The organism is Coprobacillus cateniformis, assembly GCF_009767585.1.
Taxonomy (GTDB): domain Bacteria; phylum Bacillota_I; class Bacilli_A; order Erysipelotrichales; family Coprobacillaceae; genus Coprobacillus; species Coprobacillus cateniformis.
The window spans coordinates 836,090-893,760 of the sequence record NZ_WSNW01000001.1 but is presented as its reverse complement, the minus strand read 5'-3'; the positions used below and the strand labels follow the sequence as shown (position 1 = coordinate 893,760).

At 30.3% G+C, this 57,671-nt stretch carries 69 protein-coding genes and 3 tRNA genes (1 of these 72 cut by a window edge); 66 read left to right on the top strand and 6 right to left on the bottom strand.

Features of this window, described 5'->3' with window-relative positions; translation table 11 throughout:
* The 36 genes from secY to GQF29_RS04390 all read left to right on the top strand — a co-directional run.
* Nucleotides 1-825 carry the 3' portion of a preprotein translocase subunit SecY gene (gene secY, locus GQF29_RS04560; RefSeq protein WP_008790799.1) on the top strand. It extends 477 nt beyond the left edge of the window, so 825 of the gene's 1,302 nt are visible here — the last part of the coding sequence; its start codon lies off the left edge, out of view; it ends in the stop codon at nt 823-825.
* Nucleotides 826-847: 22 nt separating this feature from the next.
* The gene (locus GQF29_RS04555; RefSeq protein ID WP_008790798.1) at nt 848-1,495 is read left to right on the top strand and encodes an adenylate kinase; all 648 of its coding nucleotides are present in this window, start codon (nt 848-850) and stop codon (nt 1,493-1,495) included.
* Entirely contained in the window at nt 1,495-2,241 is a 747-nt protein-coding gene (gene map / locus GQF29_RS04550) for a type I methionyl aminopeptidase (RefSeq protein WP_008790797.1), read from the top strand. The genes GQF29_RS04555 and map overlap by 1 nt, the downstream gene beginning before the upstream one ends.
* Before the next feature lie 17 nt (nt 2,242-2,258).
* Nucleotides 2,259-2,480, top strand: a complete 222-nt coding sequence (infA, locus tag GQF29_RS04545; protein ID WP_008790796.1) for a translation initiation factor IF-1 — start codon at nt 2,259-2,261, stop codon at nt 2,478-2,480.
* Between the two features lie 30 nt (nt 2,481-2,510).
* A complete protein-coding gene (gene rpmJ, locus GQF29_RS04540; protein ID WP_017144105.1) occupies nt 2,511-2,624 on the top strand; it encodes a 50S ribosomal protein L36 in 114 nt (37 codons plus the stop codon).
* A 16-nt stretch (nt 2,625-2,640) separates the two neighbouring features.
* Nucleotides 2,641-3,006, top strand: coding sequence for a 30S ribosomal protein S13 (gene rpsM / locus GQF29_RS04535; RefSeq protein ID WP_008790795.1), 366 nt, complete (start codon nt 2,641-2,643; stop codon nt 3,004-3,006).
* A gap of 14 nt (nt 3,007-3,020) precedes the next feature.
* Nucleotides 3,021-3,416: a 30S ribosomal protein S11 gene (gene rpsK, locus GQF29_RS04530; RefSeq protein ID WP_008790794.1), complete on the top strand. Its 396-nt coding sequence runs from the start codon at nt 3,021-3,023 to the stop codon at nt 3,414-3,416.
* A 41-nt stretch (nt 3,417-3,457) separates the two neighbouring features.
* Complete coding sequence (locus GQF29_RS04525) at nt 3,458-4,402, top strand: DNA-directed RNA polymerase subunit alpha (protein ID WP_008790793.1); 945 nt, start codon at nt 3,458-3,460, stop codon at nt 4,400-4,402.
* A 32-nt stretch (nt 4,403-4,434) separates the two neighbouring features.
* A complete protein-coding gene (gene rplQ / locus GQF29_RS04520; RefSeq protein ID WP_008790792.1) occupies nt 4,435-4,797 on the top strand; it encodes a 50S ribosomal protein L17 in 363 nt (120 codons plus the stop codon).
* Nucleotides 4,798-4,969: 172 nt separating this feature from the next.
* Nucleotides 4,970-5,344 carry a hypothetical protein gene (locus GQF29_RS04515; RefSeq protein WP_008790791.1) on the top strand — a complete coding sequence of 125 codons (375 nt, stop codon included), beginning with the start codon at nt 4,970-4,972 and terminating at the stop codon, nt 5,342-5,344.
* Nucleotides 5,345-5,427: 83 nt separating this feature from the next.
* Nucleotides 5,428-6,300, top strand: a complete 873-nt coding sequence (locus tag GQF29_RS04510) for a MurR/RpiR family transcriptional regulator (protein ID WP_160340741.1) — start codon at nt 5,428-5,430, stop codon at nt 6,298-6,300.
* Between the two features lie 100 nt (nt 6,301-6,400).
* Nucleotides 6,401-7,231 carry an energy-coupling factor transporter ATPase gene (locus GQF29_RS04505; protein ID WP_008790789.1) on the top strand — a complete coding sequence of 277 codons (831 nt, stop codon included), beginning with the start codon at nt 6,401-6,403 and terminating at the stop codon, nt 7,229-7,231.
* A complete protein-coding gene (locus GQF29_RS04500) occupies nt 7,207-8,058 on the top strand; it encodes an energy-coupling factor transporter ATPase (protein WP_008790788.1) in 852 nt (283 codons plus the stop codon). The genes GQF29_RS04505 and GQF29_RS04500 overlap by 25 nt, the downstream gene beginning before the upstream one ends.
* Nucleotides 8,051-8,851 carry an energy-coupling factor transporter transmembrane component T family protein gene (locus GQF29_RS04495; RefSeq protein WP_008790787.1) on the top strand — a complete coding sequence of 267 codons (801 nt, stop codon included), beginning with the start codon at nt 8,051-8,053 and terminating at the stop codon, nt 8,849-8,851. The genes GQF29_RS04500 and GQF29_RS04495 overlap by 8 nt, the downstream gene beginning before the upstream one ends.
* The gene (gene truA, locus GQF29_RS04490; protein ID WP_008790786.1) at nt 8,848-9,582 is read left to right on the top strand and encodes a tRNA pseudouridine(38-40) synthase TruA; all 735 of its coding nucleotides are present in this window, start codon (nt 8,848-8,850) and stop codon (nt 9,580-9,582) included. Before GQF29_RS04495 ends, truA begins: the two co-directional genes overlap by 4 nt.
* Entirely contained in the window at nt 9,569-10,477 is a 909-nt protein-coding gene (locus GQF29_RS04485) for a histidinol-phosphatase (RefSeq protein ID WP_008790785.1), read from the top strand. The genes truA and GQF29_RS04485 overlap by 14 nt, the downstream gene beginning before the upstream one ends.
* A 79-nt stretch (nt 10,478-10,556) precedes the next feature.
* Nucleotides 10,557-11,033: an RNA polymerase sigma factor gene (locus GQF29_RS04480; RefSeq protein ID WP_008790784.1), complete on the top strand. Its 477-nt coding sequence runs from the start codon at nt 10,557-10,559 to the stop codon at nt 11,031-11,033.
* The gene (locus tag GQF29_RS04475) at nt 11,026-12,159 is read left to right on the top strand and encodes a hypothetical protein (RefSeq protein WP_008790783.1); all 1,134 of its coding nucleotides are present in this window, start codon (nt 11,026-11,028) and stop codon (nt 12,157-12,159) included. Before GQF29_RS04480 ends, GQF29_RS04475 begins: the two co-directional genes overlap by 8 nt.
* A gap of 105 nt (nt 12,160-12,264) precedes the next feature.
* Nucleotides 12,265-12,702, top strand: coding sequence for a 50S ribosomal protein L13 (rplM, locus tag GQF29_RS04470; RefSeq protein WP_008790782.1), 438 nt, complete (start codon nt 12,265-12,267; stop codon nt 12,700-12,702).
* A 16-nt stretch (nt 12,703-12,718) separates the two neighbouring features.
* Nucleotides 12,719-13,111, top strand: a complete 393-nt coding sequence (gene rpsI, locus GQF29_RS04465; RefSeq protein ID WP_008790781.1) for a 30S ribosomal protein S9 — start codon at nt 12,719-12,721, stop codon at nt 13,109-13,111.
* Nucleotides 13,112-13,537: 426 nt separating this feature from the next.
* Nucleotides 13,538-13,804, top strand: coding sequence for a hypothetical protein (locus GQF29_RS18570; protein WP_017144106.1), 267 nt, complete (start codon nt 13,538-13,540; stop codon nt 13,802-13,804).
* A 175-nt stretch (nt 13,805-13,979) separates the two neighbouring features.
* Nucleotides 13,980-14,285, top strand: coding sequence for a hypothetical protein (locus GQF29_RS18565; protein WP_236916389.1), 306 nt, complete (start codon nt 13,980-13,982; stop codon nt 14,283-14,285).
* 228 nt (nt 14,286-14,513) lie between these two features.
* Nucleotides 14,514-15,038 (top strand): GNAT family N-acetyltransferase, encoded by a 525-nt coding sequence (locus GQF29_RS04450; protein WP_008790778.1) that lies wholly within the window; start codon nt 14,514-14,516, stop codon nt 15,036-15,038.
* A 264-nt stretch (nt 15,039-15,302) separates the two neighbouring features.
* A complete protein-coding gene (locus tag GQF29_RS04445; protein WP_008790777.1) occupies nt 15,303-15,500 on the top strand; it encodes a MerR family transcriptional regulator in 198 nt (65 codons plus the stop codon).
* A 36-nt stretch (nt 15,501-15,536) separates the two neighbouring features.
* Nucleotides 15,537-15,848, top strand: a complete 312-nt coding sequence (locus GQF29_RS04440; RefSeq protein ID WP_008790776.1) for a hypothetical protein — start codon at nt 15,537-15,539, stop codon at nt 15,846-15,848.
* A 372-nt stretch (nt 15,849-16,220) separates the two neighbouring features.
* Entirely contained in the window at nt 16,221-16,541 is a 321-nt protein-coding gene (locus tag GQF29_RS04435; RefSeq protein ID WP_008790775.1) for a type IV toxin-antitoxin system AbiEi family antitoxin domain-containing protein, read from the top strand.
* A gap of 391 nt (nt 16,542-16,932) precedes the next feature.
* Entirely contained in the window at nt 16,933-17,910 is a 978-nt protein-coding gene (locus GQF29_RS04430; protein WP_008790774.1) for a MerR family transcriptional regulator, read from the top strand.
* 452 nt (nt 17,911-18,362) lie between these two features.
* On the top strand, nt 18,363-18,632 hold the full coding sequence (locus tag GQF29_RS18560) for a helix-turn-helix domain-containing protein (RefSeq protein ID WP_236916388.1): 270 nt from the start codon (nt 18,363-18,365) through the stop codon (nt 18,630-18,632).
* Nucleotides 18,633-19,070: 438 nt separating this feature from the next.
* Nucleotides 19,071-19,718 carry a phosphatase PAP2 family protein gene (locus GQF29_RS04420; protein WP_008790764.1) on the top strand — a complete coding sequence of 216 codons (648 nt, stop codon included), beginning with the start codon at nt 19,071-19,073 and terminating at the stop codon, nt 19,716-19,718.
* A gap of 12 nt (nt 19,719-19,730) precedes the next feature.
* Nucleotides 19,731-20,051 (top strand): isochorismatase family protein, encoded by a 321-nt coding sequence (locus tag GQF29_RS04415; protein ID WP_083807019.1) that lies wholly within the window; start codon nt 19,731-19,733, stop codon nt 20,049-20,051.
* 458 nt (nt 20,052-20,509) lie between these two features.
* The gene (locus tag GQF29_RS04410) at nt 20,510-20,983 is read left to right on the top strand and encodes a GNAT family N-acetyltransferase (RefSeq protein WP_008790762.1); all 474 of its coding nucleotides are present in this window, start codon (nt 20,510-20,512) and stop codon (nt 20,981-20,983) included.
* 160 nt (nt 20,984-21,143) lie between these two features.
* The gene (locus GQF29_RS18805) at nt 21,144-21,278 is read left to right on the top strand and encodes a hypothetical protein (protein ID WP_017144112.1); all 135 of its coding nucleotides are present in this window, start codon (nt 21,144-21,146) and stop codon (nt 21,276-21,278) included.
* Nucleotides 21,279-21,669: 391 nt separating this feature from the next.
* A complete protein-coding gene (locus tag GQF29_RS04405) occupies nt 21,670-21,969 on the top strand; it encodes a YciI family protein (RefSeq protein ID WP_008790760.1) in 300 nt (99 codons plus the stop codon).
* A 592-nt stretch (nt 21,970-22,561) separates the two neighbouring features.
* Nucleotides 22,562-24,067, top strand: a complete 1,506-nt coding sequence (locus GQF29_RS04400; protein WP_008790759.1) for a Y-family DNA polymerase — start codon at nt 22,562-22,564, stop codon at nt 24,065-24,067.
* A 16-nt stretch (nt 24,068-24,083) separates the two neighbouring features.
* Nucleotides 24,084-24,503: a YolD-like family protein gene (locus GQF29_RS04395; protein ID WP_008790758.1), complete on the top strand. Its 420-nt coding sequence runs from the start codon at nt 24,084-24,086 to the stop codon at nt 24,501-24,503.
* Between the two features lie 185 nt (nt 24,504-24,688).
* Nucleotides 24,689-25,066 carry a VOC family protein gene (locus tag GQF29_RS04390; protein WP_008790757.1) on the top strand — a complete coding sequence of 126 codons (378 nt, stop codon included), beginning with the start codon at nt 24,689-24,691 and terminating at the stop codon, nt 25,064-25,066.
* A gap of 575 nt (nt 25,067-25,641) precedes the next feature.
* Here GQF29_RS04390 and GQF29_RS04385 read toward each other — a convergent pair.
* Nucleotides 25,642-27,027 carry an MATE family efflux transporter gene (locus GQF29_RS04385; RefSeq protein WP_008790755.1) on the bottom strand — a complete coding sequence of 462 codons (1,386 nt, stop codon included), beginning with the start codon at nt 27,025-27,027 and terminating at the stop codon, nt 25,642-25,644.
* 121 nt (nt 27,028-27,148) lie between these two features.
* On the opposite strand from GQF29_RS04385, the gene GQF29_RS04380 reads away from it, so the two are divergent.
* From GQF29_RS04380 to GQF29_RS04355, 6 genes are all read left to right on the top strand, one after another.
* Nucleotides 27,149-27,682 (top strand): PadR family transcriptional regulator, encoded by a 534-nt coding sequence (locus GQF29_RS04380; RefSeq protein WP_008790754.1) that lies wholly within the window; start codon nt 27,149-27,151, stop codon nt 27,680-27,682.
* Nucleotides 27,683-27,744: 62 nt separating this feature from the next.
* On the top strand, nt 27,745-28,245 hold the full coding sequence (locus tag GQF29_RS04375; protein ID WP_017144114.1) for a GNAT family N-acetyltransferase: 501 nt from the start codon (nt 27,745-27,747) through the stop codon (nt 28,243-28,245).
* 393 nt (nt 28,246-28,638) lie between these two features.
* Nucleotides 28,639-29,319: a hypothetical protein gene (locus GQF29_RS04370; protein ID WP_008790752.1), complete on the top strand. Its 681-nt coding sequence runs from the start codon at nt 28,639-28,641 to the stop codon at nt 29,317-29,319.
* A gap of 400 nt (nt 29,320-29,719) precedes the next feature.
* Complete coding sequence (locus tag GQF29_RS04365) at nt 29,720-30,358, top strand: hypothetical protein (protein WP_008790751.1); 639 nt, start codon at nt 29,720-29,722, stop codon at nt 30,356-30,358.
* Nucleotides 30,359-30,678: 320 nt separating this feature from the next.
* Nucleotides 30,679-31,275: a tocopherol cyclase family protein gene (locus GQF29_RS04360; protein WP_236916387.1), complete on the top strand. Its 597-nt coding sequence runs from the start codon at nt 30,679-30,681 to the stop codon at nt 31,273-31,275.
* Nucleotides 31,276-31,301: 26 nt separating this feature from the next.
* A complete protein-coding gene (locus tag GQF29_RS04355; protein WP_017144115.1) occupies nt 31,302-31,607 on the top strand; it encodes a hypothetical protein in 306 nt (101 codons plus the stop codon).
* 425 nt (nt 31,608-32,032) lie between these two features.
* Here GQF29_RS04355 and GQF29_RS04350 read toward each other — a convergent pair whose 3' ends face one another.
* On the bottom strand, nt 32,033-33,076 hold the full coding sequence (locus GQF29_RS04350) for an alpha-helical endospore appendage domain-containing protein (RefSeq protein WP_008790748.1): 1,044 nt from the start codon (nt 33,074-33,076) through the stop codon (nt 32,033-32,035).
* A 181-nt stretch (nt 33,077-33,257) separates the two neighbouring features.
* On the opposite strand from GQF29_RS04350, the gene GQF29_RS04345 reads away from it, so the two are divergent.
* The 5 genes from GQF29_RS04345 to GQF29_RS04325 all read left to right on the top strand — a co-directional run bounded on the left by GQF29_RS04345 (nt 33,258) and on the right by GQF29_RS04325 (nt 38,454).
* Entirely contained in the window at nt 33,258-33,578 is a 321-nt protein-coding gene (locus GQF29_RS04345; protein WP_008790747.1) for an alpha-helical endospore appendage domain-containing protein, read from the top strand.
* Between the two features lie 46 nt (nt 33,579-33,624).
* Complete coding sequence (locus tag GQF29_RS04340) at nt 33,625-35,694, top strand: DUF11 domain-containing protein (protein WP_008790746.1); 2,070 nt, start codon at nt 33,625-33,627, stop codon at nt 35,692-35,694.
* Nucleotides 35,695-35,867: 173 nt separating this feature from the next.
* Nucleotides 35,868-36,674 (top strand): MerR family transcriptional regulator, encoded by an 807-nt coding sequence (locus GQF29_RS04335; RefSeq protein WP_008790745.1) that lies wholly within the window; start codon nt 35,868-35,870, stop codon nt 36,672-36,674.
* Nucleotides 36,675-36,677: 3 nt separating this feature from the next.
* Complete coding sequence (locus GQF29_RS04330) at nt 36,678-37,727, top strand: BtrH N-terminal domain-containing protein (RefSeq protein ID WP_008790744.1); 1,050 nt, start codon at nt 36,678-36,680, stop codon at nt 37,725-37,727.
* A 133-nt stretch (nt 37,728-37,860) separates the two neighbouring features.
* A complete protein-coding gene (locus GQF29_RS04325; protein ID WP_008790743.1) occupies nt 37,861-38,454 on the top strand; it encodes a uracil-DNA glycosylase family protein in 594 nt (197 codons plus the stop codon).
* Between the two features lie 28 nt (nt 38,455-38,482).
* Here GQF29_RS04325 and GQF29_RS04320 read toward each other — a convergent pair whose 3' ends face one another.
* From GQF29_RS04320 to GQF29_RS04310, 3 genes are read right to left on the bottom strand one after another with little or no spacing between them, the layout of a single operon-like run.
* Nucleotides 38,483-39,199: a DNA alkylation repair protein gene (locus tag GQF29_RS04320; RefSeq protein WP_008790742.1), complete on the bottom strand. Its 717-nt coding sequence runs from the start codon at nt 39,197-39,199 to the stop codon at nt 38,483-38,485.
* Nucleotides 39,196-39,597: an SRPBCC family protein gene (locus GQF29_RS04315; RefSeq protein WP_008790741.1), complete on the bottom strand. Its 402-nt coding sequence runs from the start codon at nt 39,595-39,597 to the stop codon at nt 39,196-39,198. The genes GQF29_RS04320 and GQF29_RS04315 overlap by 4 nt, the downstream gene beginning before the upstream one ends.
* 13 nt (nt 39,598-39,610) lie before the next feature.
* On the bottom strand, nt 39,611-40,453 hold the full coding sequence (locus GQF29_RS04310; RefSeq protein ID WP_008790740.1) for an AraC family transcriptional regulator: 843 nt from the start codon (nt 40,451-40,453) through the stop codon (nt 39,611-39,613).
* Between the two features lie 215 nt (nt 40,454-40,668).
* On the opposite strand from GQF29_RS04310, the gene GQF29_RS04305 reads away from it, so the two are divergent.
* Entirely contained in the window at nt 40,669-41,169 is a 501-nt protein-coding gene (locus GQF29_RS04305; RefSeq protein ID WP_017144116.1) for a putative immunity protein, read from the top strand.
* A 31-nt stretch (nt 41,170-41,200) separates the two neighbouring features.
* Here the strand turns inward: GQF29_RS04305 and GQF29_RS04300 are convergent, their stop codons facing one another.
* A complete protein-coding gene (locus GQF29_RS04300) occupies nt 41,201-43,378 on the bottom strand; it encodes a DNA topoisomerase III (RefSeq protein WP_117598824.1) in 2,178 nt (725 codons plus the stop codon).
* A gap of 145 nt (nt 43,379-43,523) precedes the next feature.
* Between GQF29_RS04300 and GQF29_RS04295 the strand changes: the two genes are divergently transcribed.
* From GQF29_RS04295 to GQF29_RS04215, 18 genes are all read left to right on the top strand, one after another.
* Complete coding sequence (locus tag GQF29_RS04295) at nt 43,524-44,510, top strand: DmpA family aminopeptidase (RefSeq protein WP_008790737.1); 987 nt, start codon at nt 43,524-43,526, stop codon at nt 44,508-44,510.
* Nucleotides 44,511-44,512: 2 nt separating this feature from the next.
* Entirely contained in the window at nt 44,513-44,851 is a 339-nt protein-coding gene (locus GQF29_RS04290) for a DsrE family protein (RefSeq protein WP_017144117.1), read from the top strand.
* Between the two features lie 570 nt (nt 44,852-45,421).
* Entirely contained in the window at nt 45,422-46,486 is a 1,065-nt protein-coding gene (locus GQF29_RS04285) for a GNAT family N-acetyltransferase (RefSeq protein WP_008790735.1), read from the top strand.
* A gap of 91 nt (nt 46,487-46,577) precedes the next feature.
* Nucleotides 46,578-48,086 (top strand): 4Fe-4S dicluster domain-containing protein, encoded by a 1,509-nt coding sequence (locus GQF29_RS04280; RefSeq protein ID WP_008790734.1) that lies wholly within the window; start codon nt 46,578-46,580, stop codon nt 48,084-48,086.
* A 2-nt stretch (nt 48,087-48,088) separates the two neighbouring features.
* On the top strand, nt 48,089-48,427 hold the full coding sequence (locus tag GQF29_RS04275; protein ID WP_008790733.1) for an inorganic diphosphatase: 339 nt from the start codon (nt 48,089-48,091) through the stop codon (nt 48,425-48,427).
* On the top strand, nt 48,414-49,037 hold the full coding sequence (locus tag GQF29_RS04270) for an HAD family hydrolase (protein WP_008790732.1): 624 nt from the start codon (nt 48,414-48,416) through the stop codon (nt 49,035-49,037). The genes GQF29_RS04275 and GQF29_RS04270 overlap by 14 nt, the downstream gene beginning before the upstream one ends.
* A gap of 137 nt (nt 49,038-49,174) precedes the next feature.
* Nucleotides 49,175-49,498, top strand: a complete 324-nt coding sequence (locus GQF29_RS04265) for a hypothetical protein (protein WP_008790731.1) — start codon at nt 49,175-49,177, stop codon at nt 49,496-49,498.
* A gap of 134 nt (nt 49,499-49,632) precedes the next feature.
* On the top strand, nt 49,633-50,301 hold the full coding sequence (locus GQF29_RS04260; RefSeq protein WP_017144118.1) for an N-acetylmuramoyl-L-alanine amidase family protein: 669 nt from the start codon (nt 49,633-49,635) through the stop codon (nt 50,299-50,301).
* A gap of 64 nt (nt 50,302-50,365) precedes the next feature.
* A complete protein-coding gene (locus GQF29_RS04255) occupies nt 50,366-51,784 on the top strand; it encodes an extracellular solute-binding protein (protein WP_017144119.1) in 1,419 nt (472 codons plus the stop codon).
* A 4-nt stretch (nt 51,785-51,788) separates the two neighbouring features.
* A complete protein-coding gene (locus GQF29_RS04250; RefSeq protein ID WP_008790728.1) occupies nt 51,789-54,767 on the top strand; it encodes a GGDEF and EAL domain-containing protein in 2,979 nt (992 codons plus the stop codon).
* A gap of 134 nt (nt 54,768-54,901) precedes the next feature.
* A tRNA-Ile gene (locus tag GQF29_RS04245) sits at nt 54,902-54,978 on the top strand.
* Between the two features lie 19 nt (nt 54,979-54,997).
* Nucleotides 54,998-55,074 (top strand) — tRNA-Ile (locus GQF29_RS04240).
* 21 nt (nt 55,075-55,095) lie between these two features.
* Nucleotides 55,096-55,171, top strand: a tRNA-Ala gene (locus tag GQF29_RS04235).
* Between the two features lie 285 nt (nt 55,172-55,456).
* Nucleotides 55,457-55,933 carry a hypothetical protein gene (locus tag GQF29_RS04230; protein ID WP_008790727.1) on the top strand — a complete coding sequence of 159 codons (477 nt, stop codon included), beginning with the start codon at nt 55,457-55,459 and terminating at the stop codon, nt 55,931-55,933.
* 324 nt (nt 55,934-56,257) lie between these two features.
* Nucleotides 56,258-56,644 carry a hypothetical protein gene (locus GQF29_RS04225; RefSeq protein ID WP_008790913.1) on the top strand — a complete coding sequence of 129 codons (387 nt, stop codon included), beginning with the start codon at nt 56,258-56,260 and terminating at the stop codon, nt 56,642-56,644.
* 59 nt (nt 56,645-56,703) lie between these two features.
* The gene (locus tag GQF29_RS18350) at nt 56,704-56,859 is read left to right on the top strand and encodes a hypothetical protein (RefSeq protein WP_008790914.1); all 156 of its coding nucleotides are present in this window, start codon (nt 56,704-56,706) and stop codon (nt 56,857-56,859) included.
* 5 nt (nt 56,860-56,864) lie between these two features.
* Nucleotides 56,865-57,128 carry a hypothetical protein gene (locus GQF29_RS04220; RefSeq protein WP_160340740.1) on the top strand — a complete coding sequence of 88 codons (264 nt, stop codon included), beginning with the start codon at nt 56,865-56,867 and terminating at the stop codon, nt 57,126-57,128.
* Between the two features lie 45 nt (nt 57,129-57,173).
* Nucleotides 57,174-57,638: a hypothetical protein gene (locus tag GQF29_RS04215; RefSeq protein ID WP_008790889.1), complete on the top strand. Its 465-nt coding sequence runs from the start codon at nt 57,174-57,176 to the stop codon at nt 57,636-57,638.
* Nucleotides 57,639-57,671 lie beyond the last annotated feature (33 nt).

The following is a 57,671-nucleotide window of genomic DNA, read 5'->3' as shown; positions in this document are numbered from 1 at the left end:
ATGTTAGCAATGTGGATTGGTGATCAAATTACTCAAAAGGGAATCGGAAATGGTACATCATTGTTAATTTTTACTGGAATTGTTTCAAGCTTACCAGCAAACTTTATTTCTACATTTAATAGTTTAGTTGCTTTTGATAAAGGAACTCAGACAATGGTTCTTGGTATCTTATGGTATGTGCTATTTGTGATTGTGTATTTAGCAATTATTATCTTCGTTGTTTTCAATGAAGGTGCTGTTCGCAAAATACCAATTATGTATGCAACAAACTCTAATACAACAATGAGAACAAAAGACTCAACACATATGCCTATTAAAATTAATAGTTCAGGTGTGTTACCAGTTATCTTTGCTTCATCAGTGTTGGCTGCTCCAAGAACAATTATCAGTTTTATGGCTCAAAATAATACTACAAAAACAATTGATTCAATTTTAAATTATCAAGAACCAGTAGGTTTTTGCTTATATCTCGTTATGATTGTGTTATTTGCATTCTTCTATTCTAATTTACAAATTGATTCACATAAAATTAGTGAAGATTTAAAAAAGAATGGTGGTGCTATTCCTGGTGTAAGAACTGGGTTAGATACTGAAAAGTTCATTAGCACAGTTTTAAATAGAGTTACTGTTGTAGGATCAATTTTCTTAGTGATTATTGCTGCTATCCCAATTATGACTCCAGTTATTTGGTCACAAACATCTAATGCTGCATTGACATTAGGTGGAACAGGATTAATTATCATTACTGGTGTTGCTTTGGAAACAACAAAACAAATTAAAACATTGATTACTCGTAAAGAGTATCATGGTTACATTAGAAAATAGTATAATAAAGGAGTGTGTGAACATGAACATTATTTTAATGGGGCCTCCTGGTGCTGGTAAAGGGACTCAAGCTGACAAACTTGTTAATAAGTTTGGTTTGACACAAATATCTACTGGAGACTTATTCAGAAAAGCATTAAGTGAACAAACAAAATATGGTGTTATTGCAAAATATTTTATGCAATTTGGGCACCTTGTACCAGACGATTATACAATTGAAATGGTAAGGGAATACTTGAAAGAGAATACATTTGAAAATGGATTTATCTTAGACGGTTTCCCAAGAACAATCGTTCAAGCAAGAGAGCTTGAAAGTATTGAAAAAGAATTCGACTTTACAATTGATGCAATTATTAATTTAGATATTCCTCAAGATAAACTTGTTAAAAGATTATCTGGAAGAAGAACATGTAAAGAGTGTGGGGCAACATTCCACGTAGAGTTCAATCCACCTAAAGTTGAAGGTGTATGTGATAAATGTGGTGGAGAATTGTATCAAAGAGAAGATGAGAGCGAAGAAGCTGTCACAATCAGACTTGATACTTATAACAAACAAACAAAACCTTTGATTGATTATTATACAATGAAAGGGACAATCATTAATATTAATGGTGACCAACCTATGGAAGACGTCTTTAAAAGCATTGAAAAAAGCTTGGAGGGTAAATAATGATTGTAACAAAGGACCAAAGAGAAATTGAATTAATGAGAGAAGCTGGTCGTATTGTAGCACTTGTTCATGATCACTTGAAGGATTATATTAAGCCTGGAGTTACAACTCAAGATATTAATGTATTCTGTGAAAAGATTATTCGTGATGCTGGGGCCACACCTTCATTTCTTAATTTATATGGTTTTCCGGGAGCAGTATGTACTTCTATAAATGAAGTTGTTGTTCATGGGATTCCAGATAATACAAAGTTAAGAGAAGGAGATATTATTTCAGTAGATGTAGGCGCATGTTATAAAGGCTATCATGGCGATAGTGCTTGGACATATGCTGTTGGTCAGATTAGTGAAGATGCTGCTCATTTGATGAAAGTGACAGAAGAATCGCTATATGCAGGTCTTGCTCAAGTCAAACCTGGCAATCGTTTATCAGATATATCTCATGCTGTACAAATATATCTAGAAAGTCATGGGTGTTCAACACCACGTGATTATACTGGTCATGGAATTGGCAGCCAAGTTCATGAAGATCCAGCTGTTCCAAATTATGGTGCACCTGGCAGAGGACCTAGATTAAAAGAGGGAATGGCTCTTGCAATTGAGCCAATGGCTCATTTAGGGAGATGTGAAACAGATGTCTTAGATGATGATTGGACTGTTGTCACGAGAGATCGATCTCTTGCAGCTCACTATGAACATACTATCGTGATTACAAGTGATGGGTATGAGATTTTGACAAAACTTTAAAAGGGAGTTTATAATCAATGGCAAAAAAAGATGACGTTATTGAAGTAGAAGCAACTGTGCTAGAAACATTACCAAATGCAATGTTCCAAGTAGAGTTGGCAAATGGAGCGGTTATCCTGGCTCACGTTTCTGGTAAAATCCGTATGAATTACATTCGCATTTTACCGGGGGATAAAGTAACCGTAGAAATTTCTCCATATGATTTAACACGTGGGCGAATTACATTTAGACATAAATAGGAAATCTTCCAAAAGGAGGTAAAGATTAAGATGAAAGTAAGACCATCTGTAAAACCAATCTGTGACAAATGCAGAGTAATTAAACGTAAGGGTAAAGTAATGGTAATCTGTGAAAACCCTAAACATAAACAAAGACAAGGTTAATAGGAGGAAGTAAAACATGGCTCGTATAGCAGGTGTTGATATCCCACGTGATAAACGTGTGGTAGTTTCTTTAACTTATATCTATGGTATTGGAGCAACTACAGCTAAAAAAATCTGTGAAGCTACTGGAATCAGTGAAGATACAAGAGTTAAAGATTTAACTGAAGAAGAAGAAGGAAAAATTAGAAAAGAAGTAGAAAAATTTAAAGTTGAAGGAGACCTTCGTAGAGATACTGCATTAAACATTAAACGTTTAATGGAAATCGGTAGCTATAGAGGAATTCGTCATCGTAAAGGACTTCCAGTTCGTGGACAAAAAACAAAAACTAATGCTCGTACTCGTAAGGGTAAAGCTCGTCCAATTGCTGGTAAGAAGAAATAGGAGGTTGAACGAAAATGGCAAAAGCAAAAACAAATACTCGTGGTAAAAGACGCGTTAAGAAGAATATAGCAAAAGGTGTCGCACATGTACATTCAACTTTCAATAACACTATTGTTACTGTAACTGATGAACATGGTAATGTTTTGACTTGGTCTAGTGCTGGTGCTCTTGGATTTAAAGGTTCAAGAAAGTCAACTCCATATGCAGCTCAAATGGCTGCTGAAGCTGCTGCTAAAGCATCTATGGATCATGGTATGAAATCTGTAGAAGTATGTGTAAAAGGTCCTGGTCCAGGACGTGAAGCTGCTGTAAGAGCTTTACAAGCTGCTGGATTAGAAGTTACAGCAATTAATGATGTAACACCAATTCCACATAACGGGTGTCGTCCACCAAAACGTCCTCGTGGATAATGAAGTAAACAAGTATTTATTTCTAAGTGAGGAGGGAAATAATGCAAAAGTTTGAAAAAGCAAATTTTAATGTCGCTGAATATGATGAAAGTGATAACTATGGTAAGTTTGTCATCGAACCATTAGAAAGAGGTTTTGGAACAACTTTAGGAAACTCATTGCGTAGAGTATTATTATCATCTATTCCAGGTTGTGCAGTACATGCTGTGAAAGTTCAAGGAGCCATCCATGAATTTTCAGCAGTAGATGGTGTAGTAGAAGATGTCACTTCAATTATTTTAAATATCAAAAAGTTGGTATTTTCAATTGATGGTGATGATGATGTTACAATGATTATTGATGTGAAAGGACCTGCTGTTGTAACAGGTGCTGATATTCAATGTCCATCTAATGTCACAATGATTTCAAATGACTTAGAAATCGCTCATGTTGCTGAAGGAGCACATTTCTATATGGAAATGTATGCTCATAGAGATAGAGGATACATGAGTGCTGATCAAAACAAGAAATTGATCAATACTATCGGTGTAATTGCGACTGACTCAATCTATTCACCAGTCGTAAAAGTCGCATATGCAACTGAACCAACACGTGTTGGTCAAAGTGCAAAATATGACCAATTGACTTTAGAAATTACAACTGATGGATCAGTTCAACCACATGAAGCTTTGGCATTAGCTGCTAAGATTTTAGTGGAACACTTAAATATGTTCGTTGAATTAACTGATATGGCTATGAACATGGAAGTTATGAGCGAAACAGAAGAAGATACAAGTAACAAAGTACTAGATATGACAATTGAAGAGTTAGATTTATCTGTACGTTCTTATAACTGCTTAAAGAGAGCTGGTATTCAAACAGTTCAAGAACTTGCTGCTAAGAGTGAAGACGATATGATTAAAGTTAGAAACTTAGGTAAGAAATCTTTAAAAGAAGTGAAAGAAAAATTAGTGGAATTAGGATTAGGGTTTAAACCTATCGATTAATTCTAAGAAAATATTGGAAGGAGCACTAATCTATGGCACAAAATAGAAAATTAGGGCGTGTATCATCTCATAGAAAAGCAATGTTACGTAACTTAGCTACAGATGTTATCATGTATGGAAAAATTGAAACAACAGTAACTAGAGCAAAAGAAGTTCGTTCAATCGTTGACGAATTAATCACTTTAGCTAAACGTGGAGATTTACATGCAAGAAGACAAGCTGCTGAAATATTACAAGATGTTGTAGATCCAGCAACTGGTAAAACTGCAGTTCAAAAATTATTTGATGAGGTTGCACCTCAATTTGCAGAAAAAAGTAGTGGATACACTCGTGTTTTAAAAACATATAATCGTAAAGGTGATAATGCACCAATGGCTATTATTGGTTTATTCTAATAATACATTTGAAGTGATGATAATACATCACTTTTTTTGTTAACGTTTTTAACAAAAATAGCCAATACTTTCAATTGATTTTGTTAATGTTATTTCTATTTGTGAGAAAAGTATGGTCATTTTATGAAAATAAGAATAATATAACAGTGTCAAAAGAAAGAAGGAGATATATATGAAAACACAAGAACAAATTATTAATGAAGCTAAAGAGGCATATGAAAGTCATTTTGAGGATGGCAAAGAAGTGACTGATGAGGCATTTAGAGGTCATGATGTCGTTTTAGATAAAGAAGAATTAGAAAAAGAAATCGAAACTAAGAAGGTTGAAGAAGAAAAGAAACATGAGTCATTAGAGGTTTTAAGAGAAAAATTGGTAGTTGAAGCAGAAGATTCATTAAAGCAAACATTTGGTGAAGAAAAAGTTGCAGAGCCACATAAAAAATTAAACACTGAAGAAATGTATGAAGAGTTGAACAAAGAAAAAGAACATTTAAGTGAAATGACAAATGCTTTAAAAGAACAGCAACTTTCTAAAAAGAAACATTAAATCAAGAGGTCTTATGAGTTATCATAAGACTTTTTATTTACACTTTCAAAAATAAGAGTATAATAATCAAAAGGGGTGATATCATGTTAATTACTCATAAAATTGAAAAAGTACATTTTTCAACAAGTGAAGCTGTTATTGTCAAATATATTCTTGAACAGGGTGAGAAGATAAGAGACATGTCAGTAAGTTATATAGCGCAACAAACCTACACATCTGCCCCATTGTTAATAAGAATTGCAAAAAAACTTGGATACTCAGGATGGAATGCTTTTAAGGAAGATTACTTGAAAGAGTTAGAATATTTATATTCATCACAAGAGGTTGATGCAAGTATACCTTTTGTTGTGAGTGATGATTTCATGACAATTGCTCACAATATATCAACACTTGAAACTGAAACTATCCAAGATACTATTTCATTACTTGACCATGATCATTTGTATAAAGCTATGAGATTGCTAAGAGATACTGAGGAAATTGATATTTATGGAGTTTCTGAAAAAGTTCTATTAGCTCAGCTTTTTGCAGAGAAAATGTTTTTTATTCATAAACACACACATATATGCAGTTTGCCAGGTGATGCTAAAGTTCAAGCAGCCATGAGTAATCAAAAGCACTGTGCAATTTTAATTTCATATTCAGGTCAAACAGAATTTGTATTAAGGATCGCTCATATGCTTAAAGAAAAGAAAACCCCAATGATTGCAATCACAAGTATTGCAGATAATGAACTTTCAAGATTAGCTGATGTTGCTTTAAGAATATCATCACGTGAAATGTTACATACAAAAATTGGTGACTTTGCATCTTCAACATCCGTGAAGTGTTTGCTTGATATTTTGTATGGATGTATCTTCTCATTAAATTATAAGAAGAATCTAGATGAGAAGATTAATATTGCTAAAGAAATAGATGATCGTATCTCTGGATTTGAATATATTGATGAAGAATAAGTATGATATATTGGGGATTTTAGAAAAATCCCTTTTCTTATGTATTTGGTTGACAAGATTTAATAATCATAATAAAATTGTAATACTTGGAGGAAAAACCATGGAGAAAATAATAGAAATTAAGCATTTATCTTTTGAATATGAAGAAGGTTCAAAAACAATTGAAGATATATCTTTTGAAATTCAAAAAGGTTCATATACAACTATATTGGGACACAATGGAAGTGGCAAAAGTACTATTGCTAAGCTCTTAATGGGATTATTAGAAAAGAAGAGTGGTGATATTATTGTTGGAGGTATAACTCTTACAGAGGAAACCTTAAGTGAAGTGAGAAATCAGATAGGAATTGTATTTCAAAATCCAGATAATCAATTCATTGGTGCTACAGTTAGAGATGATATTGCGTTTGGGTTAGAGAATACATGTGTTGATCCAGCACTTATGGATGATATCATACATGAGTATGCTAAGAAGGTAAATATGTTAGAATTTTTAGACCATGAACCAACTAAGCTTTCCGGAGGTCAAAAGCAGCGTGTGGCTATTGCAGGAATCTTAGCAATGAGCCCATCTATTATCATTCTAGATGAATCAACAAGTATGCTTGATCCTAAAGGAAAAACAGAAATCAACGCATTGGTTCACCAATTAAATAAAGACAAAAATATGACTATTTTGTCAATTACACATGATATTGAAGAGGCAGCCATGTCTGACTATGTCATTTTATTAGGAGATGGACATATTATTGATACTGGAACACCTGAAAATGTATTAATGAAACAACAACAAATTGAATCTCTATCTTTAGATATTCCTTTTGCATATAAAATATCAAAAGGTCTTCAAAGTAAAGGAATTCAAGTGAATGACTATATAGATAAAGAAAAGTTGGTGAAAGAATTATGTCAATTACATTCAAAGAAGTAGAACATACATATAGTGAAAATACACCATTCTCTTATCATGCCTTAAAAGGCATTGATTTGAATATCAAAACAGGTAGTATGACAGCTCTAATAGGACATACAGGAAGCGGTAAGTCTACGCTTATACAGCATATAAATGCATTATTATTACCTACGGCAGGTGAAATAAAGGTAGATGATATTTTGATTACAGCAACAGATAAACCAGAAACATTAAAACCTTTAAGAAAAAAAGCTGGGTTAGTTTTCCAGTTCCCTGAGTATCAATTATTTGAAGAAACAATCTTAAAGGATATTATCTTTGGACCAAAGAATTTTGGTGTTAATGAAGAAGAGGCTATTGAAATTGCTAAAGAAACACTAGAATTGGTTGGATTAGATGAATCATATTTAGAAAAGTCACCTTTTGATTTATCAGGTGGTCAAAAACGTAGAGTCGCTATAGCCGGAATTTTAGCAATGAATCCAGATATTCTCATACTAGATGAACCAACAGCTGGATTGGATCCTCAAGGAGCTAAAGAAATGCTCAATTTATTTCAAAAAATTAATCAACAGGGAAAAACAGTTATTTTAGTTTCTCATGACATGAATCAAGTCTTAGAATATTGTGACGATGTTGTGGTCATGAACAAAGGGCGTGTAGAGAAACATGTGACTGTAGATGAATTATTTAGAGAAACGGAATATTTAACATCACTAAGTATAGATTTGCCAATGATTACATCATTTATTTTAGAATTAAATGCAAATGGTTATCATATTGATCCTTCACTTAAAGATATTAATCAATTAATTGAAGAAATAGGAGGGCAAATTAATGAATAATATGATGTTTGGTAGATATCTACCAATTGATAGTTTTATCCATCGTTTAGATCCTCGTTTGAAAATTGGATCATTATTACTTTTGTTAATTGCTGTTTTCTTTGATGCAGGATTTTTAGGTTATGGAATTTTAGGTCTCTTTGTTATATTCATGATTATTTTATCACATATTAAAATCTCACAGATATTAAAAGCAATTAAACCAATGTTATTTATGATGCTTTTCTTAATGTTTTTTAATCTCTTATTTATTCAAAGAGGAAATCTATTGTTTTCGTTTGGTTTCATTAAAATTTATGACCAAGCTCTGTTACAAACAGCATATATATTTATACGTCTTATTCTCATTATCATTATGACAACAGTTTTGACAGCGACCACAAAGCCATTAGATCTAACATTAGGAATAGAGCATCTTTTATCTCCATTTAAGAAAGTAGGATTTCCTACTCATGAAGTTGCAATGATGATTTCTATTGCTTTACGTTTTATTCCAACTCTCTTGGAAGAAACACAAAGGATTATGAAAGCACAAGCAAGTCGCGGTGTTGAATTCTCAGAAGGGCGTTTAAAAGATAAAATTATGTCTATTGTTTCCCTCATCATTCCACTTTTTATATCTGCATTTCAAAGAGCAGAAGATTTAGCAAACGCAATGGAAAGTCGTAATTATAATCCAGAAGCAAAACGTACAAGATATAAACAGCTTCATTGGCAATTGGCTGATACAGTTTCGTTATTAAGTGTTTTAGCTATGTGTACAGTTTTAATTACTATGAGTATTGTTTTATGAGAGTAAAATGTGTTGTCAGTTATGATGGAAGCCGATTCCATGGCTTTCAAGTTCAGGATAAAGAAAGAACTGTACAGGGAGAAATACAGAAAGCATTGAAAAAGATAAATGAGGAAGAAGTTATTATTCATGCTTCTGGAAGAACCGATGCCAAGGTACATGCAGTCCATCAAGTTTTTCATTTTGATACAAAAAAAGACTTACCACCACAACAATGGAAAAGAGCAATTAATCACTTTATGCCAAATGATATATATATATTAGATGCATCTTATACAGATGATGAGTTCCATTCACGTTATAGTGCAATAAAAAAAGAGTATCGTTATTTATTAAGTACAAAAGAATATAATCCATTTGATACAAATTATGTTTTCCAATATGGAAGACAACTTGATATAGAACTCATGAGAGAAGCATCCCAAATATTTATAGGTGAACATAATTTTGCATCTTTTTGTAGTTATGACCAGTATGGAAATACTATTCGAACACTATATACTTTTGATATTGTAGAGGAAGATGGAATAATAACATTCCGTCTCATTGGCAATGGTTTTAGAAGATATATGGTCAGACATCTTGTTGGAGGAATTATTCAAGTAGGTGCAAAACGCATTTCCAAGGAAATATTGTCAGAAATGTTAGAAAGTTGTGGAACTAAGAAATGTTTATTTAAAGCTAAACCACAGGGATTATATTTACAAGAGGTATATTATGAAGAAGACTAATTATCATACACATACATATCGTTGTGGCCATGCAAATGGTAATGAGGAAGATATGATTCAGGCTGCTATAGATATGGGAATAGAAGAATTGGGAATGTGCTGTCATGTTCCTTTTCCTCATTATCGAAAGCATTTAATTCGCTCCTTACCTTCAGTAAGAGGAGTGAGAAGTTTATTGAGTTTATTAAAAGCTATTATAAAAGATGGTCCTAATATGAGAATGCCATATAGAGATATGGAAACACATTTAGAACTTTTATCACAATATCAAAAGTCATATGAAGATAAAATAAAAATTTATAAAGGATTTGAAGCAGAAGGACTCTCTGTTTATTTTGATTATTATCAAAAACTATTATATGAACATAAGGTTGATTATTTGATATTAGGGCATCATTTTCATAAACATTGTATTTCTAATGATTATTTTGGTAAAGAGAAAATGACAAAGAAAGATATTTATCTCTATTGTAATGATGTTGAAAAGGCTCTTGAAACAAACTTATTTAGTTATTTAGCGCACCCAGATTTATTCTTAATAGGATATAATCAGTTCGATTTAGATGTACAGACTGTCTCAAGACGAATTTGCCAGAAGGCAAAGGATTTAAACATTCCATTAGAAATTAATGCCGGTGGAATGCGTAGGGGACTTAAAAATATTAATGGTGAACAATTATTTTTATATCCAAATGCTCATTTTTGGGATATAGCAAGCGAAGTTGGAAATGATGTTATCATAGGATTTGATGCACATGATCCATCCGATTTTAATGATGCTATGTACAATCAAATGATAAAGTTTGCACAAGATCATCGGTTACATTTAATTGATCATTTTGATTTTTTACAAGGAGATTTTAAGAAATTTCAATCTGAATATGATATAAGATAAAAGAAAGATAAAAAATCTTTCTTTTTTTGCAACTTTTTATTATACTCAATTGTATTGATAATGAGGGGAGGGAATGGCGATGCAAAAGATAATATTGGGAATGAGTTTTGAAGATGTTCTTGAAACATATAGTGATATGATTACAAGAATATGCATTGTTAACTTACGTAATAGTGATGATGCAAAAGATTGTTATCAAAATGTTTTTATGAAGTTATTTGAGAAAGATATTGAATTTTGTAGTGAAGAACATCTTAAAGCATGGCTTATAAGAGTTTGTATTAATGAGTGTCGGAATTATAGAAGAGTGTTTTATAGATTGACTATAGATATAGATAAAATCATTATGATTGACAACAAACAAGAATTGACATTACTTCCTGAAGTTTTAAAACTTCCAAAGAAATATAGAAATATTTTATATTTATATTATTATGAGGGATATCATATTCAAGAAATAAGTGAAATATTACAGATGAATCAAAATACAATTAAGTCATATTTAAAAAGAGGGAGAGAACTATTAAGAAAAAAGGTTGGTGATTTTTATGAATAAATTTAAAGAATTTGATTATATTCAAACACCTAATGATTGGAAACATGAGATGCTAAGTCAGCCACATAAAAAGAAAGTTTTTTATATGAATAAATTAGTTATAACAGGACTTATTATGATATTGTGTTTTTCATCTTTTACTGTAATTTATGCGTATAATGAAGAATTTCGTTCATGGATTTATCAGCAGTTTCAAATAAAATCAGTTGAACCAATTTATAAAATAGACAAACAATGTACATTTATAAATTCATTCTTGTATTATTATCATGAAAGTAACAATGAACAAGTCATAGATAATATCTTTGTTTTACAAAATGGAAAATATATTGAACAGGAAATCAAACATATGGAAGGAGTATATCAAAATCAAAATTATTCATTTGACTATGTTCGTTATCAGAATCAAATTTTAACATTTAATGAGAAAGGTTATATTGTCTATTCACTTATGTATCTCAATGGAGATATTATGTATTTTGGTTCATCAGATACCAATTTATGTTCATTGAATTTAAAAAACCAGGATGTTAAAAAATTAACTAAAGATAATGATTCAGTAAATTTTGCTATATCACCAGAAACAACATATATATTAATTAATAAGACAGATAAGTATTGGACTGTTTATAATACCAAAACACATCAAGAAAGAGCATTAAAAGATTTGCCTGCTTATGCACATAGCAATGAATTTAGTTTTTTAGATGATAAAAAATTGATTACATTTAATAATAATAACAAGACTTGTATTATTGATTTAACGACATTAAAATCAACAAATTTAAATGTTGAATGTATCTATCCATCAGCATCAACTTTTACATTGGAGTTTGATGAAAACAAAACAATAATTAACGATATTTATCAAAATAGAAAACAAACAATTGATATTAATTTTAAAACATATGACTATGCTGTATTTAAGAATAGATATATTGTATTTAGTTCTTTTGACAATAAAAAAATTGTTATAGTAGATTTTAATGAAAATAAAGTTAAAGAATTAGATTATTTAGGAACAGAAGAATATATAGAATGTTTTATTACAGAAGATAACTACTTGATTATTACAAATACACAAGATTACTATATTATATCATTAAATGAAATATCTTATAAATGATAGAAGACATATTCAAATTTATATTGACAAAATCAACGATATTGCTATAATAGAAAGTGCCTTATTTTAACGTTTGTAGCCCCGGAAACTACAGGAGGATTAAAAATGAGACAAACAACTATGGCTAAAGAAGCCACAATTGAACGTAAATGGTATGTAGTTGATGCTGAAGGTTTAACTTTAGGTCGCTTAGCATCAGAAGTAGCAACTGTATTAAGAGGAAAACATAAACCAACATTTACACCACATGTAGATACTGGTGATTATGTAATTATCGTTAATGCAGAAAAAGTAGTGATGACAGGTAAAAAATTAGATTCAGTAAAATACTATCATCATTCAGGTTGGTTAGGTGGTTTAAAAGTGAAAACTGCTCGCCAATTCCAAGAAGCAGACCCTACAGGATTTGTAGAAGCAGCTGTTAAAGGTATGTTACCTCATAACACACTTGGAAGAAAACAAGGGATGAAATTATTTGTATACACTGGTAGTGAACATCCACACGCAGCACAAAAACCAGTAGAAATGAAAATCAAGGGATAAGGAGGACGAGAGATAAATGGCTAATGTACAATACAGAGGAACTGGACGTAGAAAGTCTTCAGTAGCACGTGTTATTTTAACACCGGGTGCAGGAAAAATCGTTATCAATGGTAGAGAAGCAAAAGATTATTTACCATCTGATGTATTATTAATGATCGTCAACCAACCACTTGAATTAACTGGAACAACTGGTAAGTTTGATGTGTCTGTTAATGTTTATGGTGGAGGATACACTGGTCAAGCTGGTGCAATCCGTCATGGTATTTCTAGAGCTTTATTAGAAGCTGGTTCTGATTATAGACCAGTATTAAAAGCAGCTGGATTATTAACTCGTGATTCACGTGTTAAAGAAAGAAAGAAATATGGACTTAAAGCAGCTCGTAGAGCACCACAATTTAGTAAGAGATAGAAAACTCAGTTTTCAACGCTTACGTACAACTATGTACACTCACGAAACCCCATGTTTATGGGGTTTTTTGCTGTTTGTGTGAGTTTGGTGAATATATATGTACTGTGCTGATCCTGATTAGACAATAACTATGTTTTATTTAAAAACACAATATGATAAATAAATTAGAAGATAAAAAGTGTAGAATCATTAAAAATATTCATAAGAGGGATATTTATGTTAGATAGTGTTGCAAGAATAAAGATGTGTTAAAGGATAAAATAGAATATAGATAATTAAATATTGTTATAAACCAATTCAATTGGAAGGAATGTTAGAAAATAGAGTAAAAGAAGCTTATATAAAAGTCTTTATTTCAAATGAAATCTTTAGGAATAATAACTAGCGATGATACATATCATTATTGGGGTGATATTATGATTTCATATGAACAAGAATTACAATTACATCAACAACACGAAAATGTCAGCCTTTGATGGTTGGTATTTTCGTATTGTTGATGATCAGGTCTCAGTTGCTGTTATTATTGGAATAGCTAAAACACAAGACAAGTGGGAAGTTTTTTATACATTATGTCAATCAATGGAAAAAGTCAGTTATGATATAAAAGATTTTGTATATCAGGAAGAACCTTTTGCTATATCTATAAAGGATTCAATATTTAAAAAACATTATATTTATATTGATGATTAAAGATTATCAACAATTATCGATTTAGAATTAAACATGCCTTTGCATATTGAAAGAACTCGATATGCACCTACAATCATGGGACCATTTGCATATCTTAAAAATATGCAATGTAATCATGCAATTATTAATTTAGAAAGTCAAACACATGATTATCTAAAATATCAAAATCAAATTTATGATATTCAAGGTTTCATTTATCAAGAAAAGGATTGGAGCAACCCTTTTCCAAAAAGATATATGGTTACAATCAAACTGCTGTTTACAAAAAGAAGCAATTCTATTTCTGTCATGTGCAACAATTCCATTGAAGCTTTTCCAATTTACAGGAATTATTATGGTTTTGGTTATTGATGATAAGCAATATCAGTTTGTTTTTTATTATGGTGCAGTTCTTAACACAGTAGAAAGAATAGGAGATGTTTATTATTTGGTTATTGAACAACGACAGTATAGAATTGAAATCAAAATGAGAACAGGATAAACATTTATATTGGATGCACCGGAAAATGGTATAATGCTTCGTAATGTTGAAGAAAGTTTATTGGGCGAAGTGGACATAAAATTATATGAGTATAAACAATGTAAGGAATCTCTTTCATTTAATCATTGTGGAATAGAAAGTAATTTTTTTTGATTAGTTATTCATTTCCTATAAATGAATAAAAGATAATGTTATAATAAAAGCATATTATGAGAGGGAGAATGTGCCATGAACATAAGAAATTACATCAATCAAAAAGATTATAAGCATCTATCGTCATGGATAAATAATGAAAGAATTCATGCTTTATGGTGTGCAAATCGGATACCATATCCAATAACAGAGGAGAACCTAAATCATTTATTACTTACTTTTCAAAAAGCATCAGGACAATGTGCTTATACTGTAACTGATGAAAGTGATATTCCAATTGGCTTCTTTATATATATTGTTGATGTTGCTGAGAAGACAGGATTTCTTAAATTTATTATGTTAAATAATGAGATACGTGGAAGAGGTTATGGAACTCAAATGTTAGCATTGGCATTGAACTATGCTTTTGAAAAAACTGGGGTACTTTCAGTGTCATTAAATGTTTTTGATATAAATTATGGAGCTAAAAAATGTTATCAAAAATTAGGTTTTATTGAAAACTCTATTCTAAAAGATGCCTTTTCTTTTCAAGATGAAAAATGGGCTAGATGTCATATGACAGTTACAAAAACAGCATATCTAAAAAGAGGTGATGTGTAGATGTTCAATTTTGAGCATCTACTCTATTTATGAAAAGACTTATTATTTTTGGCATATGATATAAGCAAGTTTACAGGCTTGTACGAGTTTATTGAATTGCTATTAAAAGTTTATGTTTACATAAAAAGATTATTTCTATGATATAAAACTCACAAAATAGGTTTTGATATCTATTAGATAATATTTAAAGATATCAAAAAAGTTATAATCTACTTGACCTTACTGTGTGGAGGATAGTTTATACTGTGAGCAGAGGAGGTAAATATGTATAGAATTAGCCAGTTTTCTAAAATTTCTGGATTAACAGTAAAAGCATTACGTTATTATGATCAAGAAAACATTCTCCAACCCACATTTAGAAATGAAGATAATCAATATCGTTATTATAATGAGGAAGATCTTAAAAAGTCACAATTGATAAAGTCCTTAAGATCGTTAGATTTCTCAATAATGGAAATCTAAGATGTTGTTGAACATATTCAGAATCATGATGATCTTATGTGTGTACGCAATGAAAAAATAAAACTTATAGAAACAAATATTTCAAAAGAAAAAGAATTGATTGAAAGAATAAATACGAATTTATCAGTGAATCAGAAGAAAACATCTCTAAATCATTATCAAATTGATACTGTTACACTAAATGAAATACAGGTTGCATCTATTCGTTTTACAGGTCAATATACAGAATTAGATAAATATATTCCATTACTTTATAAAGCAGATAGAAAACACCTGTTTTCTACACTTACGTACAACTATGTACACTCACGAAAGCCCCATTTATGGGGTTTTTTGTTGCTTTCATGAGTGTGTGTGATGGTGGTAGACACACATAGTTTAACAAATAGGTAACAAATTTCATATTTTTACGCAGAATTTTGGCGTAACTTTTAGTATATAATATATGATGTTTTTATAGGAGATTGTTTGGTGTTCAATTTGAACATATCGTTAATCGGATAGAAAGAAGTATTATAGTCATTGGTATGATGAAATAATGTATATATTGAAAAAATCTAGTTTTCTTTTTGTAATTACAAACGACAAATAAGAAATAATTTTTTAAAGAATTTCAATTCTTTACTAACATTGTTTATTTTCTTTCTATGAATAATATCATCATATTTAGCTTTAAACTACGTTTAATTATAATATATAGTATGAAAGTAAGGTGATAAAATGAATGAGAGTGAAATCATGGTGAGATATTCAAATGATAATGAAGGAATTATTATGCTAAAAGATATAATTGATTTAGGTGTTTCTAAACAATACTGTTTAGAATTCTTAAAAAAGAATAACTATAAAAGGATTACTAGAGGATTGTATATATATACTGATTTATGGATAGATTATTTTTATGTTTTATCATATAAATATTCTAAAGCTGTTTTTTTCCATGAATCACCAAGTTATTTGTTGGATATGTCAGATAGAGAACCATTATATTATTTAGTGACACTACCATATGGATATAAAGTTAATCATTTAACAAAATAGGGAATTAAAGAATACACTTCTATTAAGGATAGATATCAAATTGGTATCATAGAAGTAACTAACCCTAATGGACATATTGTTCGTTGTTATGATCTAGAAAGAACAATTTGTGATATTTTCAGGATAAGTATTAATTCCAAGATAAACAAGTAGCATTTAAGGAATATTTTAAAAAATATAAGAATATTTCTAAACTTATGCAATATGCAGAAATCTTTAAAGTTTATAGAAAAATTAAACTGTATCTAGCGGGATTATTATGATAGAGACAGCAGTAATAGCAATAAAGCGAATATGCTCTCAAGATTTGCTTATTTTGAATATAAATATTGACTCTTCCTTTAGGGAACCCTATATAATATAATTATACTTTAGAAGGAGAGCATATATTATGGACAAATTAATAAAGATTAGAGATATTTCCAATAGGTATGATATTACAGCGAGAACATTACGCTACTATGAAGATATAGGGTTATTGACAAGTATCCGTAGTGATGAAGTGTCCTATAGAATGTATGATGAGGATGCAATTAGGCGAATTGAGCAAATCTTGATACTACGTAAATTAAATATAAGCATCAAGGACATTAAGCGTATCTTTGATACAACTGGATCAGAGGTGGTTTTAGATGTATTAAAAAAGAAAATAGAAAGTATAGATGATGAAATATCATTATTGTATCAGCTTAAAGAAATAGTGTTTGATTTCATACAAGAAATTGAAACATTAAACTTTACGGTCGAGTCGGACATTAAACAATTATATGACAAAGCAAAAGAGATAGAGATGCAGATTACCAATGTTGATTATATAGGGAAGCCATCCAATGTTTCCCGTCTTATTGAAGTCACAAATAAATTAGATAAAAAAGTACCCGATATCATGGTTGTTAGAGTTCCTTCATTTAAAGCAATAACTACGGGAATCCATTCATGGGAAGATATTTTTAAAAATGGTGGATACATGTTTCAATTATGGCAGCACTATCACCTTTTTCGAACGATTATATTTGATTGTTTGGATTTCACAATGGTAGTAGATGATACTTTAGGTGAAATGATTTGTGCAATTAAGGATGATATCAAACAAGAGGATGTTAGTCCGATGGAAATCATTGATTTTAAAGGTGGTTTATATGCTATGGCTGTTAGTATAGATGAAGATGATGAGAGCATTCAAAAAGTTCAAGAGAAAATATTTCAATGGATTGAAAATACTAATTTTGAAATAGATAAGAATAGAAAGTTTATGTTTAATATGCCGTATTTAGATGAAAACAATGCGTATCAACAGGATATAGAAAAAGGACTTGGATATCGACAAATGCAAAGATATGTTCCTATAAAGTTAAAAGATGAAAAATAGAGAGAAAAGTTATTTGACAGGTGTTTATTTTAAAGTATATTTGGTATCAATAGTATAATAGAAAACTTAGGTTTCAATGCTTACATACAACTATGTACATACACGAAAGACCCATTTATGGGTTTTTTGTTTGTTTGCATATACGCACATGAGTGTGTATGTGTGGAGTTTGTAGTAAGGTAACAAACTTGTACAGAGATTAATGTAGCTTTTGGCGTAAAATATAAACTGTTTTTTATATGAAGCTGAATGGTTTATCATAATGAGAAATAGATAATTTTTGGTGTACAATTTGAACATGTTGTTAATTGGATAGAAAGAAGTATTATAGTCATTGATATGATGAAAATGTTTTTTAAGAAATCAACAATTCTGTTATAATAGGTTTAGATAATATCTAATTAGAATCAGTTGAGTTGGAATGCAACATTGTATAGCGAGGAGATGACAGAATGGAGTTTAATGAGAAATTACAGGAACTTCGAAAGAATAAAAATTTGACACAAGAACAACTTGCTGAAATGTTGTTTGTATCAAGAACAGCTATTTCAAAATGGGAATCAGGTAGAGGATATCCAAGCATTGATTCTTTAAAAGAAATATCAAATTTTTTGCAATATCCCTTGATGATTTACTTTCAAGGGAAGAAATCTTTACTGTTGCACAAGAGGATAGTAAACAAAGAATCCATCATTTTAGAGATTTGGTATTTGGTTTACTAGATTGTTCAGTAGCGACATATTTTTTCCTACCAATATTCGCACAAAATACTGGAGATGTAATAGAATCCGTTTCCTTGTTATCTTATACCAAAGCTGAAAGTTACATAATTGTTCCTTATATGATTATTGTCATTGGATTGATATTATGTGGAGTTATAACATTGGCGCTTCAAAATTGTACAACACTTTTTTGGATTAGAATAAAAAGCAAACTATCTTTAAGTTTGAGTGTCTTAGCAACATTATTTTTTATGCTTAGTCGTCAACCATATGCAGGGACTTTCATTTTGGTTTTTATGATTATAAAGACTTTGATGCTTATAAAATGGACATGACACGAATCGTATCAGATATGTGACGCACCAATTCTTTCATATTTTTATGCCATCGACTATATTGTGTTTAGGCAAAAGCCAAACACGAAAGGATGGATAAAAAATGAAAAAACAGAGAAAAAATTTTGTGATAACAGGAGGTTTATTCCTCTTGTTTATTTTATGGACAATGGCAATTTGTTATGTGGATGTACAGATGATAGGACCAAGAGATTCCGCAGTAGGTTTTGCAACGTTTAATGAATTCTTTCATAATCTTACTGGAACACATATGCTGATATATGTCATTACTGACTGGTTGGGATTATTACCAGTGTCTGTCGTACTAGGATTTGCAATACTCGGACTTGTACAGTTAATAAAAAGAAAAAACTTGTTCAAGGTAGATTATGATATTTTGATTCTTGGAGGTTTCTACATCATAGTATTTACCACATATATTTTATTTGAGGTGTTTGCAATCAATTATAGACCAGTATTGATTAATGGTTATCTAGAAGCGTCTTATCCTTCATCAACAACACTATTAGTGATGTGTGTTATGCCAACAGCCATTATACAAATGAATAAGCGTATTCATAATGAAAAGGTAAGAAAAGTTGTTAAGTATGCTATTTTGGTATTTACCTCACTTATGGTGATTGGAAGATTAATATCAGGTGTGCATTGGTTTACGGATATTATTGGTGGTGTGTTGCTGAGTACAAGTTTAGTAATGTTCTATAATTCTATAAATAAATCCCTTGAATAGTTAGAAGGCGAAATCCTTGTTTACCACTTACAAACAGTTATTGAAAAACATTATCCAAATAGTTTTTATGAAACAAATTTGCATCATAAACTGATAGAGAGTGAGATAACAGAGTTAGTTGTTTGTGGGATGATGACACATATATATATTGATACAACTGTTAGAGCTGCTAAAGATTATGGCTATCAAATTACACTGATATCGGATGGTTGTGCAACTAAAGATTTAGAATGGAATGGTGTTACATTACCAGCGACGCTTATTCAAAATGTATATATGGCTTCATTAAACAAGAAGTTTGCAAATGTTATTTTGAGTTCAGAAATAGTCTAAAAATATAAATTTGTGAAAGTGAGCATATTATGTGGTTTGATGATTTCACAGCCTGATATTGGAGAATGTTGTGATGACATAAAAATAAACAGTTTAAATTATTGGGGGAGAAACATATATTTGGTTTTGGATTGATAAATAAGAATTTGAAGAATATTAAGATTATGAAAATTACTTTTATTATAGGATGTTTATTTAATGTTTTTGGTCTGGTTATAATCATAAAAGGAAGGATCCCATTTATATAGATATATAGTGGAGTGAAAAATATTATTTTACATTGTAGAATAGAAGGTGGTGCATCTATAGTATTGGGGGTTAATGATTTTATTAAGTCATATCATTTCTATTAATCCAGTAATAGTGATGACTATAATTTGAGGAATCTGTATTCATACTATTGTCATTGAAGTTTTATTAAAAATAATTTAATAAATTGAATTTTGCAGGAGGCGGTTATGGACTATAAAATAAGAACAATAAGAGAGAGTGAATATAGCTTGCTTAAAGATTTTTTGTACGAAGCAATCTTTGTACCAGAGGGTGTGCCTGCACCATCGAGATCAATTATTAATCGGCCAGAATTACAGATATATATAACTGACTTTGGAAAGAGAGAAGATGATATAGGTTTGGTTGCAGAAATTGATAAGAAAGTTATCGGTCTAGTATGGGGACGCATTATGAATGATTATGGACATATAGACAATGATACCCCATCTCTTGCGATAGCCCTATATAAAGATTATCGGGGATTGGGAATAGGTACTGATTTAATGAAAGAAATGCTCCGTATTTTGAGATTCAGAGGGTATAAACAAGCATCGCTTGCTGTACAAAAAGAAAACTATGCTATTAAACTGTATCAAAAAATAGGATTTGTAATTGTAAATGAAAATGAGGAAGAATATATTATGCTTTGTCATTTTTAATAATACGAATTCCATCTTATTGATAGGAAATGAGAAGTTAAGGAGGAATTGCAAAATAATGATAAATGCATTAGTAAAGGAGTATCTTTCTTTGTCAGATAAAATGAGAAATGGTTATAAAGATAGTTTGGAGATTGCAAGTCAGACATGGAGTTAAACCTTGAATAAGATCATTTCTATTGTTCCTAAAGTTTTTCAAACTATATATGGAGAAGTAGCAGGAACATATAGAAATACAGAAAATCAAAAATATATGGATTTTATACCTGGTTATAGGTTGATACATATTATATAATTAGAAAGTGAGTATTACACTCTCTTACAAATGTTAGTTTCAGACGATATAAGAGAATTCCAAATGAGAACAATTATTCCTCTATTAGCTGACTATTCATCTTGCTATATCTGTTATATGATAACAAATAGCAATAAGTAAACTATTTTCCATTATTCGCCAGACGATGGCTTTCAAAAAATGCATGCTTCTGTAGAACTGTGTTTTAAAACTATAATTACATTTTATCTTAAGAATGTTTTTTATTTAAATAGTGAAGCTTTTCTTGATTATGATTTTGAAAGAGAAAGTATTATTGGTGCTGAAAATAATCCTTGTATAGATTATTGGGCACAATGAAAAACAGTAGCGGTTTTATAAAAAAATTAGAATTCATGGAGGAGAAAGTTGTATGGGTAAATTGATGTACATGGTAATGCTTGAGAAGAGCAAAAGTTATAATAGGTTAACAAAAAAAGTTGTCACAGAACATGTTGATAACATAAGAAGGTTAGATGATGAGGGGAAGTTGGAAATTTGTGGTGTTTTTAAAGGTTATCCAGGGATGGCTGGTATGTATATTTTAAAAGCAGAAAGTCGTGAAGAAGCAGAAAAACTTTGTCTCATGGAACCTTTGATTATCGGAGGATATGCAACATACAAATTAGTTGATTTCCAAGTTGCAAATCGAGAAAATAACTATTTGCTGTAAATTCAGATAAAAAGTCATTTTTAATAGAAAAATATGATTATAGTTAAGTTTTTATTTTATTCTGATAGGTATTTCATCCACATCTTTAGGGTGTTGATGAAATACCATTTTTTATTTCAAGACATGAGACATGATCAATTATTCATTTTTATAAAGTTGCATAATATATTGATATATGCAACTTTATATGATATGATTTGTTTATAAAAATGGAGTTGATTTCTATTAAATATTCGACAAGAGAATAGGTTACATATAAAGATATATTAACAAAGAAATTATCACAAATTACTAAGAGAAGTGATAATGTATTATATGTGATATCATGTATACTTAAATACTAAGCATAATGGGTTAAAAAGATATTGTTCTATTGTCTTCCCTTACAAGTTACATAAAACTATTAAAACCTCATAATATGGGTGACTTTTTTAGTAGTGTTTGTCAATAATAGATATGAGATGATTATACCAACTCTTTTAAACTGCAATTTAGTGAGATAATTCATTAAATTTATAAATATGACTTTGAAACGGTATAACATGTTATGTATGGTTTAAAAGACAAATATGATATTTTTAGGAGGTAACAGGTGAAAAGGAATAATCATATCTATGTGGCAATTGATTTAAAATCTTTTTATGCATCTGTTGAGTGTAGGGAAAGAGGTCTTGATCCATTGACAACTCATTTAGTTGTTGCTGATTCAAGTAGAACAGAAAAAACAATATGTTTAGCAGTTTCACCCTCCTTAAAAAAGTATGGTATAGGTGGGAGAGCAAGATTGTTTGAGGTTGTACAAAAAGTAAAAGAAGTTAATAAACAAAGAATGAAAAAAGCAACAAAACATCAATTTTCGGGTACATCTTTTGATGAACAAGAATTACAGAGAAATCCCAATTTAGAACTTGTTTATATAATTGCAACACCTCGAATGTCATTTTATATTGATTACAGTGCAAGAATTTATCAAGTCTATTTAAAATACTTATCTCCACAGGATATTCATGTTTATTCAATTGATGAGATATTTGCAGATATAACGAGCTATTTGAAAAATAGTAAAATGACAGCAAGAGAGTTTACAAAAAGAATGATAATAGATATCTTTCAAACAACTGGAATGACAGCAACAGCTGGGATTGGAACAAATTTGTACTTATGTAAAATTGCTATGGATATAGTTGCTAAACATGTTAGACCAGATGAGGATGGTGTAAGAATTGCTCAGTTAAATGAATTGAGATATCGACAATATTTATGGAATCATAAGCCATTAATAGATTTTTGGAGAGTAGGCAGAGGATATACGAAAAGACTAGAGAAATTAGGATTATATACGATGGGAGACATTGCAAGATGTTCTATACATAATGAAGATATATTATATGATGAATTTGGCATTAATGCAGAATTGCTGATTGACCATGCATGGGGATATGAATCATGTTCTATGAAAGATATTAAGTCATATAAACCTGATCATCAAAGTATTGGTAGTGGGCAAGTTTTGAGTGAGCCTTACAATTTTGAGAAAGCAAGGCTAGTTGTCAAAGAGATGGTTGACCAACTTGCTCTTAATCTTGTTGATAAGCAACTTGTTACAGATCAGATAACATTGACAGTAGGTTATGATAAAGGCAATCTTTCACATAATCAATCCAAATATAAAGGTGAAGTCACAACAGATTACTATGGTCGTAAAATACCTAAACATGCCCACAAAACAATTCATCTTGGAATGTCAACATCATCTTCATTATTAATGATTGATAAAGTATTAGATGTTTATGACAAAATTGTAGATAAAAGACTTTATATTAGAAGAATTCATATTTCTGCGAATCATGTTCTCGATGAAAGTTTAGTTGCAAATCAAGAAGTCATTGAACAGATGGATTTGTTTGTAGACTATGATGCTTTAGAAAAACAACGAAAAAGACAAAAAGAAGAATTGGAAAAAGATAAAAGACTGCAACAAGCGACATTAGAAATAAAGAAAAAATATGGAAAGAATTCTGTTTTAAAGGCTATGGACCTTGAAGAAGGTGCCACAGCAATTACACGTAATGGAACTATTGGAGGGCATAAGGCCTAAATATTGGAGGTGTCGTATGAAAGAAGATATTCATAAATATGATGATATTATCAATATGCCACGTCATATTTCAAAGAAGCACCCACAAATGTCCACACGTGATAGAGCAGCGCAATTTGCACCATTTGCAGCATTAACAGGCCATAAGGAACGTATTGTAGAAACAGAACGTTTAACGACTGAAAAGAAAGAGTTAGATACCTGTCAACAAGAAATAATTAATAATGCATTACAGAGAATTCGTCAAAATATAAAGAATTGTCCAAATGTAACAATAACATATTTTATTCCAGATTCTAAAAAAGAAGGTGGTAAATATATCACTGTTATAGAACATGTTAAAAAGATAGATGATTATGAAAATATTATTTTATTATCAAATGGAAGCAAGATAATAATTAATGATATATATGACATTGAATTATCTTCAATTTAATTAGTGAATATAAATCTAGAGATGGTATTGATTTTTTATAATTCAATAAGAAAATGATATTCATTGATGTGTTTTTATCTTATAATATTCAATATTTAAACCTATGTCTTATTTTTACAATGAAATAATGAATTATTAAATATATAATAATATATATGAAGTTCAACAAACAGGAGGTGGTTCTTTTGTTAACTCCTTATTTAACATTTCATGGAAAGTGTGAAGAAGCATTTGAATTTTATGCCAGAGTTTTTGGTGGTGGAAAAACTGTTTTTGTAAGACGAGAAAATAATCCTAATAATCCTATTATGCATGCAACTATTACTTTTACTAAATATGATGGGTGTATTATGGGAGCAGATATAGAAGGAGCAGTAGTGATTTCAGGTATGGCAATTTGTTTTGTGTTACCATCTAGAAAAGTGATTGAAGAAGTATCTGAAAAACTCGCAGAAGGTGGTACACTTGTTCAGGAATTTCTACCACATCCAGTTCCGCATGATAACGATGGTGGAGCGGAAGTACTTGATAAGTTTGGATATACTTGGTATTTGAGCACATAAAACAAAATATCTATATTTTATGAATATAACATAGATGATTTCGAATTTTACTTATATGCATTTTGAAATAAAATAATTTGTTTTTTGATGGTCATTAAGAAATTTAAGCCCTTGTCAATATTTAAAATAAAATGAGTGAAAGTGTAAAGACTTATCTATAGTATTGATTATATAAAATTCTAGAATTCGTTATACTTTGTATCAAGAAAGTCTTGGACCAATGAAAGAAGCAGGCGTATTTTGGCACAATCATGTATGGGATGGTGATAAGATTACTAATCTCTTAGATCTTATCCTATTTTTTGAGAAAACTGAATATTGGAAAGAGATGAAAGTGAAAATATCTATTCTCTGTATAAATTGATTTATGAAATAGATAAATATAATGAAAATCATTCTATTGAGTCAAGCAGATATAGTCATTGAAAATGTTGTTATACAATAAAAGAATATACGGAAGTGAATGATGAGAATAAAGGAAATAGTAACTCAAGATGAAAAAGTCCAATCATTGAATTTTATCCAGATGATTGGTTTTTTCAATTTATAATTTAAATTCATGATTACCACTCACATCAAATCGATGATACTGTATTTTTTGAAAGAAACTGTTTTTTTGCTGTAATTAGGTCTTTATGAAGTTTAATAGCCATAAATACAGTGATAACAGCACAGAGTATATCAGCAATTGGTTGAGCATACAAAATACCATATAATCCCCAATATTTTGGTAAGATAAGTATGAGAGGTATAAAGCAAATACCTTGTCTACATGCACCTAAAATACATCCTTCTTTTGCTTTCCCCATAACAAGAAATAGGAATGAATACACTGTATAGAAGCCAAAGAATATAAAAGTAATTCCTTGAGCTCTTAATGCAACTGAACCAATCTTAACCATTTCTATATCACCTTTAGTGAATAATGACATCATTTGTGTAGGAAATATTATACTAATTAAAGCAAAAATTCCACAAAATATCGTAGACCATAATATAGATATTTTAATAGCCTTAAACAAACGATCAAACTTCTTTGCACCATAACTGAATCCTGCTATTGGTTGGAATCCTTTTAAGAACCCAAAGACAACTAGACTTCCCATTGACATTATTTTCGTTAATGGACCCATGGCTGCAAGTGCAGAATTACCATAATTTTTTGCTGCATCATTCATCATTCCTATAGAAAGACTTGTGAGTAACTGAAAAATAAGCGTAGGAATTCCTATTTTTAAAATTTCTGACATAATCTGTTTAGAAAATTGACATTCTTTAATACTGTAATTAAAGATACTTTTCTTAAGTAGAATATAACGTAAATAAACGAAAGTAGAGACAATTTGTGAAATAGCAGTAGCGATGGCAGCACCAGCAATTCCATAATCAAATGTATAAATAAAAATTGGATCTAATATAACATTTAATAGAGCACCTGCTAATAATGCACTCATTGCTGTTTTTGCAGATCCTTCACTTGAGACAATGTTATTCATTGTGACATTAAATATATTAAAAATAGAGAATGTAATGTAAATACGAGCATAGGTCATTGCATAAGGCATAACATTATCAATGGCACCAATCTGTTTAAGAATGGGTTTTAAAAAGATGACTGAGAAAATAATCATAATTGCTCCAACAAAGAGACTGCTATAGAGAGCTGTGCTTGTAACCTTATTGGCAGTGTCTTTATCTCCACATCCAAGAAGTCTTGATAGATAAGCAGCGGCCCCATTGCCAAATAATAGTCCTAAACCAACAATAATCTGCCCTAGTGGAAATACGACCGTAACTGCACCCATTTGATGTGTTCCAAGTCCACCAACAAAGTAGGTATCAACTATATTATAGAGTGCATTGATGAGCATACCAATCATAGTTGGTAATCCAAGAGTTAATAGTGCTTTTTGAATTGGAATACTGCCTAGTAATTCCAATTTTTTGTTATTTTGATTCATGTGTCATTCTCCTTTCGCTTGACATAAGAAATAACTTATAGTACTATAAATTATAGTATACAGAAGATGAAAGTTATACTACTATAAATTATACTATTTGTCAATAAAAAAGGAGGAACTTATGGCAACTATAGATTTAATTGTATTAGGAATACTAAAGAAAGAATCACTAAGTGCTTATGATATTCAAAAATTAGTAGAGTATCGTAATATTTCTAAATGGGTAAAAATTAGTACACCATCAATCTATAAAAAGGTTATTCAACTTGAAGAAAAAGGTTATATCAGTAGCCATTGTGTCAAAGTTGGAAAAATGCCAGAGAAAGCAATCTACTCACTTACTAAAAATGGAGAAAAGAAATTTGAAACTCTTATGTATGAGATTGCATCACATCCTATTCACTTTTTTTTAGATTTCAATGCGGTTATTGTTAATTTATCTAGTCTTCCATTAGAAGGTCAAAAATCTTGCTTAATACGTATTGAAGACAATATTAAAACTCTTAAAATGTATTTAGAAGAAAATCTTGATGAAAAAGTAGCATTATCTGATATTCCTGAAACAGGTTTAGCCGTTTTGCAACAACAATATATATTAGTGCAAGCAATTGAAACATGGTTAACTGAAATGAAAGCCAAATATATATTGTCATAATCATTAAAATTGTCTAAATGAATAAGTTTGCTCTGAAAAATATGACTGTAAGGAGGTATGTAATGATTGAAATGAGACTCGCAAAAATGAATGAAGCGAAAATGTGTTTTACTTTTATTAATGATGCTAGAAAATATCAGAATCAACAAGGTTTTATACAATGGACTGAAAATTATCCAAATATAGATACAGTCATTGAAGATATTCAAGAAGAAAGAGGTTATATACTAAGTTTCAATAATTTACCATTTGGATATCTTTGCATTGATTTTGCTGGTGAACCTGCTTATAACAATATCAATGGAAGCTGGTTTAGCTCTCATGATTACGCTGTTATCCATAGGATGGCTTTTGGAAAAGAGGGGAGAGGAAAAGGAGCATCAAAAGCAACTCTTCAGCTTGTAAAAAAATTATGTATATCTAAAAATGTATTTGCTATTCGCGTGGATACAGATCCCCATAATAAAGCAATGCAACATATTTTAGAACGAGAAGGTTATAAATATTGTGGTACAGTTATTTTCCAAGATAGTCCGAAACTTGCTTATGAACTTATTTTCTAATAGTTTTTACAATATCAAGTTTTATCATCTTTAATGAAGATTAAATAAGTAATAGTAAGAAGCAATCTCTTGATTTGAAATTATAGAGGAGATTATTTCTTACTTTTATGTTTTGTATTTCATTACGTTTTGAACATAGTGAAATAGTGGGAATATAAAAAAAGAAATGCTTAAATACTGGAGTAATGATATAATATTAATGATTATTAGTGATTTTATAATTCTTAATATGTGATTAAAATTATGAAGGTCTTATTTATGTGTATCGTGTAGGGATGATTTGATTGACTCGTAAACAAGTTGTAGAAAAATAATAAAAGATAAAATTTTTATTGTTCTAGGATTTAAGTTTATCATCTGAAAATGTAGGATATAGAGAGTTGAGGTGGAATAATGGATTATCATGTATTTATAAATAGTTTGTTGGAATATTATCAGTTATATGAAAGAGGATTAAAAAAACAAGCGAATAAGTATATTCAAGATTATGTTATCTCTCTTTCTCAATGGGATAAGGATAAGCTGCGTGATGTATTATTTCACTTCACAAAGGAGCTCTGTGATGAACAAGGATATGATTTTTGTAAGCGTGGTAATGGGAGAATTCCTTATGCATTGGATGTGTTTTTAAGAGACTATCTTTATTCAGAGTGTTTAGAAAACAAAATGCCTCAATTAAGATGGTTTTATGAATTATATAAAAATGATAAATTTGGTGTAAATTATGCAAGGAATATGCTTGAAAAAGCTTATTTAAGTGAAAAGTGTGATACAAAAACAGTTGAATTATTTTTTTATATGTGGATTGAGATTCTAGCCTGGGGATCACATCATTTCCCAAATGGGTGTCTTATTACAAAAGAAGCTATGGAAAATGCAGTGAAACAATGCAAAAAGATTATTTCAGAAAAAGATGTTAATGAGAAATTCAGAAAGCAATTAGAATATTTTGAAACGCTTTATATATGTTATTATCAATTTGAAGAAGATAATAGAACGAAGACATTTGAGGATTACTGTCATCAAGCAGATATAGAGTTTATTTGTAATAATGCATACTATTATAATTATTGAGAATTAGATGATTTATGGCTTATATAAAGTGAAAAATATATATAAGTTTATGGAGGGAATACTATCCATTCAATCATTGATCATGTTCATATCACAGTTGAGAATTGAGAATGTGCAGAGAACTTTTATGATAAATTATAGTTTTCATAGAACACATTAGTTTCCAAATATAAAAAATTAGAATTGGATATATGGTTGAAATGTTTGTTTGAGATGATGATTGCCATTCAATGTATGAAGATGGAAAACAATTAGTTGATATGGTTTATTTGAAAAAAGAAAAAATATTTCATCATACGATGAGATTGCCTATAATACTTTATAGTCAAAAGTAAAAAGATATAATTTATTCATTACATGATCATAAATATGTATGGAAATAATAAAGGAGGATATATTATTGAATTACGAAGAGATATTGAAAGCATTTCAAGAAAAAGAATTTCATATAGATGATTATATATCAGTAGTTGTAGAAAGTAAGGATATACGTGAGAAACTTATTCAAAATCTCATAGAACAAACACATATTAATGTTTATTATCGTAGCTATTATTTAATCAATGCAGTTAGTTTAACGAATCCAGAACTCTTTTATGAATACTGGGATTTATTTGTAAGTTTGCGTTATCATAAGAATTCTTATCATCGTAATATTTTTCATTGGATTATTACAAATCTGATTCCTGTCGATAGTCAAAATAAATTTGATAAGATTAAAAAAGAGTATTTTTCTCAAATTAAAGATGTTAAAGTTTTGACAGGTCTAGAAGCAATGAAGGATATTATTATTATGAGTCAATATCGTCCTGATTTAGAGGAAGAAATTATTTCATTGTTTTTAGATGAAAATATGATAAAAGATTATACTGATAAGCAAAAAGATCGTTTTCATTTTTATAGTATGGAATATTTTGAGTCTCTCTTGGATAGAAAGAAAGATGAAAGGTTGTTAGATTTTATCAAGACATGTTTAAACGCTAAAAACACAACAACTGCTAAGAAAGCAAAGCAGATTCTAAAAAAGTATACATATTAATAGGGTATGAACCAGCATAATCAATTGTATGGTTTGAATATGATGAGTTTTATTAGGAAGAAGATGAAGTTTTACATTGTAGTGTAATTGTTCCTAATTTTCAAACATTGTTAGAATGATATTCCATAGGAATTCTTGAAATAAAATTTAAAGATAAATAGAAAGTAAATCTGGAATTATAGAATTGTGAATTTTGTGAATCATATTAGAAAGTGTGTTGGAGAAAATAATGGAAGAAACTCATACATAAAACTTTATTTCAAATGAAATCTTTAGGAATAATAACTTGTGATGATACATATCATTATTGGGGTGATATTATGATTTCATATGAACAAGAATGGCAATTGCATCAAAGTCATAAAATACCAGCCTTTGAAGGTTGGTATTTTCGTGTGGTAGATAATCAAGTTTCAGCTGCTGTTATTATTGGAATAGCAAAAACACAAGATAAACAGGAAGCATTTATTCAAGTGTTTCATACATTATGTCAATCAATGGAAAAGGTAAGTTATGATATAAAAGATTTTGTATATCAAGAAGAGCCTTTTTCTATATCTATAAAAAATTCAATATTTAAAAAACATTATATTCATATTGAAGATTCAAAATTATCAACAGTCATAGATTTAGAGTTAGATATGCCTTTGCATATTCAAACAACAAAATATGCACCAACAATTATGGGACCATTTGCGTATCTTAAAAATATGCAATGTAATCATGCGATTCTTAATTTAGAAAGTCAAACACATGGTTACATGAAATATCAAAATCAGATTTATAATATTCAAGGTATTATTTATCAAGAAAAAGATTGGGGAAATTCTTTTCCAAAGAAATATATATGGGTTCAATCAAACTGCTGCTTACAAAAAAAGCAATTCTATTTCTATCGTGTGCCACAATTCCACTGAAATTTTTTCCATTCACAGGTATTATAATGGTTATAGTTATTGATGGTCAACAATATCAGATTGCTTCATATTATGGAGCAAGTATCACCCAGAGAGAAATCATTGGTGATATCTATTATTTAGTGATTAAACAACATCAGTATAGAATTGAATTCAAAATCAAAACAGGATTAACTTATACATTAGATGCACCAGAAAATGGTATTATGTTGCGTAATGTTGAAGAGAGTTTATTAGGGCAAGTTGAAATGAAGATATACGAACATCAACAATGTAAGGAGAATCTTTTATTTGATCATTGTGGGATAGAAAATGATAACTTTTTTGTGTAGTTACTTATCTATTGTAAAATAATAAAACTTAATATAGGATGAAAGAATATATTATGGAATTAAGAACTTATATTGATCATAAGGATTATAAATATTTATGCTTTATAGTGTACAAATCGTATACTATACCTAATAACAGAGTAAAACTCAAATGATTTATGACTTAAAATTCAAAAGGAATCAAAACAATATGCTTTTGAAAAAACAGATGTTCTATTGGTATTATTAAATGTTTTTGATATAAACTATATGACTAAAAGTTTTAGAAATTAGGATTTTCAAAAGATAATGTCATAAAAGATTCCTTTTCTTTTCAAGATAAAAAATGGGCAACATACCATACGATAGTTACAAAGTCTAACTATTTAAGAAAGTATAATGGACTTCAAGATGTTCAATTATGAACATCTTTTATGTTTTGCATATTACTGAAGTCCGCATTTTTCTAAACAAGAACATTTCGGTAAACACAGATTTTGTAATGTATTGAGTTTTGTATATAATACATTTTCTAGTAGCATCACATTGTTAATTGTCATTTGAACAGAGTTATCAATCTCTATGAGTTCACATATGTTATTAGCCATTTTTATAGCGTGTTGCAATTTTTCTCCTTCAGCATTTAAAATATGAGAAAGTGCAGTTTCTTGAAGAGCAATTGATTCAATTAAATCACAGATACTTTGATTAATACAAGGCATACAACAATGATTTGAATGTTGACAGTTGCATCTTTTTGTCTCTTGACACTTATCTGATTGCTCACAATCATTACAAGGACATATCTCTATATTGATTATACAGTGAAGTAAACATGGCTGACATGAGCACTGAGTTGCTAATATAATAAGCTCAAGATTTTGGGAGTCAGAAGTTTGGTTTAAAATAAAGTCATTAATTCTATATTCATGGGGAATACAATATTTTTTTATGCAACATTTATCAGTTGTAGAAAGACATAAATATTGTTTTCCTTTGGATTGAATAATTGAAATATGGAATGGAGGAAAAATAGTCAATTGACAATAGTGATTTATGTTCTCATCATCAATGATGTGAACAATTGAATGATTATCTGATAGTTCTAATACAAATTCATTATAAACAACAACTAAAGTATCATGATTTAAATTATATGAAAGATTATGAATTTTTGATGTTGTTGTCTTTGGTTTATCTATATAAAAATAATTTATTTCTTCTAAATGATTATTTAATTGATAAATATAATCTTTTTCTCTTATATCTACTGCAAAGAAACATTGTTTTTTGTTATTATAACAAATTGCAGCAAAAGGTCTTGAAACATTATGGCTTCTTATAAAGTTGTATTGGTTATCCATTACATAAATCATTTTTTCTTCAGGAACTGTTAAATAATAAAATTGACCATCAAATGCCATTCCTTTATAAAGTAAGTGATGATTTTGTGGTAAAGTTTTTATCAATTCTAAATTGAGTATATCCATTTTAATACCTCCAATTTATACAATTTCTTTGATGATATATCACTTTATTATATGAAGAAAATAATGGAAGGTGACTATTTTTATACTGAACAATCCTTTTGTATTTTGCATAGTATAAGATGAAGGATTATGGTAGATTTTAAGCCAAAAACTTCAACTGAAAGGATTGGAGGTGATTATTATGGGAATGCCAGTTATTACTCCTGGAACGGGTTCAAGAGAACAGGCTATTACAGATTTAATAGAATCAGTAGCATTACAGGAAGCAGCCCTTTCACATATCTTAAATGCAGAAGGAGAAAAAATTCAAGCTGTTGTTGCAATGGAAGGAGTTACACCTGAGGAACTCCTCATGGTTAATAAATCTGTTGAGAATATGACAAATACCATAGCAAGATTAGAAATGCTACTTCAAGCAAAACTCGAACTTTTTGATTTAGATAGTCCTATCACTGAAACTGTCTCACAATTCAATTTATTAGGAGGAAATAAAACATCTTAACTTCCTTTCAATTCAAATAATAACGAGGAAGGAGGTGAATTATACTATGGCAAATATTTCAGGTAGAATTGTTTTTGATAGAGATAGAAGTGCAACAATCACATCTGGGGATTCAGGAATATCAAATATTCCTGTTGTTCTACAAAACATTACAACGAATGTAAGATTAACTGTGCTTACTGATACAAATGGGAACTATGTCTTTATAAATGTACCAAATGGTCAATATAGAATTGTTGAATCATATGGAACTACTGGTGGTGTAGCAAGCCCTGGTGACTTTAATAATGCTATTGTAGGAACAATACCAGAAGGAGTCAATCCACCTATTACTTCTGTTATGAATCCACCCATTGGATCAACAAATCTAGATTCATTAACACCAGATACACTTTTAGTAACAGTCACAGGAACTGATTTAATAAATCAGAATTTCTTAAATGGACCTGTCATTTATACACCTATTGAAGAAATATTAGATAACTGTGCAATAACAACTGATGTGAATTTAATAACAGATGCTGATAATGGGACTTTTGGTGAATTTACTGCAGGAACACCAGCCAATACTGGTGCACCTAGTGAACCATATCCAGGAGTAACACCCGATTTCACTTATGTATTGCCTAATCCATCTCAATTTACACCATTAGATGGAGAATACACTGTTCAAAATATAATGACAGATTCAATGAGTTCCACCATTGGTGCCTGGTGGAGAATAGCTGATCACACTGTTGGAAATGAGACTGGTAGAATGATGATTGTAAATGGTTTTAATCCAGGTGCGGTCTTTTTTCGAAGTCTTGTTTTGGTTCAGCCAAATACGAATTATCTTTTCACAGCATGGATATTAAATCTGTTTAAGGTAACAGGATATCCTAATCCTGAATTGGGAGTTCGTATTTTAGATGAAAATAACAATATAATATATGATGCAACTTTAGGAGCACTTATCCCAGTTAATACAAATGCTCCAGAATGGAAGCAAATAGGGACAGTTATTAATTCTCAAAATAATACGAGTTTAACAGTTGAATTCCTAAGTGAGGGGCCAGAGGTTATTGGAAATGATTATGCTATTGATGATATTTCTTTAACAGAGATATTAGTTCGTGAATTTATTCCTGTGAAAACAGTAAATAAATCAATTGTTAATGTGGGAGAAACTGTTGAGTATAGCATAACACTCACAAATCAATGTACAAGTCCACTTACAAATTTATCTTTTCAGGATACAATTCCAGACGTATTAACATTTGTAACAGGAAGTGTTGTTATTAATAATATATCATTTATGACGGCTAATCCTAACGTTGGTTTCGCTTTACCAGATATTCCTGGAGGGGGAAGTGTTACTGTTACTTTTGAAGCAAGAGCTGATTCTGTACCAGCTGTTAATCCAACTCTTAATAGTGCAAATATCACATATTCTTACACACCAGTAGAAGGTGGTATTCCAGGAGTTTTTGAAGTGACTTCTAATGAAGTTGCTGTAACTATACAAACATTAGCAGATATTTCTGTGATAAAGACGGCCAGTCCTAATCCTGTAACTCCTGGTGAACTGTTGACATTTGAAATAAGTATTCATAATGCAGGACCATCATCAGCAGAAAGTGTTACTTTAAATGATACTATTCCTTCATTATTTTTAAACGCAGAATACTCAGTTGATGGTGGAGTCACTTTCTTACCTTGGACAGGGAGTCTTAATATTGGAACGCTTATGAATCAAGAAACAAGACTTATTGCTATACGTGGAACTGTAAGTACAAGTGCAATGTCTTCATTTAGTAATACAGCCACTGTCGTATCTTCTACGCCTGATCCAAATCCAGATAATAACACTTCTACAATTGTTGTTCATATTTTGACAGCAAGATGTCAGGCGATTACAGACATTATTCAATCAGTTGCAATGCAAGAAACAGCACTTTCTCATATTTTAAATGCTGAAGGTGAAAAAATTCAAAAATTTGTAAGTATAGATGATATACGTTCTGATCAACTATTAATGTTAAATGATTCTGTAAAATCCTTAGTAGGATCAGTTGCAAGGTTAGAATCTGTTCTACAGGCAAAACTTCAAAGCATATCTCATATAGATTGTTAAGGCTAAACAATAATGATTATAAAGTATACTGAATAGGTGCCAACCTATTCAGTTTCTTTATGAATAATTGATACCAGCAAGTTCCATTCTTGAGAAAAGAATAGGATTAAGTTATAATTTTCTTGACATTACCATGTGGGGGATAGTTTATACTCTCAATAGAGGAGGTAAATATGTACAAAATTAATCAGTTTTCTAAAATTTCTGGATTAACTGTAAAAGCATTACGATATTATGATCAAGAAGGGATTCTTCAACCAGCTTTTAGAAATGAAGAGAATCAATATCGTTATTATAATGATGATAATCTTAAAAAAGCACAATTGATAAAATACTTAAGATCTTTAGATTTTTCAATAATGGAAATTAAGGATGTAGTTGAAAATGTTCACAGTCATGATGATCTTATGTATATATTAAATGAAAAAATTAAAATTATAGAAACAAATATTTCTAAAGAAAAAGAATTTATAAAAAGAATGAACACACAATTATCAACCTTTCATAACAAAACATGTTGCAATCATTATCAAATTGATACTGTGACAATAGATGAAATACTGGTTGCCTCTATTCACTTTAGAGGTCAATATACAGAACTTGATAAATATGTTCCACAACTTTATAAAGCAGTTAAAAATAACAAAAATGGGTATCATTTTAATTGTTATTTTGATGAAGAGTGTGTCGAAAGTGCTGATATAGAATTATGTGTACCTATAAAAAAAGAGATTGATAATAAGGCCATTCGTTGTAAGATATTACCTCAAGTGAAAGCTTTACGAACTACACACTATGGAAGTTATGAGACTTTATATTTGGCATATCAGGCAATGTTTGAGTATGTGAATACACATCATATAGAAACATTCACACCATCAAGAGAAATCTATATAAAGGGACCAGGTACAATCTTCAAGGGGAATCCTGATAATTATGTAACTGAAATTCTTTTACCTTTAGAAACAACAAAGGAGTAATGTATGAAAAAAATTATTGAGGATTTTATACCTCAAGGAGGTAAACATTGTATTACAAATGCACTGAAACAAGTTCTTTCTTATTATGATTATCCTATATCAGAAGCTATGATTTTTGGAATTGCATCGGGTTTATCTTTTTTATATTTAAATCAATCTATATCTCCAATGATTAATGGGAGAACGAAAGTATTTGAATTTGAAGAAAAATTAGCCAAGCGTCTACATATCACAATTAAGTGTAAATCTGGTAAAGATTATACACGTATATTTAACATGACAAAGAAAATGATAGATGAAAATCATCCAGTATTAATCTATGTTGATATGCCTTATTTACATTATCTTGGTATGAATCCAAATAGTCATTTTGGGGGACATGCGGTTGTTTTATATGGATATGATGACGAAACAAGAGAATTTTGGGTTAGTGATAGAGATAATCATGATTTTCCTATTAGAGTTCCTACAGGTAAGATCAATCAAGACTATCATCTTGTTCATTATGATGAGTTAGAAAGAGCACGTTGTAGTTCACATAGACCTTTTCCAGCTTCATACAAGTATTTGATGTTTGATTTTCATGATTATCAAAAGATTGATAAATTAACAATAAAAGAAGCCATTTTGGAAACTTGTGAAACTATGTTAAATCCACCAGCACAGTTATTAGGCATCAATGGAATTTGGAAATTTTCTAAAGAGATTCTTAAATGGAAACAGTTTAGTGATTATAAGCTACGTACAGCAGGAGTAACGAATTATTTTCAAATTTCTCATGATGGGGGAACTGGAGGAGGTATTTTTCGCCAACTCTATGGTGAATTTCTAATTGAGGCTTCATTAATAGTGAATGCTGACATATTAAATAGTATAGGCCAACAATTTATAGATGTTTCACATCAGTGGGATTTGCTTGCTGATGATTTGTGGCAGTTATCTTTAGATGGTGATGTAAGACTCTTAAAAAAGATGTCCCAATCAATCCAAGATATTTATATGATTGAAAAGAATCTTTATATAAGACTCCAAAAAACGGTTCATAATCTTTAACTAAGGTTTTATTTTCTTTAGAGTTTTTAGACAAATTTATTCATATTCATGACAGACTCTGTCAAGTTTACTATGATAAAATAGTTTATAATCAATAGAGAGTAATCTTAGAAAAAAGAAAGGAGCAGAAAATGTGAATATAAAAAAAGAACTAGAGAAAATCAATGATACCTCAAAACATTTTCAATTTAATGATATTGATGTTGATCCTCTATCAATAAAAGCAATCATGATTAATGAAGTTGTACCAGCAGATCCATATCAGGATTTTTATGGACAATATGATGCAGATTATCTCAAAACAACAATACCACTTTTTCAAAAAGCTGGGTATAATGTATCTTCAATTAAGGACATACTTGATTTAGGGGTTTATATCACAAATGCTGTAAAGATACCAAAAACAGAATACACCATTCCAAGAGAAGTTATTGAAGCTAATCTGCTATTTTTAGAAAAAGAAATTGCTTTATTTCCAAATGTAAGGGTAATTATGCTGATGGGAGATGTCTCTAAAAAAGCTTTTAATATGATTACAAAGAAAATAACAAAGAAAAATGTTATTCCAGCTATGTCTACATACAAACTTAGAGATAGTGAATTCTATTTTAATGATGTAAGAATCATTCCTTCATATATTATGACAGGGGCTAATATACTGATTGAAAAATCAAAATTCCAAATGGCTTCTGAGGATATTCAAACAATGATGAAAATTATTTATTAAGACAAAAAGGACAAAATCATTTTGTCCTTTAATGCTCCTCTTTACCCATTAATGAATGACGTGATATTAATCTTGATCGCCCTTGAACTTTCACAAGTTTTTCAAGTTCTTTTTTTGCATCATTAGCAATCCATCTTTGGACTTTATCTCCATCTTGAATCAATTCATATGATAATAATAATGCTTTTTCATGATAGTCAAAATCTTTTTTGCCTATTTCTTTTAAAGCTGTAGAAATTGCTTTCTTAATATGGATATGTTCATCATGTGAATAATCTCTAATAAAATGAAGATAAGTATCTAAAGTTGAATCAAGGATGTTTTTATTGTGAATCACATCACATGCTAATAAAACAAAAGCTGCTCTTTTGACATAAATATGCTGAGATGTTACCCATTGTGGAATCAGTAACTGATATCCCTTTATCTTGATAATAAGATTTTTACAAAGATGATTACATAAATCCCAAGATATAACATCTTTTATGAGAAGATTAATATCATCAAATGTCATCTGCTTATATTCAAAAATCAAAACTGCTAGCAATTTCGCATCATGATATTGGCTTTTCCATAATTGAAAGCCAAGTTGATTTGAATGTCCAATTGTTTTTGCAAGCTGACGAATATCTTGGAGAGGAACGCCTAAGCAATTTAATGCAGGAATTCCCATTTTTATGATATGCGATTTATATTTTTCAGAAGATAAGTTATGAAGTTGATGAATAATGTCTTGATAATTCATAGAGTCTCTAATACCTTCTTTAAATCATGAATATATGTTTGTTGTTGCTTTTTGAGATAGCCTTTCACAAATGGCTTCATATAAGTCTTTTTTGGAGTAACATCTTCAGTAAAATTAATTGTTGTGAAACCATCCTTATGATTGAATAAACCAGTCCAATAACCTATCATACGACTATTTTCCATTTTAAATTCATAACGTTGATAAGGTTCAAATACTGTAATTGTAAATATCGTTGGATAAAGATCCTTTGTATATTCAATAAATTGTTGATGTGGTTTTACAATTTCAATCTTTGAAATATCACTTCGCCAGGCATAATCTTCAAGTGAAGTGATTATTTTCCATACTGTTTTGATATCACATGCAAATGTTGCTTTAATATTTGTCATGACCATATTTATAACTCCTTTATTTTTTTATAATTGGCAACCAATATTCATAAATAGCATCTTGAGGATCCGCCTTAATATAAACTTCTATATCTGGGATATCAGCGTACTCATAACCTGAGGTTGGTAACCATTCTGTAATAACACGGCGTTCTAAATCCTGAAGAGTTTTATTGCTGCCTTGACCTGAAAAGACTGCCCACATTGCCTTATCAATTGTATATTCTTCAAATTGTGGATGGGATAGTGTTGAACTTACTGCAATAAAATATCTCCAGTCGTCGTGATAATGTATACTGACTCCTAATAGTCCTGTTGGCATACAATTGTTTATTTCCATTAATTGTTTTAATGTGCCATCAGCTAAAGCTTGATTCCAATGTTTAGGAATCTTTAAGAAATTTTCTGATAGTTCTTTATTTAAAGGAAAACTTTTTCCGATAATCTGAAAAGATTGTTTATTTTCGATTCTAAAATGGAGTTCTTCTAATCCTTGAATAGAAAATGAAAAATGAAGGGGTGGAAAAGCAACAAGTTCAATTCCTTCTTTTCTGAGTGTTGAGGGGGCAATTCCATGTATTGATTGAAAAGCTCGATTAAAGGCGGTGGGTGATTCATAACCATATTTAAAAGCTATATCAACAATTCTCATTTTGAGATCTTGTAGATCAACAGCAGCAAGAGACATACGACGTTTACGAATATATTCATTGAGTGATATACTTGTCATATAGAGAAATATTTTTTGAAAATGATATCTAGAGCAGTTTGTTATTTTGGCAAGTTCTTCATAATTTATTTCAGTTATGAGATGTTCTTCTATATAATCAATTGCTTGATTAAAACGATCAATCCATTCCATATGTACCTCCATCATCTACTTCTAGTATAACACTTTATAATTAAAATGACCTCTCATTAAAGATATAAAAAAAGAGAGTTATAGAAAATAAAGAATAAAAGTTAACTATTAGTGATTTTAAAATATGTTATGATTATAAATAAAGAAAGGAGTCGCATGATTCTTATATAGATTATTATAGAATCATCTTAAATATTATGGCAGGCTTAAGAAAAATGTTAGGAAATATTAATGATACAACTCTTGTATCTTTAATGAATATGATTGAAACCCAAAGTGCAAGTACACTAGCAAAATGGGCATTGGATTATGTGGAAGAACATGTACTCATGTTATGTCATCATGCTTTTGTTGAGGATATGAAAATAGCAATCCAGACTTCACGACAATATATCAATCAAGAGAGAACATCTCAAGAATTAAAAAAAGTTCTCAAAGATACAAAAGTCATTTTAAAAGATGTTCATGATCCTGTTAATATGGCAGCTATACGTGCTATTTTAACAGCATGTGCAACATATGATACACCAACAAATGCATTGGGATTTACTTTTTATGCAGTTGCTGCAATTGTGTATAGTGAAGTCGGATTATTTGAATCAAAGCAAAAATATGATCAACTTGCTAAAGAAAAATTTAAGGACATCCTTTATTCTTTTCAATTGATTGCTGTTAATGATGAAGTCAATCCTGTGAAAGTCAAATGGTATTGTTAAAAAAACATTCAGTCGATGAATGTTTTTCTTTCTATTTTAAGTTGTCCTTTAAAGCAAGAAGAGCAGCAAATGGTGAATCTTCAACACTAGTTGATGCCTGTTTTTGTTGTTTTAAATATTTTTTGACATCTTGCTTATTTGCCATGTTTTTCTTTGTTTCACGCTCTTTTTTAAAAGCACTCATTTGTTGTCGATAACCACATGTTTTACAGACAAACATTTGTTTATCACCGGAACCAACAAGTTCTAATTTTTTATGACAATTAGGGCATCTTGCATTTGTTACCAAAGATAAAGTTTCACGATGCTTACATTCACGATTGGAACAAATCAACATTTCACCCTTTTTTCCATTGACTTTAAGAAGTGGTTGACCACATTCAGGACATTTTTTTGTTGTTAAATTATCATGTTTATAAGTTGCTTGACTTTCATTGATTTCTTGAATAATAACTTCTGTATATTGACGAATGTCTTGTATGAATTTTTGTGATTGTTTCTTTCCTTGAGCAATTTGTGAGAGTTCTAATTCCCATTTGGCAGTTAATTCTGGATAACGTAAATCATTAGGAACAAGTGATAATAATTGTCTTCCTTTGGCAGTGACATGAATATCTTGTCCTCTTTTTTCAATAAGAAAGGTATTGAATAGCTTATCAATAATATCAGCACGAGTCGCAACAGTCCCTAAACCACCAGTGTTCTTTAAAGTTTCATTTAAAGTTTTAGAAGAAGCTTGCATAAATTTAACTGGATTTTCCATTGCTGATAAAAGTGTAGCCTCATTAAAGTAAGCAGGTGGCTGTGTTTGATCTGTTGTTTCTTTTATCTCAGTGACTTGTAATGTTTGTTGTATTTGAATAATTGGAAGCGTTTGATCATCTTCATCCTCATCTAAAGTTTTTCCATAAACTTCTTTCCAACCCATAGCTTTTTCAGTTTTTCCCTTAGTCATAAATATTTCATTTGCTATAGAACCAGTCATTATCGTTTGTTCATATTCATATGCAGGTAAAAGAACAGATAAGAAACGCTTTAAAACCAAGTCATATATTTTGCTTTCTCCATCAGTAAAACTTCCTAACATTGCTGGTTCTTCAGTTGGAATAATCGCATGGTGATCACTCACCTTGCTATTGTTGACAAAGTGTGATTGTTTCTTTATTCGTTTCTTTAAAATCTTATGAATGATATTATCATAGTCACCACCTCGTGATGCTTCTAATCTTTCTTTAATTGTTTCAACAATATCATCTGTTAAATAACGAGAATCAGTTCGAGGATATGTTAAAACCTTATGATATTCATAAAGGTTTTGCATAATTGAAAGCGTCTCTTTAGCGGAATATCCATATATCCTATTTGCATCACGCTGTAGTTCTGTTAAATCATAAAGCAAAGGTGCATAAGTTTTTTTAGAGGTTTTTTTCACATCAGTCACTTTTAGTGGTTGATTGCAAATTTTTTGCTGAAGTGTTACTACTTTTTCATGTGAAAAAATACGTGTTTCTTTTTGCGCAGATTGCCAAGTCCACCATACATCATTTGCAAGAACTTTTATTCCATAATAATCTTGAGATACAAAATGTTTAATATTATCTTCTTGTTTTGCAATCATAGCAAGGGTAGGCGTTTGAACTCTTCCGCAAGATAATTGTGCATTATATTTACATGTGAGAGCACGTGTTGCATTAATACCAACAAACCAATCTGCAATACTGCGACTATAAGCACTTTGATATAATGATTCATAATTCTTAGCATCTTTTAAATGTTTAAAGCCTTCTAAAATAGCTTTATCTGTTACTGATGAAATCCATAATCGTTTTAAAGGTTTTTTGACATGAGCTTTATCAATAATCCATCTTGCAACCAACTCACCTTCACGACCTGCATCCGTCGCAATGACAATGTCTTTGACATCCTGACGTAACATTTGGGTTTTAACCGCATTATATTGCTTCGCTGTTTTTCCAATCACAACAAGTGAAACTTTTTTAGGCATAATAGGTAAATCATCCATGTTCCAACTTTTATATTTTTTATCATAAGCTTCTGGATCAGCTAATGTTACCAAATGACCTAATGCCCAAGTCACAATATATTGATTTCCTTCTAATGCTCCATTTATTTTTTTATGACATTTTAAAACTCTTGCAATATCTCTACCAACAGATGGTTTTTCAGCTAATACTAATGTTTTTGACATATCAATCCCTCATTTCTTTATTCTCTATTGTAACACATCTTCTTATCTTTTAAAGAAAAACGTGTGAAGAAGTGTTGATTGTTTTTTGTCGAATTATTAAGTATAATTGATAATAAGATACATTGAGATCAAAAGAGAGGGATATATGAAAAAAGGAAAACATAATTCAATTACAGATGTAAAGGGTATAAGAGTTGGACATTGTACTTTAGAAAGTGAACATTTGCATACAGGTGTGACTGTGGTGTTACCTAGTCATGATAATATCTTTCAAAACAAATTGATTGCTGCGAGTCATGTTATTAATGGTTTTGGAAAGACAACAGGATTGCTCCAGATAAATGAGTTGGGAACATTAGAAAGTCCTATTGCATTGACAAATACATTAAGTGTAGGAACTGTTCAGCAGGCATTGGTTCAATATATGTTATCAATTGATAAAACAATCGGTAAAGAGACTGGTACAGTTAATGTTGTGGTTGGTGAATGCAATGATGGTTATTTAAATGATATTAGAGCATGTGCAATTACGCAGCAACATGTTTTTGAAGCCATTCAAAATGCTAATATTATATTTGAGCAGGGAAGCGTGGGTGCTGGAAGTGGCATGTCATGTTTTGAGATGAAAGGTGGAATTGGTTCAGGTTCACGTATTGTGACACTGAATCAAAAAGACTATACTATTGGTATTTTGGTACTATCCAATTTTGGTTTAATGAAAGATTTTATACCTTTTCATCAGGAGTGTAGTTCTGATATTCTTGAGCAGGGTTCAATTATAATGGTTATTGCAACTGATATTCCAATGTCATCACGACAATTAAAAAGGGTTTGTAAAAGAATGAGTGTACCCTTAAGTCGTTTAGGTTCACATCTTGGGAATGGGAGTGGAGATATTGCGATTGCTTTTTCAACAGCTCAAGTGATACCACATCAATATCATCAGGATTTTTTGACAATTCAAGAGATTCATGAAAATTGTATTGATTTTGTTTTTAGGGCAGCCATTGATGCTGGAGAAGAGGCAATTATGAATTCTTTATTGTATTCTAAGACATGTATTGGTAGAGATCAGCATATACGATATAGTCTTAAGGATATGATGAAAAATAAATATAATGGGGGAGAATGAATATGAAAGTTATTTATCATGTAGACGAATTAGAGAAATGGCAAAAATGTATAGCAAATGTGAAAAACATGTTATCATATGCGCAAGAAAATAATGAATTATTTGAAATTGAGGTTTTAGCAAATAGTATTGCAGTCACTGATTTAAAAAAAGAGAGTGATATTGAGCATGATATCCTTTTTATGATTGATAATGGTGTTACGGTTGTTGCATGTCAAAATGCTTTAAATGCACAATCATTATCATCTCATCAACTTATATTTGGTGTATTTGTGGTGAGAGCTGGCGTTGTTGAATTGGCTGTCAAACAAAATCAGGGATTTGCTTATATTAAGCCATAAGGAGAAAATATAGTGAATGAAGAAAAGGATTGGTTTATTGTGGATTAGCTTGCTGTCTTTGTAGTGAAGCAGAAGATTGTCCAGGTTGTCGCAAAGTTGGATGTAAAGATAAAGAGTAGTGTCAGTGTTTTCAATGCTGTCAAAAAGAAAGATTTAATGGTTGCTTTGAATGCTATAAGTTTCCATGTGATAATCATATGCTCAATAAGTTAAGAGTCCGCACATTTGCTAAATTTATCAAGATTTATGGTGAAGAAAAATGATTAGAGTGCTAAAAGAGAAATGAGGCACAGAGGATTATATATTATTATCCTGATGGTGATTATGATCATTTTGAAACAGAAGAAATCATTAAATTCATTTTGGAAGGAAAGAAATCAATGTTAAGTTTTTGATTGAAACAAATCATTGATATAGAGACACATCCTATATCTTATCATTTGAGAAAATAGGTTGGATCATATAGTTTTTCTATATATATTGGGAAGAATGTTTGGATTGTCTAGGAAAAGATATCTCATTACAAGTTGTTGTCATTATTATTCATAAAATTGAAGAGGAGTAAGTAAGATGATTGATTTTAATGCGTATGTAGATGTAAATATGATAGAAAAGAATGAAAGTCTTGTTTTCAATGTTTGTCAGTTATTAGATTCACATCATAAGATTAAAACAAAAGAACATATATTAGCAGTTGCTCAAAAGAGCCAACAATTAGCTAAACAATTTCATGTGAATGAGGATATCTGTTTACAAAGTGCATTATTACATGACATAAGTGTGATAATAAATCCAAATGATATGAAAAAAATGGCTATTGAAAATAATTATTTATTAGATAAAGCAGAAGAGAAATATCCATTTTTGCTACATCAAATGGTCTCTCAATGGATTGCACAAGATATATTTGATATTTGGGATGAACGTATTTTAAGTGCTATTGCTTGTCATACAACTTTAAAAGCGAGTCCGTCATCATATGATATGATCTTATTTTTAGCTGATAAAATTGCTTGGGATCAAGAAGGAATACCACCCTATCTAGAACGCATTGAAAAAGGACTTGAAATATCATTAGATAAAGCTTGTTATGAATATATTCGTTATCTTTTTGAAAATCATCAATTACTCTATCCTCATCAAAATATAAAAGATGCAAGAGATATCCTTTATCAAAAGTATCTGCCTATCACATTTCGTTGTTGGAATAAAAATGATGGAGAAATATTTTATAAACACTCTTTTTCTCATGAACTATATCAATATATGGATAAAGGTTTTCCAAAAACATTAGATGAATGTGTAAAAATGGTGGAAATATTGAGTCAGTCTCATGATGATGTGAAAGCTGTTCTTTTGGATGGGGAAATTGTTGGATGTATAGGTGGATTTTTTGATAGCCAAAATGTTGTAAAACTTGCTTATTGGCTAGATGTTCATTATTGGAATCAGGGTATTATGGGAATTGCTCTTGAAAAGTTTATACAGCAGTTGTATATTGAGAAGAATGTTCAATATGTTTATGCTAAACCTTTTCAGAAAAATATAGCTTCACAACGTTTGTTGGAAAAATTACGATTTCAAAAAAGAAATTATGATGACCAAATAATCACATATGTAAGGAAGACTTGTTAAAATGTCTTTCTTTTTTTATCTTATAGACTCTTTCTATTTTGCTTGAAACGTAAAAATGTTATGATATAAGAGAAATAGGAGGTATGGAGTTATGAGAGGAGTCTATTCATCAGTTACAGATATTCGTCGAAAGATTTTTACTGAAATTGCTCGTATGGCATATGATGGAGATTATTCGGTCATTGAAGAATTGCCATATAAGATTATTCCTGGAGAAGTTGCGACTTATCGTGAAAGTATTTTCCTAGAACGTGCAATCGTTGGTGAAAGATTACGTTTAGCAATGGGATTACCATTGCGACCTGTTGATCAACATACTATTTTATCAACTGGAATTAGTGAAAGTGCTATTGCTGAAAAGTATTATGAGCCACCTTTAATTAATATTATTAAGTTTGCATGTCATGCTTGTCCAGATAATGTGATTAAGGTGACAGATGCTTGCCAGGGATGTTTGGCTCATCCTTGTAAAGAGGTCTGTCCAAAAGGAGCAATAGACATTATTAATGGGCGCAGTATTATCGATCAAGAAAAATGTATTAAGTGTGGATTATGTATAAAGAATTGTCCATATGGTGCTATTATGAAAATGGAACGTCCATGTGCTAAGGCTTGTGGTATGGATGCAATTCAAACAGATGAACATGGTCATGCTGATATTGATTATGATAAATGTGTATCATGTGGTATGTGTTTAGTGAATTGTCCATTTGGAGCAATTAGTGATAAGGGGCAAATTTTTCAGTTAATTACAGCAATGAATCAGGGATATTCAGTTGTTGCTGCTATTGCACCAGCGTTTGTTGGACAGCTTGGTCCAAAAGTGACACCTGAGAAATTAAAAGGCGCAATGAAAGCCATTGGATTTGAAGATGTTGTAGAAGTTGCAATAGGTGCTGATTTGTGTACTATTGAAGAAGCAGAAGATTTTTTAGAAAAGGTTCCAAATCAACAGCCCTTTATGGGAACATCATGTTGCCCAGCCTGGTCAGTTATGGCGAAAAAACTCTTTCCAGAATTTAAATCTTATATATCTATGGCATTAACACCTATGGTTTTAACTGCTCGAATGATTAAACAGGACCACCCACATTGTAAAGTTGCATTTATTGGTCCATGTGCTGCTAAAAAATTGGAAGCATCTCGAAAATCTGTAAGAAGTGATGTTGATTTTGTTTTGACATTTGAAGAAGTTATGGGAATGTTTGAAGCCAAAGATATTCATTTTGATGATTTTACTGAAACAGAAGAATTAACTGGAGCAAGTGCTGATGGACGTGGCTTTGCTATAAGTGGTGGTGTTGCTCAGGCAGTTGTCAATTGTATTCATCAAGAACATCCAGATTTAGATGTCAAAGTTCATGCTGAAGAAAGTTTACAGAAATGCAGACAAATGTTAAAAGATGCAAAAAAAGGTATTTATGATGGTTATTTATTGGAAGGTATGGCTTGTCCTGGTGGATGTATTGCAGGAGCAGGAACTTTACAGTCAATTGTACGAGCTAAAGGCGCAGTTAATAAATTTAAGAATTCTTCTGATATGAAGGGGTCTCAGGAAAGTGAGTATGCAGGTCGTTTAAAAGAACTTGTAGAGGATTAACAATGAGCGTAAAAGTGATTGTTGATAGGAAAATGGGAACTTATCATCCTGAACATCCAGATTTATATTATCCTATTAATTATGGTTATATACCTGATGTTATGGGTGGTGATGGTGAAGAACAAGATGCATATATTCTTGGGGTTGAAAAACCTATTGATAAATTTGAAGGTGAAGTGATTGCTGTTATTCATAGGATAAATGATGTTGAAGACAAGTGGGTCGTAGCATCGTCTTATAAATATACTGATGAAGAGATTGAAAGTGCCATTGCCTTTCAAGAACAATATTTCGAACATAAACTCATAAGAAAAGTAGGAGAAACAGATGAAAAAATATAAAGCAATTATTTATGATATAGATGGAACAGTTTTAAATACATTAAATATGAATATGTATCCATTAATAAAAATTATTAAAGAAGAAACAGGCGAAGACTGGACATTTGAAGACGTATTAAAGTTTGCACCATATCCTGGTATGAAGGTTATGGAAGAACTACAAGTTAAAGATAAAGAAAAAACTTATGCAAGATGGGTTCAATATGTTAATGAATATGAAGAAGGAGCAACTTTATATGATGGTTTTGAAGATGTATTTAAAGCATTTGATGGGAAAATTATTCAAGCTGTTGTTTCTGCTAAAACAACAAAACAGTATCAAATTGATTTTGTTGATAAAGGTTTAGATCAATACATGCAGGTTGCTATATTAGCTGATGATACAGATAAACATAAACCTGATCCAGAACCATTGTTTGAGTGTTTGAAAAGGATTAATGTCAAGCCTAGTGAGGCAATTTATATTGGTGATGCTCTTTCAGATTATTTGGCTTCACAAAATGCACATATGGACTTTGGATATGCAAAGTGGGGAAGTGTTTCTAGTAAGGGAATAGATGAGCCAACTTATATATTTGAAACACCATTAGAGTTATTAAAACTTTTATAAGATATCTATGACTTAAAAGAACATCAGGATTATATAGATGAAAAAAGAGAATTTCAGGAATATCCAAAGTTATATCAGCACTTATTTTATCTATAAAAATATACTTGAAATATGAGTGAGAAAAGGAGTGAGTAATAATGAAATATTATTGTCAAAAATGTCACTTGATTTATGATCAGGATATCTGTTTACAATGTGGTGAAAAATTAAAAGAGGCACATTTAGATGATGATTGTTTCTTGATAGAAAAGAAACAACTTTGGGCCGATGCCGATATGTTAAAAGAACTCTTAGAAGAACATCATGTTCCTTATTATTGTGCCAGTTCAATGGGAGCAGGAATGTCATTGAAGATAGGACCAATGTTAGAGACTTATCAGTTTTATGTACCATATTCTCATTATGATGAAGCGCTTTCGTGTGTAAAAACTCTTTTTGGTGCTGACGAAATAGAATATTAATAAAAATAGCGTCTAGAATTATTGAATTTTAGATGCTTTTTTAAATTTTCACAAGTATTTATTTGAGAAAGTATAAAATATTTGATTTATGGAATACGATTGTAATCAAAACATATGATAATATGGGTGATGATATGAAAAAAGTAATACCGTTTATTATGTTGTTTGCATTGTGTTCGTTGATGTACAAACCAGTTGTCAGTGTTTCATCATCACAAAGTCTAGCTAAAAAAGTTATTGTGTTAGATCCTGGACATGGTGGATTAGATAATGGCGCAAGTGTTGGAAAAGTCAATGAAGATGAATTAAATTTGAAGATTTGTTATGCTTTAAAAAGTGAATTGGAGTCTAGAGGGGCAACTGTTTATCTGACACGTACTGATGATCAGGATATGACAAGACGTAATTATAACTATTCAAAACAAGATGATATGTATTTAAGAGTTTTGAAGATAGATGAATATAAACCTGATCTTTTTTTAAGTATTCATTTAAATTCATCATCTTCAGGGGCTTGGGGGTCACAAGTTTTTTATTATAGAAAAAGCCAAGAGGGAGAGCGTTTGGCAAAATGTATACATGATAGTATGAAACCTGTTACAGGAACAAAGAAGCCTACTTCTTCTTGTGGGTTTTATGTTTTGCGTGCTACACAATCCACAGGCGTTTTGGTCGAGTGTGGGTTCCTTTCTAATGCAAATGAACGTGGACAATTAAAAAGCGCTAAATATCATAAGAAATTAGCAGTGGCTATAAGTGATGGAATTGAGAATTATCAGAAGTCCTTGTCCTCTGGGGGATAGGAAAATATTGTAAACTCCTTTGAATAATGGTATGATTAAGTTATGAATGAAGGGGAGTTTTATTATGAAAAGAAGTTTAAAAATGATATGTTGCTTAGCACTTCTTTTGTGTATGGGGTGTACATCAAAAACTTATTTGGACCCAGATAAGCCAATAACAGTTAAATTATGGAACTATTATACTGGCAAGCAAATGGAATCATTTAATGGTTTGGTTGAATCATTTAATGCAACAGTAGGGAAAGAAAAGGGTATTATTGTTGAAGTTACAGGTTTTGGTAATGTCAATGAACTTGGTCAAAGTGTACGAGATGCAGCAAATAAAAAAGTGGGAGCTCAAGAAGTTCCAGATATTTTTGCAGCATATGCTGATACTGCATATCAAGTTGATGCTTTAGGAATTGTTGAGGATTTAAGTTTACATTTTACAGAACAAGAACTTTCTCAATATATTCCTGGTTATATTGAAGAAGGACAGTTTAATGGGGGATTAAAAATTTTTCCAACTGCGAAATCAACAGAAATTATGATGTTGAATATGACTGATTTTAATCAATTTGCGAATGCCACTGGAGTTCAAATAGAAGATTTATCAACAATTGAAGGATTGGTTGAGGTCTCAAAGAAGTATTATGAGTATACTGATGGATTGACATCAACACCAAATGATGGAAAAGCATTTTTTGGTAGAGATGCGTTTGCCAATTATATTGTTATAGGATTGAAGCAATTAGGTCATGATATTATTCAAGTCAAAGATGGTAAAGCAACATTAGACTTTGATAAAACAGCTGTTAGAAAATTATGGGATTATTATTATACACCATATATTCATGGATATTTTGCTGCTGAAGGTCGATTTAGAAGTGATGATGTGAAACTTGGAAACATTATCAGTTTTGTTGGATCTTCTTCTGGTGCAACATTTTTTCCAAATCAAGTTATTGTCAATGATGAAGAAAGCTATCCAATAGAAGTCAAGGTTATGGAAGTTCCGTTGTTTAAAGATGGGAAAAGATATGCAGTTCAACAAGGGGCAGGTATGGTTGTTACAAATGGTGATGCTGCCCATATTGAAGGCTCTGTAGAATTTTTAAAGTGGTTTACACAGCAGGAACAAAACATTCAATTTTCAATAGATTCAGGGTATCTTCCAGTAACAAAAAAAGCAAATCAAATTGATACTATTGAAAAAACAACAGATATTCATTCTGATTTAATGAAAGAAGTTATAGAGGTTTCAGTGAATACTGTTAATAATATGGAACTTTACACAACAAAAGCCTTTGAAAATGGAACTGAACTTCGTTCCCAATTAGAAAAATGTTTACAAGATAAAGCAAAATCAGATCGTCAAAAAGTTGAACATGCTTTGGAATCAGGTAAGAGTCAGGATGAAGTTTTTGCAGCATACGATAATAATGAAAATTTTGAAAAATGGTATAAAGAGGTATATGAGGGATTAAAGGATATCGTAGGATAGACTGATGAGAGAAAAGAAAAGTTCGAAAATAAAGAAGAACTCATTATTTAGACGTATTTTTATACCAATGTGTTTACTGGTTTCTTTAATTGCATGTTTTATTGTAGGAATAGCGAGTTATTATGATATTCTTGGTGAATTAGATGATAATAGTCGAAATCTTTTTGATCAACAGGTTTCAAATCGTTCTCATGATTTACAAACTTCAATGGTTTCAAAATGGTCTAATTTAGATGTGGAAATAGATAGAATTAATGCTATTACTGAAAATTTAGTAAAAACAAATCAAATATCATTAGAGAAACTCTCTCATTCATCTGATGATAGTCAATTGCTATTAAAGAAAGTATCAGGTGAAGTGATTACACTTTTGAGGAATCATGGAACAACAGGTGCGTATATTCTTTTAAGTGATGGTCAATTCACAGCAAGTGATACACAGCATTATCCTGGTTTTTATGTTATGGATAATGATCCAGAAGGTTCATATGAATCAGGAAATTCTGATTTGTTATTGGCGCGTTGTCCAGTGCAATTGATTGATAATTTAAATATACCAACTGATACATCTTGGCAACCATCTTTTGAATTTCGTCAAGAAGATATGAATAAATATAAAGAATTATTTCAAAACTTTCATTTGGTTTTAGAAAATCCAGATTTTGATATAAAAGATGTTGGATGCTGGCTACAGCCTTATAAACTCTATAATAGTGAGAATTATCGAATTTCTTATGTCTTACCACTTATTTATAATCAAAAAATATATGGTATGATAGGAATTGATATTTCATTTGCTTATTTACAAAAAACATTAGCTTATGATGAATTATCAAATAGTGGTAATGGTGGCTATATGCTTGCATTACAAACAAAAGAGAATACATATCAATCAATGTTTTTAAATGGACCTTATTATTCACGTGAAATTGATCAATTTTCGATACTTAATGTGTCAGGTGAAAATGAAGTTTATATCAATAATTCAATCTATTGCTCTCCTCATATATTAAAACTTTATAATAGTAATACACCATATGAAAGTCAAAAATGGGTATTGATGGGGATTATTGATAAGAGCGAACTATATGGTTTTACAGAACATCTTATGAGTGTGTTTTATGTTGTTATAGCATTTATCATTCTCATAGGAGCAGCTTTATCATTTGTTCTTGCAAGATTTATTGCGGAGCCAGTTATAGATTTGGCTCGTCGCATTTCTTATTCTTCAAAGGCAGTATCACATGTTAATATAGAAAAAACAAATATTATTGAGATTGATCAGCTTATTCAAGCAATTGAAAAGATGAGTAATGATGTATTAGATTCTGCAACACGTTTTACAAATATTATTCGTTTGGCTAATACAAATCTAGCTGGATTTGAAGTGGATTTTGATAAGGATGAATTATTTCTAACTGATGGGTTCTTTGATATTTTTATGATGAATCATGTTGATACAAAGACGATGACTCCAAAAGAATTTAAAAAACTATTTCAAGTGTTTGATAATTGTGCATCACCAACTCAAAATGCAAATGAATATATCTATCATATTCAATCCCAAAATGAAAATATATATTTACGATTACGTTATACACAAAATCAACATAAATATGTTGGATTGGTTGAAGAAATTAGCGATATGATTAAAGAACGACAAGTTATTGAACATGAAAGAGATCATGATGTTTTAACAGGACTCATCAATCGTCGTGCATTTCAACGAAAAATGAAAAGATTATTCAGTATAGATGTTCAAAAACTAAAAATTGCGGCATTAGTTATGATGGATTTAGATAATTTGAAATCTATTAATGATAAATATGGCCATGATTGTGGAGATGCGTATATTAAAGGAGCAGCAAATATATTTAAAAAGTTTTCACCTGAAAGTACAATTGTTTCACGAACATCTGGTGATGAATTCTATCTATTTTATTATGGTTATGATACAAAAGAAGATATAAATGAGCAGTTAAAAATTCTTAAACAAGGTATTGCTCAAAGTATATTGACTTTATCTAATCATAAAGAAGTGAAGGTTTACCTTTCAGGTGGTATTGCATGGTATCCAAGCGATAGTACTCAATTTGAAGAACTCCAACGTTATTCTGATTATGCTATGTATTCTGTTAAACATTCTGGTAAGGGTGAAATAGCAATGTTTAATGTTACAGATTATGAGAATAATTCATATATTATGAAGAAAAGATTAGACTATTATCAATTGATTGATGGTCGAATGATAAAATATGCATTTCAACCTATTATTGAGATGCATACAGGAAATGTCTTTGGTTATGAAGCTTTAATGCGTTCAACACATCCAACACTGAGGGATACTCAAGAGATTATCTCACTTGCAAAACTTGAACTTCAGTTAAATAAAATAGAGACTTTAACATGGCAAGAAGCACTGCGTGCTTATGCAGAATATTATCGCAATGGTGATGTTTCTTCAACACAGAAGATTTTTATTAATTCTATATCTAATCAAATTCTACCATTATTTGAAATAGAAAATTTGGAAAAGAAATATTCAGATATACTAGGTCAAGTTGTATTAGAAGTTACAGAAGATGAGGAACATAATAAAAATTGTTTTGAAGCTAAAAAAGAAATCTTAACACACTGGAATGCTGAGACAGCTTTGGATGATTATGGAAGTGGTTATAATAGTAATCGTAATCTTTTAATCGTCAATCCTGATTATGTTAAAATTGATATGGATTTAATTAGAGACATTGATAAAGATATTGACAAACAGAAAATTGTAGAAAATATTGTCGCTTATTGTCATGAAAGAAATAAGAAAGTCATTGCTGAGGGTGTTGAGACATATCAAGAGCTAACTGTAGCCTTCTATTTGAATATAGATTATGTTCAAGGCTTCTATTTTGCAAAGGCGGAATTTGTACCACCAGTTCCAGATGAAAATGCAGTGAAAGCATTATTAGAATTAAATGATATGAAGAGGTAAGTGATCACTTATCTCTTTTCTTAAGTAAATAGAAAGAATATGTAAATTTGAAGAGTCGATTTTAATTGAAAAAAATACAAAAAAGTATTGACGAAAAATAGGTGCTATGCTAATATATTAGGGCAGTCATTAATGGGCCTGTAGCTCAGTTGGTTAGAGCGCACCCCTGATAAGGGTGAGGTCGATGGTTCAAATCCATTCAGGCCCACCATTAATTTCTGTTATTATATGGGCCTGTAGCTCAGTTGGTTAGAGCGCACCCCTGATAAGGGTGAGGTCGATGGTTCAAATCCATTCAGGCCCACCATATATAAATTATATAGGAATTGGGGCTTTAGCTCAGCTGGGAGAGCGCCTGCCTTGCACGCAGGAGGTCAGCGGTTCGATCCCGCTAAGCTCCACCAATAAGACACATACTCATGTGAATTATGTTTTAGATAACATAGTTTGCATGAGTTTTTTGTTTATAAAAATGAATGTAATTATAAATCTTTATTTCTACAGATATTAAATCAAGTGTATTGCTGTAGAAAGGAGATAACAAATAGATTAGCAATATAAATATCAAAACATTTAAGTCTCGTTACAAATCAAAAAAATAATAAAAATTTGAAAAGTTAAGAAAATAGAAACTAGTAAATAGAAACTAGTAAAAAGAAAATAGAAAAGGTTAAATAGGTGAAGAAAATATGTTGAAAATTGTAAATACTATCGAAAGAGAATTAGCTTTAACTGACTTTGTTGTCAATAAATTAAGTGAGCGTTTACTTATTATGGAGTTTAATGGATATGCTCCATCTGAAAAGAGTGCAAAAGTTGATGGTAGAAATACCAAGTATAACGTGTTTGCTGTGAAGTGCACAAATCACTTCAATAATAAACAAATTACTGTTAACGTTACAGCTACAGGTCCTAATAAAGGTTTGTTAGATGTCTTAACTCATAAAATGAATAACAACCCTCTAGGAAAAGTATTTGTTGATTTTGAAGATGTTGTCGTAGGACATTACGTGAGTGGTGGTAATGGATTTGCTCAATTAGTGCAAAGCTATAAAGCAGAGACCGTTAAAGAAGTAGATATCAAAGAGGTTGAAAAAATCGTTCAATCCATGAAACAAGTTGCTGATCCAGTCGCTCAAATGCAACAGGAGCAACAAAAGAAATAATAAAATAAATTTTGAAACAGAACCTTGACAAGTGAATAAAAGCAGTTCCAATCTGCGTTATCAAAGGTTCGCGACTTATAAAAAAATAGTTATTGTTTTATAATTTTTAGCGATAGAAATGTTATGTGATTTATTTAATAAATGACATAGCTAAAAAAATTATATGGTTTGATACCATCTATAATTAATCAGGACGATAACCGATAATCAAAAAAAGAAAAAGTAAATATATTGATATTGTTAAACGATATTAATTTTAAATAGTTATTTATAAAGAACAGTATTAAAAAATAATATTGTTCTTTTCATATGGAGGCAAAAGTTATGATAGTAGCAGAGTTATTAAAAGAATGTAATACAGTATTAGATGTTGTTGAAGAATATGTATTAGGGTATTTAAGATGTACTCTTGGATATTTGCCTGATATTGATGAAATGATTTCAGATGAATTATATGTTGAGGTTTTTAATTCAATTCTTGCAGATGAACGACCAGAAGATTATATATCGTTAAGCAAAACATGTGTTACAATGGATATGTCGGATGTGTTAGTATTGAAAGAAATTGCTTGGAATGCAATTAATTTAGTTGAAGCAAGAACAAGAGATGTAGGTGAACCATTCTTCAAGTATGCAAATAGTCATTATGAAGAACTGGTTAAACTTGAAGAACTGTTAAGCAATAAAATTCAAGCAAATCTATTGGATTAAAAAAAAGATATATAAATCTTTAAAAAATATGATATACTTATTGTAAAGAGGTGAAATATATGGAGACTGTAGATGAAACGTTAGAAGTAGAAGAATTAATCAAAAACTGTGATGATCCATATGTGAAAGAACAGTATCAAAAAGTTTTAGATATTAAAGCTGGAAAGAGAAAAACATATTCTCTTGAAGAGGCTTTAAAGTTCATGGAACAATAAGATAAGTGTATAAAATTGAATTTGATGAAAGTGTATTAATATTTTTTAGAGAAAATAATATAAATTTAAATGGAATATCAAAAAGAATAACAAAAATGATATGTGATTTTCCAAGAAGTAAACCAACATTTTACAATAATGATTTATTAAGAATTGCATATATAGATAAATTCAAATTACTGTATTATGTTGTTGAAAATGAGAAAACGTTGTATATTATTGATATTGCTTTTGCTTATTCAAATGTTAAATTAAAGGTAAGGAACTAATAAAAAAATGTTAGTTCCTTTTTCATATGATAAGGAGGTAAAACAATGGAGATTAATGTAAATGTTAAGGTGGAAAAAGATATAACTTTAAATCTACTTCACAAAGCGGTAAGTAATTTTGTGAAACAGCTTGATTTTCTTGCTAAAGAAGATGGATATGCATTTACAATAGAAGATAATAATAGAATGATTGCAAATTATAAATCAAAAAAATTTAAAGGTTGTTCATATGATTTTATTGTAGAAATGGAAATGCAAGATAAAATAAATGCACGAATTGAAGGAATGAAAACAATTATTTCTAGTTTTTGTGAAGATTATTTTAATAATAAATTTACACTTGATGAAAAAATAAGATATTTTAATGGTACCGTAAAAGAAATTGAAGAATTAAAAAATCAAATTTGTTTTTTAAGAGATTTAGGAATTTTTGATATATATAGCTATGATTCAATAATGAATAATTTTAGAACTTTAGAAACGGATCTTTATTCAAGAATTTATAAATAAGAAAAGATATTGCCAAACAATATCTTTAATAAT

Coding starts and splice junctions, on each gene's coding strand:
- GQF29_RS04230 (WP_008790727.1), top strand. CDS start 55,457: ATGTTGAAAATTGTAAATACTATCGAAAGAGAATTAGCTTTAACTGAC.
- GQF29_RS04225 (WP_008790913.1), top strand. CDS start 56,258: ATGATAGTAGCAGAGTTATTAAAAGAATGTAATACAGTATTAGATGTT.
- GQF29_RS04360 (WP_236916387.1), top strand. CDS start 30,679: ATGATTTCATATGAACAAGAATGGCAATTGCATCAAAGTCATAAAATA.
- GQF29_RS04300 (WP_117598824.1), bottom strand. CDS start 43,378: ATGTCAAAAACATTAGTATTAGCTGAAAAACCATCTGTTGGTAGAGAT.
- GQF29_RS04290 (WP_017144117.1), top strand. CDS start 44,513: ATGAAAGTTATTTATCATGTAGACGAATTAGAGAAATGGCAAAAATGT.
- GQF29_RS04255 (WP_017144119.1), top strand. CDS start 50,366: ATGAAAAGAAGTTTAAAAATGATATGTTGCTTAGCACTTCTTTTGTGT.
- GQF29_RS18560 (WP_236916388.1), top strand. CDS start 18,363: ATGGAGTTTAATGAGAAATTACAGGAACTTCGAAAGAATAAAAATTTG.
- GQF29_RS04275 (WP_008790733.1), top strand. CDS start 48,089: ATGAGCGTAAAAGTGATTGTTGATAGGAAAATGGGAACTTATCATCCT.
- GQF29_RS04250 (WP_008790728.1), top strand. CDS start 51,789: ATGAGAGAAAAGAAAAGTTCGAAAATAAAGAAGAACTCATTATTTAGA.
- GQF29_RS04495 (WP_008790787.1), top strand. CDS start 8,051: ATGAATAATATGATGTTTGGTAGATATCTACCAATTGATAGTTTTATC.
- rpmJ (WP_017144105.1), top strand. CDS start 2,511: ATGAAAGTAAGACCATCTGTAAAACCAATCTGTGACAAATGCAGAGTA.
- GQF29_RS04265 (WP_008790731.1), top strand. CDS start 49,175: ATGAAATATTATTGTCAAAAATGTCACTTGATTTATGATCAGGATATC.
- GQF29_RS04295 (WP_008790737.1), top strand. CDS start 43,524: ATGAAAAAAGGAAAACATAATTCAATTACAGATGTAAAGGGTATAAGA.
- GQF29_RS04370 (WP_008790752.1), top strand. CDS start 28,639: ATGGATTATCATGTATTTATAAATAGTTTGTTGGAATATTATCAGTTA.
- GQF29_RS04410 (WP_008790762.1), top strand. CDS start 20,510: ATGGACTATAAAATAAGAACAATAAGAGAGAGTGAATATAGCTTGCTT.
- GQF29_RS04355 (WP_017144115.1), top strand. CDS start 31,302: ATGGTTATAGTTATTGATGGTCAACAATATCAGATTGCTTCATATTAT.
- GQF29_RS04270 (WP_008790732.1), top strand. CDS start 48,414: ATGAAAAAATATAAAGCAATTATTTATGATATAGATGGAACAGTTTTA.
- GQF29_RS04380 (WP_008790754.1), top strand. CDS start 27,149: ATGGCAACTATAGATTTAATTGTATTAGGAATACTAAAGAAAGAATCA.
- GQF29_RS04260 (WP_017144118.1), top strand. CDS start 49,633: ATGAAAAAAGTAATACCGTTTATTATGTTGTTTGCATTGTGTTCGTTG.
- GQF29_RS04510 (WP_160340741.1), top strand. CDS start 5,428: ATGTTAATTACTCATAAAATTGAAAAAGTACATTTTTCAACAAGTGAA.
- rpsM (WP_008790795.1), top strand. CDS start 2,641: ATGGCTCGTATAGCAGGTGTTGATATCCCACGTGATAAACGTGTGGTA.
- GQF29_RS04505 (WP_008790789.1), top strand. CDS start 6,401: ATGGAGAAAATAATAGAAATTAAGCATTTATCTTTTGAATATGAAGAA.
- GQF29_RS04315 (WP_008790741.1), bottom strand. CDS start 39,597: ATGGTCATGACAAATATTAAAGCAACATTTGCATGTGATATCAAAACA.
- GQF29_RS04320 (WP_008790742.1), bottom strand. CDS start 39,199: ATGAATTATCAAGACATTATTCATCAACTTCATAACTTATCTTCTGAA.
- GQF29_RS04405 (WP_008790760.1), top strand. CDS start 21,670: ATGGGTAAATTGATGTACATGGTAATGCTTGAGAAGAGCAAAAGTTAT.
- GQF29_RS04330 (WP_008790744.1), top strand. CDS start 36,678: ATGAAAAAAATTATTGAGGATTTTATACCTCAAGGAGGTAAACATTGT.
- map (WP_008790797.1), top strand. CDS start 1,495: ATGATTGTAACAAAGGACCAAAGAGAAATTGAATTAATGAGAGAAGCT.
- GQF29_RS04525 (WP_008790793.1), top strand. CDS start 3,458: ATGCAAAAGTTTGAAAAAGCAAATTTTAATGTCGCTGAATATGATGAA.
- rplQ (WP_008790792.1), top strand. CDS start 4,435: ATGGCACAAAATAGAAAATTAGGGCGTGTATCATCTCATAGAAAAGCA.
- infA (WP_008790796.1), top strand. CDS start 2,259: ATGGCAAAAAAAGATGACGTTATTGAAGTAGAAGCAACTGTGCTAGAA.
- GQF29_RS04375 (WP_017144114.1), top strand. CDS start 27,745: ATGATTGAAATGAGACTCGCAAAAATGAATGAAGCGAAAATGTGTTTT.
- GQF29_RS04280 (WP_008790734.1), top strand. CDS start 46,578: ATGAGAGGAGTCTATTCATCAGTTACAGATATTCGTCGAAAGATTTTT.
- GQF29_RS04385 (WP_008790755.1), bottom strand. CDS start 27,027: ATGAATCAAAATAACAAAAAATTGGAATTACTAGGCAGTATTCCAATT.
- GQF29_RS18565 (WP_236916389.1), top strand. CDS start 13,980: ATGATATTCAAGGTTTCATTTATCAAGAAAAGGATTGGAGCAACCCTT.
- GQF29_RS04475 (WP_008790783.1), top strand. CDS start 11,026: ATGAATAAATTTAAAGAATTTGATTATATTCAAACACCTAATGATTGG.
- GQF29_RS04450 (WP_008790778.1), top strand. CDS start 14,514: ATGAACATAAGAAATTACATCAATCAAAAAGATTATAAGCATCTATCG.
- GQF29_RS04445 (WP_008790777.1), top strand. CDS start 15,303: ATGTATAGAATTAGCCAGTTTTCTAAAATTTCTGGATTAACAGTAAAA.
- GQF29_RS04395 (WP_008790758.1), top strand. CDS start 24,084: ATGAAAGAAGATATTCATAAATATGATGATATTATCAATATGCCACGT.
- rpsK (WP_008790794.1), top strand. CDS start 3,021: ATGGCAAAAGCAAAAACAAATACTCGTGGTAAAAGACGCGTTAAGAAG.
- GQF29_RS04305 (WP_017144116.1), top strand. CDS start 40,669: ATGTTAGGAAATATTAATGATACAACTCTTGTATCTTTAATGAATATG.
- GQF29_RS04350 (WP_008790748.1), bottom strand. CDS start 33,076: ATGGATATACTCAATTTAGAATTGATAAAAACTTTACCACAAAATCAT.
- GQF29_RS04285 (WP_008790735.1), top strand. CDS start 45,422: ATGATTGATTTTAATGCGTATGTAGATGTAAATATGATAGAAAAGAAT.
- GQF29_RS04215 (WP_008790889.1), top strand. CDS start 57,174: ATGGAGATTAATGTAAATGTTAAGGTGGAAAAAGATATAACTTTAAAT.
- GQF29_RS04435 (WP_008790775.1), top strand. CDS start 16,221: ATGAATGAGAGTGAAATCATGGTGAGATATTCAAATGATAATGAAGGA.
- rpsI (WP_008790781.1), top strand. CDS start 12,719: ATGGCTAATGTACAATACAGAGGAACTGGACGTAGAAAGTCTTCAGTA.
- GQF29_RS04310 (WP_008790740.1), bottom strand. CDS start 40,453: ATGGAATGGATTGATCGTTTTAATCAAGCAATTGATTATATAGAAGAA.
- GQF29_RS04485 (WP_008790785.1), top strand. CDS start 9,569: ATGAAGAAGACTAATTATCATACACATACATATCGTTGTGGCCATGCA.
- GQF29_RS04335 (WP_008790745.1), top strand. CDS start 35,868: ATGTACAAAATTAATCAGTTTTCTAAAATTTCTGGATTAACTGTAAAA.
- GQF29_RS04340 (WP_008790746.1), top strand. CDS start 33,625: ATGGCAAATATTTCAGGTAGAATTGTTTTTGATAGAGATAGAAGTGCA.
- GQF29_RS04345 (WP_008790747.1), top strand. CDS start 33,258: ATGGGAATGCCAGTTATTACTCCTGGAACGGGTTCAAGAGAACAGGCT.
- rplM (WP_008790782.1), top strand. CDS start 12,265: ATGAGACAAACAACTATGGCTAAAGAAGCCACAATTGAACGTAAATGG.
- GQF29_RS04420 (WP_008790764.1), top strand. CDS start 19,071: ATGAAAAAACAGAGAAAAAATTTTGTGATAACAGGAGGTTTATTCCTC.
- GQF29_RS04430 (WP_008790774.1), top strand. CDS start 16,933: ATGGACAAATTAATAAAGATTAGAGATATTTCCAATAGGTATGATATT.
- GQF29_RS04515 (WP_008790791.1), top strand. CDS start 4,970: ATGAAAACACAAGAACAAATTATTAATGAAGCTAAAGAGGCATATGAA.
- GQF29_RS18350 (WP_008790914.1), top strand. CDS start 56,704: ATGGAGACTGTAGATGAAACGTTAGAAGTAGAAGAATTAATCAAAAAC.
- GQF29_RS04440 (WP_008790776.1), top strand. CDS start 15,537: ATGTGTGTACGCAATGAAAAAATAAAACTTATAGAAACAAATATTTCA.
- GQF29_RS04480 (WP_008790784.1), top strand. CDS start 10,557: ATGCAAAAGATAATATTGGGAATGAGTTTTGAAGATGTTCTTGAAACA.
- GQF29_RS18570 (WP_017144106.1), top strand. CDS start 13,538: ATGAACAAGAATTACAATTACATCAACAACACGAAAATGTCAGCCTTT.
- GQF29_RS04555 (WP_008790798.1), top strand. CDS start 848: ATGAACATTATTTTAATGGGGCCTCCTGGTGCTGGTAAAGGGACTCAA.
- GQF29_RS04500 (WP_008790788.1), top strand. CDS start 7,207: ATGTCAATTACATTCAAAGAAGTAGAACATACATATAGTGAAAATACA.
- truA (WP_008790786.1), top strand. CDS start 8,848: ATGAGAGTAAAATGTGTTGTCAGTTATGATGGAAGCCGATTCCATGGC.